A 53,148-nucleotide genomic window follows, 5' to 3' on the forward strand; every position below is an offset into this window, starting at 1 on the left:
TATGCCGAGGCGCTGGAGACGCATCGCGTGGCGCTGGCCATCTCCCGGTCGATGCAGACGGGCGAGTTGGAACGGCTGACCCCCACCTTGCCGCAACCCCTGCCCCCGGTCGGCCGCCTGCGCCGCCCTCCCGCGCTTCCCGATCAGCACCGCGAGGTGTGCTCGCTGGGGGTCGAGGCGCCGTTCCGGCCGGGCGTCTTCTGCTATGACGAAGGCCCTGCTGGTCCGGGGCAGGTGCGGCTCGACCTGTGCTTCACCGGGCTTTCGGCGGGCACCGAGCTGACGTTCCTGAAGGGTACCAACCCCTGTCTTGCCGCGTCATGGGACGCCGACGCCTGCCTGTTCCGCACCGATGCGCCTGCTGCGGAGTTTCCGCTGCGCTTCATGGGCTACATGGAGGTGGCACGGGTGATCGACAGCAAGGCCGAAGGGTTCGCCCCGGGCGACATCGTGGCTACGGCCTTCGGCCACAAGACCGGCCACACCGCAACGCCCGGGCGGGACCTGCTGGTGCCGATGCCGCCGCAGATCGACCCGATCCTCGGCATCTTCGTCGCGCAGATGGGGCCGATTGCCGCCAACGGCATCCTTCATGCCGACGCGCTGGCGCATCCGGCGGGGAACGCGGCCTTTGGCGCCGGGGTGCGCGGGCGGCGGGTGGCGGTCTGGGGCGGCGGCACGGTGGGGATGCTCACCGCGCTGTTTGCCCGGGCCGCAGGGGCGGCCGATGTGATCCTGGCCGAACCTTCGGCCTTCCGCCGGGGCCTGGCCGGGCGCCTGGGCCTGCAGGCGCTGGACGAGGATGCGGCACTGGCGCACGCCAAGAGCTGGGGGCAGGCCGGGAACCGCGGCGCCGATCTGGTGTTCCAGACCCGCGCGCGGTCCGACAGCCTGCACAGCGCGCTGCGCGCCCTGCGCCCGCAGGGCAGCGTCATCGACCTTGCCTTCTACCAGGGCGGGCTGGACGGCGCCCGGCTGGGGGAAGAGTTCCACCACAACGGCCTGCGCCTGATCTGCGCCCAGATCGGGCGGGTGCCGCCCGGCTTTGCGGCGGGCTGGGACCGCCCGCGCCTGTGTCAGGAAACGCTGGCGCTGCTGGCCGCGCAGGGCCCCGCCATCCGTGACGCCCTGATCACCCATGTCGTGCCCTTCGACGATGCGCCGGGGTTCCTTGCGCACCTTGTGGCCGACCGCCCCGAGTTCCTTCAGATCGCCTTCGTGCTGGACACATGACCCATCCCCTGCCCCACCCTGCCGACCGGCCGGTGCGCCTTCTGTTCGTCTTCGCCTGGCTGGCGGTCGGCGGCGAGGAAACCATGGTGCGCCTGCTGGCCCGATCGCTGGACCCCGCGCGCTACCGCATCGACGTGCTGCCCTGCCTGCGGCTGAACGGGGTGTCCGACCTCGCGCACCGTCGGCTGGAGGCGGCCGGGGTGCGGGTGGACCGCACCGCCTATGATCTGAGCTTCGAGGACACGGTGCGCTATCTGGAACGCAAGCTCGCGGGCTGCGACATCGTCGTGTCCTGCCAGAACGTGCCCGACATCTATCCCGCGCTGGACCGGCTCAGCCTCCGCCCGCCGCTGATCGAGCACGGTCGGCTGGTGTCCGACGCGCTGGCAGGGCCGAAGCATTTCACCACGCGCCATGTCGGGGCGTGCGGGACGATCCGCGACGCCGCCGCGTCGCGCATGGCCGACCGGCCGCAGCACGCCCATGCCATCCCGGCGATGGTCGACATGGCGGCCTTCGACCCGGCGCGGCGGGGGGCGGTGCGCGCAAGCCTCGGGCTTCCGCCGGATGCCCTGCTGATCGGCTGGGTCGGGCGGCTGGACCGCAGGAGGCGGGTCGAGGATTTCCTGCGCGCCGCCGCCCTGACGCGGGCGCGCCACCCTCGGGCGTGTTTTGTCGTGGTCGGGGGGCCGGACGCCGAAATGCCCGACCATGCGACGGAACTGCGGTTGCTGGCAGAGCGTCTGGGCCTGTCGCAGGCGGTCCTGTTCACCGGCGACCGGGCGGATGTGCCCGACCTGCTGGGCGCGATGGACATCTTCGTGCGGCTGTCGCGCAGCGAAGGAATGCCGCATGTCGTCGCCGAGGCGGGCGCGGCCCGGCTGCCGGTGATCGCGACCGCCGGCCATGGCGCCCCGGGCCCGATCCGCGATGGCGAGAACGGGCTTCTTGTGCCGCACGACGACATCGGCGCCATCGCCGCCGCGATGGGTCGGCTGGCCTGCGACCCCGCGCTGCGGCGGCGGCTGGGCAACGCGCTGCATCGCGATGTCGCTGCGACCCATGCCGCCACGGCCGTCGTGCGCCGGTGGGAAGCCCTGTTCGACGAGGTGCTGGCCACGACGCCCGCACCGCCGCCCCTGCTGTTTCGCAGCTTCGTTCAGGGGGGCTTTGAATCCTCGGCGCACCGGCTGCACACCGGGCGGCGGCTGGACGTGATCGCGGCCACCGGCCATGACACCCATGCCGAGGGCGACTATCGCCAGCTGGCGGGCATGGGCCTGCGCACCGTGCGCGACGCGGCGCGCTGGCACCTGATCGAGCGTCAGGCGGGCCGCCACGACTTCTCCAGCTTTCTGCCCATGGTGCGGGCGGCGCGGCAGACCGGCACGCAGGTGATCTGGGATCTGCTGCACTACGGCTGGCCCGACGATCTCGACATCTGGACGCCGGCCTTTGTCGACCGGTTCGCGGCGTTTGCCCGGGCCACCGCGCGCGCCTTGCGCGACACCACCGACGAGGTGCCGTTCTGGTGCCCGGTGAACGAGATCTCGTTCTTCTCCTGGGCCGGGGGCGACGCGCGCTATCTGAATCCCTTTGCGGCCGGGCGGGGGTATGAGCTGAAGGTGCAGCTTGCCCGCGCCAGCATCGCCGCGATGCACGCGCTGCGCGATGTCGATCCCCGGGCGCGGTTCGTGCATTGCGAACCGCTGATCGCCATCCACCACGACCCCGCCCTCGCCCCGCCGCGGTGGGAGGCCGAAGGCTGGCATCAGGCGCAGTTCCAGGCGTTCGAGCTGCTGATGGGGCGGCTGTGGCCGCAGATCGGCGGTGACCCGTCGCTGCTCGACATCGTGGGGGTCAACTACTATTCCAACAACCAGTGGATACACGGCGGCCCGCCGATCGACGTGGACCACCCCCTCTACCGGCCGCTGTCGGACCTGCTGTTCGAAACCCATGCCCGCTATGGCCGCCCGATCTTCCTGTCGGAGACCGGGGTCGAGGGCGACCGCCGCGCGCCCTGGCTGCGCCATGTGGCGGCCGAGGTAACGCGCGCGCGCCGTCGCGGCGTGCCGGTCGAGGGCATCTGCCTTTACCCGGTGATGAACCATCCCGGCTGGGATGACGACCGCGCCTGCCAGAACGGCCTGCTCACGCAGCAGATGGAAGGTCGCCAGCGCGGCGTCGATGCCGCTCTGGCCGCCGCAGTGGCCGACGTGGTGGCCGACGCGGCGGCCCGCCGCGCCGACGCGCGCCCCCAGCGCGCCGCTGCCGCCGCGCAATGAGTCTCGACGGCGCACCGGGTCTTTGCGCTTGACGGAACAAATCGCGCCGCCCCGTGTTGTCTGGACACCTTCGGGTTTTCTGGAAACAACAGGTGGGTTGGCTATGAACAGTATCATATATTTGGTGGGTCTTGTGGTTGTCGTTCTGGCAGTCCTTTCCTTGATCGGTCTGCGGTGAGGTGGCGACATGGAAAATCGTGATCGAATGAGCGGCGCCGCAATGCGGTCCGACGTGACAGAGACGACCCAGGGCTCGTATGTCGACTGGGCCGCAATCCTTGGCGGGGCCGTCGTGGCCGTGGCGCTTGGCGCGCTGTTCACCGGCTTCGGCGCCGCGCTGGGGCTGACGGCGATTTCGGCGGAAGAGGGCGAAGGCTCGGGGCTGCTGGCGGTGATCATCTCGGCGGTCTGGGTCGTGTTGAGCATGATCGCGGCCTATGCGACCGGCGGATATGTCGCCGGCCGGATGCGTCGCCGCGTCGAAAGCGCGACGCCCGAGGAAGTGACGGTGCGCGACGGCATGAACGGCGTCATCGTCTGGGCCGTCGGCATCGTGCTCAGCGTGATCCTGCTGGGCTCGGCCGTCACGGGTCTGGTTTCCACGGCCGGCAAGGTCGCTGCAACCGGCGCGGAAGTTGCGGGCTCCATTGCGGGCGGTGCGGCGGGCGGCGCCATGACGGCAGCCTCGAACCTGATGCCCGACGATCCGATGGATTTCGTCACCGGCACCCTGCTGCGCCCCACGACGGTGCAGCCCGACGCGACGCAGAACGAAGCCACCTCCGCTGATGCGGCGTCGATCCTTGCCAATGTCATGACCACCGGCGAGATCTCGGACAGTGACCGCGCCTATCTGGTGCAACTGACCGCGGCGCGGGCCGGCGTCACGCCGCCCGAAGTCGAAGCCCGGGTCGATCAGGCCGTGGCTTCCGCACAGGCGGCGCGGGACGAGGCCGCCCGCATGGCAGCCGAAGCCGAGGAGACGGCACGCAATGCTGCGGAAATGGCCCGCATCTCGGGTATCCTGACCGCGTTCCTGCTGACCGCAACGGCGCTGGTCGCCGCCGCCGCCGCCTATGTCTCGGCAGTCAAGGGCGGTCGGCACCGCGACGACGGGCGCATCTTCGGCGGGTTCGCCTACCGGGGCTGACCGTCCCGCGCCTGCACGCACAACAGCGGCGCCCCCGACCGGGGCGCCGTTTCCCTTTGCAGCCTGCCGTGACCGCCAGAGCCAACCGGCCGGACCGCCCAGCGTCCGGCCACAGGCGGCATGGTCGGCCGATGGCGGCTGCAATCCGCAGGTTGCGGCGCAGGATCTGCGGGGGCGCACGCCGGCGCAGCCTCGCAGAGGCGATCCGCGCCGGGCCTGCCCTACCCGCAGTCGCCCGCCCCTGACGGCGCATCATTCGCCCATGTCTCCAGCCCGGCCAGAAATGCGGTCGACGACCGGGTGATGTCGGCCCGCTGCTCTGGCGGCATCCGGGCCAGCGTTCGGTAGGGCAAGGCCATGCGCGGGTTCGGGGCCAGGACGGCCTCGTTCCCGATCAGGAAATGCCAGTAGAGATAATTGAACGGACAAGCCTTCGGGCCCAGCTTGACCTTGGGATCAAAAGCGCAGCCCTTGCAGTAATCCGACATCCTGTCGATATAGGCGCCCGAAGCGGCATAGGGCTTCGACCCCAGCCGCCCGCCATCGGCATGAAGCACCATGCCATGCACGTTTGGCAGTTCGACCCATTCGAAGGCATCGGCATAAACCGCCAGATACCATTCTTCGATCTGCGCCGGGGCGACTCCGGCCAGAAGCGCGAAATTGCCGGTCACCATCAGGCGCTGGATGTGGTGGGCATAGGCATGGCGGCGCGTGGTGCCGATGCATTCGGCCATGCAGCGCATCGGCGTGTCGCCGGTCCAGTACAGTGCCGGAAGGTCGCGCGTCGCGTTCAGGTGGTTGGTCTGCGCATAGCCGGGCATCTCCGTCCAGTAGATGCCGCGCACGAACTCGCGCCAGCCGAGGATCTGGCGGACAAAGCCTTCCACCGCGTTGATCGGCGCGTCGCCTTCCAGCCAGGCGGCCTCGGCGCGGGCGCAGACCTCGCGTGCGGTCAGAAGGCCGCAGTTCAGATAGGGCGAGATCAGGCTGTGAAACAGGAAATCCTCGCCCGCCTTCATCGCGTCCTGATAGTCGCCGAAGGTCGGCAGGCAATCCTTGATGAAATGATCCAGCGCCTGCAGGGCATCCGCCCGGGTAACCGCCCAGCCAAACGGTTCCAGGTCACCGAAATGGTCGCCAAAGCGTGCAGCCACCAGATCCAGCACGGCGCGGGTGATGGCATCGGGGGCAAAGCGGCGACGGGGCGGCGGGCGCAGGCCGCGCGGCAGAGCCTTGCGGTTCTCGGGGTCGAAATTCCATTGGCCGCCCTCGGGCTGGGTTCCGGCCATCAGGATGCCGGTGCGGCGGCGCATCTCGCGATAGAAGAATTCCATCCGGCCTGTCTTGCGGGCTGCGGTCAGGGCGGCAAACCCGGCGACCGTGCAAAAGAACCGATCATCCTCGCGGATCTCGACCGGGCAATCCAGCGTCGCGCGCCAGTCCTGCATCATCTGCCAGACCCGCCATTCGCCCGGCCCGGTGACGACGACCGAAGCCGGGGCATGGCGCGCGATGGCACGCGCAAGTTCGCCGCCCAGGCTGTGGCTGTTGGCCGGATCGTCCAGCCGGATGTAGTCGACGCGGATACCTTCGGCCCGAAGGCTGTCGGCAAAGTGGCGCATCGCGGAAAGCACGAAGGCGATCTTCTGTTTGTGATGGCGCACATGCTGCGCCTCGGCTGCGACCTCGACCATCAGCACTACATCCCGCGCGGGGTCGATGTCGGACAGCGCGGAAAGCTCGCGCGTCAACTGGTCGCCCAGCACGAACCGCAACCGGCCGGTCATCTTGGCCCCGCAGGCAGGCGGCCGGGCTTGGCCGCCCTTCGGCAGCGGTCCGAACAGTGGGTCACACGGTCCCAGTCGCGCGCCCATTTCTTGCGCCAGGCAAAGGGCAGACCGCAGACCACGCATGTCCTGGTCGGAAGTTCGGATTTCTTGCGCATCCCGGGCATGGCCTCTCCTGCGGTTGGAACGTCTTGGGGTCACGACGGCCCGCTTTCGGCGCCGATCCGCGGGGAAACTCGTTCCCGGGCGGCATGGCCACCAACGTTCGGACTTGCGCTGAAGGCAAGCCCCCGCCAGCGTGATGTGGTGCGATTTCCCCCGGCGGCAATCGCCTCGGCGCCCGTCCCCAGCCGCACCTTGCCGCATCCGGAGAATGCGAGCCTCGGTCACGAGCGTTCGTCCGGGGAGGGGGCAGGAGTTTCCGCATAAGCTCGTTAATGCGCGGCGGGGCGGCGGCCCGCCCGCTGCGGTCTCTGTGGGCCAAAGGCGGCCACGGGGCACAGCCGTCGCCCCTCGGCCAGCCGCAATCGGTCCAGGGCGCAACCTGCGCTCCTCCCGATTGCCGCAGATCGTCGGCCGGCCTCAGCTGACCTTGCGAAGGTCCGCGACACGCACCAGCCCGTTCTGGCTGACAAAGGTCAGGGATTGATCGCTGCCCTGCTGCTGTGACACGCCCGAGATGCGATGCTCGCCCGTGTCATAGACATCAAGCCGACCCGCCTTTTCCACCGCCAGGCGCCGACTGTCCGGAAACACGGCATAGCGCATGTCGTTCTGGCTGCCCGTCGAGGACGGCGACCCGAGATCGGTCGGCCAGGCGAGCCTGTCCGCATCGGCTTTGCCGGAAGGTTCGCCCCCCGCCCGGCCGGACTCATCCTCCGGTCTGCCCGCTGCGGCCGCGAACAGGTCCGCGTCGGCCATTGCGCTTGCCAGCTCCGTGCAGATCGCATCGACCCTGGCCTTCAGTTGGTTATTGAACATGTCACCGATCATGACCATGCCCCCGGAGGACCATTGCCCCATGCCGCCGAGTTCGGGGTGGCTGAACTGGGCCTGCCGCCCCTGCCCGCCGGAAAGGGCAACCAGAACCGTTCGGACGGCCTCGTCCGAAACGCCGTTGCGCCGTGCAATGTCGGATACGATCCTTGTGCCCTCGGGCGTCAGGCGGTTCATCGGCTCGCTCCTTGTTCCTGAATGCTGGCTGTACCGACAACGATCAGGGGTCGCGGTCGGTTCCGCCGTCCTTTCCGCGCCTGCCGCGGCCCGGGCCAGTTGCCGCGTCGGTGGCCGCGTCGGTGGTCGGCCCGGGGCTGTGGCCGACAAGAAACTTAGCCAACCGACAAACTTTTTCTTGCGCCGGGGCGAAACGGGTTATAGTTAGAGACATGGCTAAGCATGACCCTGATCTCTCGGCGCTCTTTCACGCGTTGGCAGACCCGACACGGCGGGCGATCCTCGCGCGGCTGGCAGCAGGGGCGGCGCCCGTGACAGCACTTGCCAATCCCACCGGGCTGCGGCTGCCGACGGTGATGCGGCACCTGTCGGTGCTGGAGGACGCCGGATTGATTGCCACGTCGAAGGACGGGCGGGTCCGCACCTGCGCCATCGTGCCCGAGGCGCTGGTGCCGATGCGGACCTGGCTCGACGACCAGCGGGCTGTCTGGGAAGCCCGGCTCGACCGGCTGGACGACTATGTGATGAAGCTGATGGAGGAGCGCGAGACATGACACCGGACCTCGATTCGAATACCGACCTGAGCTTTACCCGCACGCTGGCCGTGCCCCGGCACCTGATCTGGGAATGCTGGACAGAGCCGAGGCATATCCCGCATTTCTTCATCCCCGCGCCGCACAAGGTGACGGCGGTCGAAATCGACCTGAGGGTCGGCGGGCGGTTCAACACGACCTTCGATGTGGACGGCACCGTGATGGAGAACAAGGGCGTCTATCTGGAGGTTGTGCCGGACGAGAGGCTGGTCTTCACCGACACCTATACCGAAGGCTGGAAACCCGCGCCCGAGCCGTTCATGACCGCGATCCTGCTGCTGTCGGATGCGCCCGGCGGCGGCACGACCTACACGGCGATTGCCCGCCACCGCAACCCCGAAACCTGCAAGACGCATGAGGAAATGGGCTTCTTCGACGGATGGGGCACGGCCACGACGCAGCTTGAAACCTATGCCAGGAGCCTGATGCCATGAGCGGCCGGTTTGCGACGCTGACCTTCGAGCGGCAGGTGGCAGCCCCCGCCGCAACGCTGTGGCAGGCCTGGACGGCGCCCGCCGCCCGGGCGGTCTGGGCCGCGCCCGCCCCTTCGGTCACGGTGGCATTTCTGGAGGCGGATACCAGGGTCGGCGGGCGCGAGGTCTCGCTTTGCAGGGTGGAAGGGCAGCCCGACATCCGCTGCGAGGTCGGCTGGCTGGATCTTCAGCCCGGGCGGCGCAGCGTGAACCACGAGGTCATCTCGTGCCAGGACGTGCCGCTTTCGGCGGCGCTGGTGACGGCGGATGTCTCTGCCGCGGGCGAGGGCAGCCGGATCGTCGTGACGGTGCAGCTTTCCGCGCTGGCCGAGGACATGGAACAGGGTTACCGGCAGGGCTTTGGCGCGGGGCTGGACAATCTGGCGGGCGTGGCCGGGCGGACGATGGTGCTGCGGCGCGTGATCAGGGCGCCGCGTCCGGTGGTCTGGGGCGCCTGGGTGAACGCGGAAACCCTGCCGCAATGGTGGGGGCCTGACGGATATTCCTGCCGCACCAGGCGGATCGACCTGCGGACGGGCGGCGAATGGGTGTTCGACATGATCGCGCCGGACGGCACGGTCTTTCCGAACCACCACCTTTACGGCGAGGTCCGGAACATGGACCGGATCGGCTATACGCTGCTCTGGGGCGAGAACGGGCCGAAACACGCCGACGCCTGGGCCACGTTCGAGGATGCGGACGGAGCGACGAAGGTGACGCTGGGCATGGTCTTGAGCACCGAGGCCGCGTTTCAGGAGGCCATGGGCTTCGGCGCGGTGGAACTGGGGCAGCAGACTCTGGGCAAGCTGGCGCGTTTCGTCGGGGCAGACTGAGGAAGCACCGCCGCCGGAACCCACCGCCCTGTCCCCGCGCCGCATCGCAAGCCCGGCACGGGGCGGCACGGCAGGCGCATGACCGACATGCCGAACGGTCAGTGGCCCGGCTTGCGCAGACGGCCGCGGAACAGCCCGCGCTTGCCGATCGTTTCGAACACCTCTTCCGGTCCGTCGGGATCGAGGATTTCATTGTCCGCCAGCCAGGCCTGCAAGGCCGACAGATCCGGAATCTCGTAGGGCACCAGCGACCTGCCCGAACCGCGCAACGCCTCGATGCCGCGCACCAGGCTGCCTTCGCGGGCAACCGAGGCTGCGACCGCCTCGGGCGTCCGGCCCAGATGCTCGGCCAGGAGGTCGTGCAGCAGATCCCGCAGTTTCCCCGCGATGGCGCCGCTGCCATCCTGCGTCGCGTCGAGCACGACATCACATTCGGAATCCAGCCGCATCGAGCGGTTGTTGAAGTTGGACGAGCCGATCCGCAGCAGCCGGTCGTCCACGATCAACAGCTTGGCGTGGACGTAGATCGGGTTTTCGCCCGCGGTCACCGGGTGATAGATCGCCAGCCGGCCATGCGGGTCGTGCCGCATAAGCGACGCCACCAGCCGCGCGCGGGCGGTATCCATCGCCAGCGGCTCGAGCCAGCCTTCGGCTTCGGCGGGGTTGACGATCACCACCTCGGGGCCGTCCGGTTCTTCCAGCCGCCGCGCCAGCGCCGCTGCGATCCGGCGCGAGGCGAAATACTGGCTTTCGGCATAGATCAGCGTTTTCGCGGCGGCGATCATGTCGATATGCAGCGCCTCGATCTCGCGCACCGGGTCCTGATCCTCCATTTCCGGCTGGCTTCGGGCGATACCGATCCGGGCAGGCCCGACCAGCGGGAGAATGTTTTCGGGCCAGTTGACCTTCCCGTCGGCAACAGGTTCCAGCACCTCGCCACACGCGCGCTTCCAGCGCAGGCGGCACAGATCCCCCATGGCCTTCGCGGCGTCGGCGTCGAAGATGCTGGTCAGATCATGCCAGGGTTGCAGTTGCTTGCCGGAAGGCGATGTGCGCCCCGGCTCTGCATCCGCATGGGCGCGCGTGTCCCAGCGCTTCATCGTCATGTCGATGCCGCCACAGAAGGCAAGGCTGTCGTCGACCACCAGCAGCTTCTGATGATGCGAGGCCAGCGGCGGGTGTATCCCGTCCAGCCGCGCGGTGATCCGGTCGTGCATCTTCCAGCGCATCAGATACCAGGCGTTCGTGCCGCGCACCAGATTGCGGAACCTGCCCGAGTTCCATTGCAGCAGCCGGATTTCCAGCCGCGGCTCGCGCTCGACCAGCCAGAGCACCAGGTCGCCAAGCGTATCCGGCGCGTTCCGGTCGCTTTCGCTGCGGCCCAGATGGATCCGGGCATCGAAATCCCAACCCACGAGGATGATGCTCTTCTTCGCCTGCAACATCGCGTCGCGGGCCGCCAGAAAATACTGTTCCGCATCGATGATGACCGAGAAGCGATCGGCGTTTTCAAGCCGCCAGCAGTTGCGGCCGGGTTCCAGCAGGTCTGACATCGTCTTCATTCACTTCGTTTCCCGGAGGTGCGCAAACGGCTCCGAACAGGTGGCGATCACGAGGGTTATCCCATTCCCGCGCACTGTTGCACAAATCATCGGGCCTGCGAAGGAACGCGCACATCCGGGTGACCGATGTGCAGGGCCCTTTTGCGGGAACGGCCGCCGGACGGCCCGCGGCATTCCGCCTGGAAATGCATGTGACGCCGATTTCGGGCCGACTGCCACGGCGATGATCCTGCGATCCCTGACGTTCGTGGCGGCCTGAAACTGCACGAAATCGACGGAAGGCACCACAAGCGGGCGGGCATGGCCGCGCCATTGCTCCGGCGCCGTCGCAGAACGGCGGGCCGTTGTCCAGCCCACAGAAGCGCATGGCGCTGCACAGGCGATCACGGTTGTTCAGCGATGGGCAGTCCATTACCTGTGGCTGCAACATTCCGGTTGTCGCAGATGATTCTGAGGTGCTTTCGTGACAGAACAACGGGCCCCCGCGCCCAGGGCGTTGCTGCCATTCCTGCTGCTTGCTGCATTGGCCGCGCTGGTCGCATTGTCCGTCTGGTGGGTCACCCGTCCCGGCCCGTTGCTGGTGCAGGGCGAAGTGGCGGCCCCCCGCGTCGATGTTTCGGCGCGCGCGTCCGGCCGCGTGGCCGAGGTCTTGGCAGATCTGGGCGACCGGGCCGAGGCAGGGATGCTGCTTGTCAGACTGTCCAATCCGCAACTGGTGACGGCCCATGCCGCCGCAGCCTCGGGGCTGGAGGTGGCGCGTGCGTCCGAGGCCGCGGCCGGGGCAACCCGCCCCGAAGTGATCCGTGCGCGTGAGGCAGAGCTTGCCTCGGCCGCGGCCGACCTCCGTCTGGCCGAGGAGCAGAGCGCCCGCGACACCGAATTGTCGCGCCAGGGATTGCGCCCGCAGGCGCTGATCGACCAGTCGATCCGCAACGTCGAAACCGCCGCCCGCCGCGTCGAGGCGGCGCAGGCACAGCTTGATCTGACGCGCGCCGGCGCCTCGCCCGAAGAACGGGCCGTCGCCGCGGCGCAGGTCGCCCAGGCCGAAGCCACACTTGCGCAGAGGCAGGCCGATCTGGACGAGCTGACCATCCACGCGCCGATGAGCGGCGAGATTTCCGCCCGCCTGATCGAACCGGGCAAGAACATCGGCCCGGGCACACCGCTTTTCACGATTGTCGATCTCGACAGCGCCTGGTTCACCTTCAACCTGCGCGAAGATCAGCTGGCGGGGTTGCAGGTGGGCGACAGTCTGCAAGTGCGGGTGCCCGCGCTGGAGGTCGAGGTCGGGGCGCGGATCATCCTGATCAACGTGCAGGGCCAGTTCGCAAGCTGGCGCGCCACGCGGGCCACCGGCGATTTCGACCTGCGCAGCTTTGAATTGCGCGCCCGCGCCACTCAGCCGCTGCCGGGCCTGCGCCCCGGCATGTCGGCACTGATCTCGCTGGAGAACTGAACCGCGATGTGGCGGCTCATGCTGCGTGAATTCCGCCTGCTGCTGCGCCGCCCCGTGCTTGCGGGTCTGGTGGTGCTGCTGCCGGTGCTGATGATCGCAGTCCTGATCGGCATCTTTCGCGCCGGGATCCCCGTCGGCATGGCGGTGGCGGTGGTCGATCTGGACCATTCCGATCTGTCGCGCAGCGTGTCCCGGATGCTTGATGCGGCACCCGAACTGCAGGTGACGCATCAGGCGCGCAGCTTGTCCGAGGCCCGCGCGCTGATCGTCTCGGGTGCGGTGCGCGGGGCGATCTGGCTGCCCCCGGACTTCGAGCGCGACATCGCCCGCGGCGACCGCCCCGAGATCGTGACCTTCTACGACAACCAGCACATGAGCGCGGGCTCGATGGTCGCGCGGGGCGCACGCAATGCGATCGACACGGCCCTTGCGGGCCTGCGCGTGTCGATCCGCCAGGGACAGGGCGAGGCACCGGTGCAGGCGCAGGTCGCGCTCCAGCCCATCCCGTTGCAGGCTCATGCGCTGTTCAACCCGGCCTTCGACTATGTGCATTTCCTGCTTGCGGCCCTTGTGCCCACGGTGTCGCAGATCATCGCCGCCGCAGGAACGGCCTATGCCATTTCGCTGGACTTCGCCCCGGGCAGACACCCGCAGGTGCTGGTCCGCATGGCAGGCGGATTGCTGCCTGCGCTGCTGGGCAAGATCCTGCCATACACGCTGATGTTCCTGCTGATCCTCGGCCTGTCCGATGTGGCGCTTTACGGCTGGCTCGGCGTGCCCCTGCGCGGCTCGCTGCTGCTGATGGCCGCGGGGGCGTTGCTGTTCGTGCTGGCGGCGCAATTGATCGGTGCCGTGGCCTTCGTGCTGACGCGCGACATGGGGACAGCCGCAAGCATCATTGCCGTCATCACCGCGCCAGCGTTCGGCTTCATGGGCCTTGGCTTCCCCCGAGAGGCCATGTCGCCCCTGGCGCAACTCTGGGGCGCGATGATCCCGGGCACCTGGTATGTGGAATTGCGCATCGACCAATCCCTACGCGCCACGCCCGTCGAGATTTCTATATGGCCTGTGCTGTGGCTGGCGCTCATCACCGTCGGGCTTGCTGCGCTGGCCCTCGCCCAACTGGCCCGGATGCGCCGGACCCTCGAGGTCGGCGCATGAGGTCGGTCTGGCGGTCCATCGAGGCGGAACTGCGGGCGATCTTCGCGGACCCCCAGGTGCGGTCGATCATCCTGGCGTCACTGGTGATCTATGCGCTGATCTACCCCCTGCCCTACCGGGCTGAGCTGTTGCGCGATGTGCCGGTGGTGCTGGTCGACCTGGACCGCACCACCACCTCGGCCGAACTTGCCCGCCGTGTCGATGCGTCCGAGCCTGTCACGGTCAGCGCCGATGCGCGCGACATGGCGCAGGCCGTCCGCATGGTGCAGGAACGCCTCGCCTACGGCGTGCTGCTGATCCCCGAAGGGTTCGAGCGCGAGTTGCTGCGCGGTCGCCAGAGCCCTGTCGCGCTTTATGCCGATGCCAGTTATTTCCTGATGTATCAGCGCGTGATGCAGGGCGCTGCCGTGCCGTTGCGCCAGATGGGGGCCGAGGTCGAGCTGGGCAGGCTGATTGCGTCCGGCTCGTCCTATGTGGTGGCGCAAGCGCAGGTGAGCCCGGCCATTCAGGTCGAGGTGCCCCTGTTCAACCCTGTCGCAGGATATGCCACCTATGTTCTGCCCGCCGCCTTCGTGCTGATCCTGCAGCAGACCATGCTCATGGGGCTGGCACTGGTCGCAACGCGGCGGAGCGCGGGCGGGGGCCATCCGGTGTGGCTGGTTCTGGGGCGGATGGGGGCATGGGTCGCGCTCTACGCGCTGCTGCTGCCGCTGTATCTGATCGTCCTGCCATTCCTCTACGGCCTGCCCAATCTGGGCCGCGTCGATGCCGTCCTTGCCATCGGGCTGCCCTTCATCCTGGCAACCGGGTTGCTGGCACAATGCGTGGCAGCCCTGTTCCGGACGGCCGACGTTGTGCAGGTGGTGCTGCTGGCGCTGGGACTGCCGTTCTTCTTCCTGTCGGGGTTTGCCTGGCCGGTCGAAGCAATTCCGCCCGCGCTCAACGTGCTGGCGCAGTTCGTGCCCTCGACGCCCGCGATAGACGGGTTCGTCCGGGTAAGCCAGATGGGCGCGCAACTGCCGGATGTCGCACCGACGCTGTGGCACCTGTGGGCACTCGTCGCGGCATTCGGCGTTGCCTGCGTGGTCATCGAAACCAGACGGCTGAACCGGGCGGCATCGCTGAACCCGACACCAGACATCAGCGAGCCCGCGCCGGAGCAACGCTGACGTTCCGTCCGGAGACATCGGTTCTTCCGCTGCAGCCTCATGACCACCGGGGTCGGACCGGCAATCGGTAATGGTTGCCCCCGGTCTGTTGCACCCGGTCAGCGCCCGGATGAACCCGGTCCGGCCCCGCCCCGCTCCGGCACGGGCGCACCGGCGGTGGCCCCGGGATTTCGCGGCAGCCCCGGCTCCCACGGAAGGCAATGCAATCCATGCCGGACGGCTTCAGGTTTTCCCGCATCTTCGCACGGATCGGCACAAGGCCCGGTGCGCGGCTGTCCCTGCCCGCGAACCGCCCAAGTCCTGACGGGCGGACCCCGGTCACGGACTGAAACTCCGCAATGTCGGAGACTCGGATGGCCACGACCGCCTTGCCTGCCGGTCACAGGCGCGCGAAACGGAAAAGAGGCCGACCCCGAGGATCCGGACCCACTCTCAAGGGTTTTCTGGATGATGCAATCCATGCCCGAAGCACCGCGATGCTCCGCCGAACGCTGACAACCCGCTGATTTTTTGGTGCACCCGGAGCGATTCGAACGCCCGGCCCTCAGATTCGTAGTCTGATGCTCTATCCAGCTGAGCTACGGGTGCAGTAGGGGCGATTTAGCGGCCTGCGTCGGCCTTTGCAAGGGTGAAAAGCACGAAACGGCGTTCAGCGCCGCTCATTCCTCACCGACCGGCCCAACCTCCTTGGGCAGGCGGATCAGGAACTCGGTGCCCTCGGCATCGCTGCGCAGGAGCTCGAGCCTGCCGCCATGGCCGCGCACCAGTTCGGCCGCGATGGCAAGGCCCAGGCCCGACCCGCCCTTGCGGGCACCGCCCTGGAATGCGGTGAACAGGTGCTCGCGCGCCCGGGCCGGAAGGCCGGGTCCGGTGTCGCCGACGCGGATCCACCACTCGGCATCGTCCTCGCCGCCCGATATCTCGATGGTGCCGGAACCGCCGCTCGACTCGATTGCCTGACGGGCGTTGCGCATCAGATTGTCCAGCACCCGGCGCAACTGCTCGGCATCGGCGCGGATCACCAGTCCCGGCGGCACGTCGATCAGCCGGGTGATCGCGCCGGTTTCCGCCAGCCCCTCGCCTTCGGCGATCTCCTCGGCCAGCGGCCGCAGGGCAAAGCGCGTCAACGTCGGGGCCGGCTCCTCCGCCCGCCCGAAGGTCAGCGTCGATTCGCACAGGCTCACCGCCCGGCTGATGGACGCCACCAGCTTGGGCAGGGCCCGCGCCACCACCGGGTCGGCGCTGTCCTCGATCCGGTCGGCGAACAGCTGGGCCGTGGTCAGGATGTTGCGCAGATCGTGGCTGATCCGCGCCACCGCCCCGCCCAGCTGCGCCAGCCGCTCCTTCTGCTTCAGCGCGCCGGTCAACTGCCGCTGCATCGATTCCAGCGCCTCTTCCGCCACCCGCAGTTCCGTCACCCGCGCCGAAGGGGTGATGACCCGCCGCCCGTCCTCGGGCGCCTCGGCATAGGCCTGCATGTGCCGCACCACCCGGCGGATCGGCAGCACCATCAGGCGGCGCACCGCCAGAAACAGCATTCCCGCCGTCACCACCGAAATCAGCGCCGACAGCACCAGGATGCGCAGCCCGTAGTCCAGCATGGCCCGGCGCAGCGGCGCGCTTTCCATCGTGACCTCGATCAGCAGCCCCGCCCGCTGCACCGGATTGCCGATCACCCGGATCACGTGCGGCACCGGATCCACCAGCGCCACGACCGCATCGCGGATCAACTCCCACGGCCCCAGCAGGCGCAAGTCATAGGTCGCACTGATCGGCGCAGGGATCGGCGACGACAGAACCAGTTGCCGCACCTCGTCGCGCCGCAGCACGACGTTGAACACCCCGGCGTTCGACAGAAGTTCAGCTTCAAGCTCGGGGCTGATCATCTGGTCGGTCGCCAGCAGCGCCAGCGAGGCGATCTGCGCCTTCTCCAGCCGCAAGAGCAGATAATCCTCGCGGAACCGCGCAATCGACGGCACGAAAATCAGCACTTCGGCCAGCATGACAAAGGCCACCGTCAGCAGCAGGAACCGCCCCGACAGGCTGTTCAACCCCATGCCGCGCCTGAAAGCCAAACCGCTGCCCCTTCTCATTGGCCAAAATACCCTCGGGGGGTCCGGGGGCAGACAGCCCCCCGGCCTTTCCGCGGATACCGCGCTCAGGGCAGGTGGCGCTGCACCAGCCCCACCACCCGCTTAACCAGAGGGTTATCAAAGAGACGCGGGGAAAAATAGGCTCCTGCGGCACGTTTCGACACTTCGCCCAGTGTAGGGTAAGGCAAGACCATCCCGGCCAGCGCGCCAAGCTTCAGCCGGGCCGCAATCGCCAGCGCCCAGAGCCCGATCAGCTCGCCCGCCTGCGCGCCCGCGATCGAGACGCCGACCGGCCTGCCGCGCACCACCATGACCTTGATCAGCCCCTGCGTCGCCCCCGCCGCCACCGCGCGGTCGTTGTGGGCAAACTCCTGCCGCAGCACGGTCAGCGCCGCGCCATGCGCCTTGCGCGCCTCGGCCTCGGTCAGCCCTAACTGCGCCAGTTCCGGGTCGGTGTAGGTCACCCAGGGGATATGCGCGGTTGCGGCCCTGGCGGGCAGGCCGAACAGCATCTGCCGGATCACCACCCCCGCGTGGTAGCCCGCGACATGGGTGAACTGCAGCCCCCCTGCCGCGTCGCCGACGGCGTAAACCCGCTTGTTGGTCGAGCGCAGGTCCGCCCCCACCGTCACGCCGCGCCGGGTGAAGGCCACGCCTGCGGCCTCCAGGTTCAGCCCGTCCAGCGCCACCTGACGCCCCACGGCCAGCAGCAGGTGCGAGCCTGAAACCGTGGACCCGTCGCCCAGCGCCACCTCGATAGCCCCCGCGACCCCCGACAGCCGGACCACCGGCACGCCCTCCAGAATCGTCACCCCTTCCGCCCGCAACGCGTCCAGCACTACGGCCGCCGTCTCGGGGTCATCGCGGCCCAGAGCTTTCGCCGCCTCGATCACCGTCACCCGGCAGCCCAGCCGCCGGTGCGCCTGCGCCATTTCAATGCCGATCGGCCCGCCGCCGATGATGACCAGATGTTCTGGCCGCTCGCGCAGCGCGAAGATGGTCTCATTGGTCAGATACGGCACCCCCTCCACCCCCGGAATCGGCGGGATCAGCGGGCGCGAGCCGGTGGCGATGACGAAGCGCCGCGCCTCGATCACCTGCCCGTCGGCCTCCAGCGTGGTGGGCGAGGTGAAGCGGGCAAAGGCGCGAATCACGGTAACGCCCAGCCCCTCGAACCGTTCCTGGCTATCCACCGGCGCGATGGTCGCAATCACCCGCGCGACGTGGTCCTTCACGGCGGCAAAGTCGATCTCGGGCACCACCGGCGTGATGCCGAACGGCGCGCCGGTGGTCATGGCATGGGCCTGTTTCGCCGCCGCCAGCAGCGCCTTCGATGGCACGCAGCCTGCGTTCAGGCAGTCGCCGCCCATCTCGCCCGCCTCGACCAGGACGACGCGCGCCCCCATTTGCACCGCCCCCGCCGCCACCGACAGCCCGCCCGAGCCTGCGCCGATCACGCAGATATCCGTCTTTATCGTGGTCATCTCAGGCCCCCTTGCGCCGCTTCAGCAGGATCGGCAGCGCCGACAGCGCGGCGAGGCCCAGAATCGGCAGCAGCACATGCGGCGCGAAGATGATGCCCAGATCGGGCGCCGCGCCGCGCGCGAACACCTCGCCCAGCCCCGACCCGACCGAGGTGAACACCAGCGCACCCGGAATGATGCCAAGCCCCGTGGTGATGGCAAAGCGCGACAGGCGCACCCCCAGAAACGCCGGAATCAGGTTGGCCAGAAAGAACGGCACCACCGGCACCAGCCGCATCATCAGCAGCACCGACCATTCGTTTTCGCGCAGCCCCGCCTGCAGCTTCGCCACCATGCCGCCGCGCGCCTCCAGCCGTGCGGCGAAACGGTCGCCGAACCCGCTGCGGGCGGCCAGAAAGATCGCCACCGCGCCGATGGTGGCCGCCACCACGTTGAAGACCACGCCGGGAAACAGCCCGAACAGAAAGCCGCCCGTCAGCGTCGCCACCGTCGCCCCTGGCAGGCTGAAAGCCACGATGGCGACGTAAGCCGCCATGAAGCCCAGCACAGCCAGCCCATAATTCGCATCGCGGAACGCCAGCAGGTCGGCACGGTTTTCCGCCAGAACGGCAAAGCTGATATGGTCGCGCAGCGCAAACGCGCCGATGGCGGCAACCACGAGGATAAGCAGGAAAGGCAGTTTCCGGCCGATGCCCGTGGGTTGCGCGTTGGTCATCTCGGGCATCGCTTTCTCCTGCTGCTGCCCGGCCAAGATGGGCGACAAGCCGGGGGCAGCGATAGGCCCTATCACGCGGCCTTGATCCCGGCGAAGGATTTGCGACGGGATTGGCGCCCCAGTGAAACAATTGCCCCGGCCCGCCGACGATCGGTCAGCCCAGAGCGGTGAATTGTTGCAGGAAATCGGTCCGCTGCGAATTGACTTGGGGCGCATCCGACCGTAAAGGACGGGCTTCGAACACATGCGGCCCCCGTTGTCCGGCGAATCCTGACGACTCTGGCTGCTTTACGTCTGATGGAGACCGCGATGAAGCGCACTTTTCAACCGTCGAACCTGGTCCGCGCACGGCGCCACGGCTTCCGCGCCCGCATGGCCACCAAAGGCGGCCGTCTGGTGCTGGCGGCCCGCCGCGCCAAGGGCCGCAAGAAGCTGTCGGCCTGATCCATCCGGCCCTGCAAGGGGACTGATGACATGACACCGCCGGAGGCGACAGGCACCCGCAGCAATGCCGGGGCCGAACCGCCCCCGGCGGTTTCCGTTCGCCCGCGGCCTGCAATGCAGGTGATGGCGAAACGCGCCGATTTCCTGCGCGCGGCACAGGCGCGGCGGCAGGGCACCGCAGGGTTCCTGTTGCAGGCCCGGCGGCGCGGCGACGACAGCGTGCTGGTGCGCATCGGTTTCACCTGCTCCAAGAAGATCGGCAACGCCGTCGCCCGCAACCGCGCGAAGCGCCGCCTGCGCGAGATTGCGCGGGCGGTACTGCCCGGGCTTGCGCGGCCCGGCTGGGATTATGTGCTGGTCGGCCGGCCCGGCGCCACCATCGACCGCCCCTTCGCCGCGCTGCTGACCGATCTGGAAACCGCGCTGCGACAGGTCCACCGCGAGAGCGCGAAATGACCCCGCTGGCGCATCTGGTGGCCCTGCCGGTGCGCGCCTACCGGCTGCTGCTCAGCCCCTGGGTCGGGCACGGCTGCCGCTTTCAGCCGACGTGCAGCGCCTATGCGATGGAGGCGCTTGACCGGCACGGCGCGCTGAAGGGCAGCTATCTGACCGTTCACCGCCTCTGCCGCTGCCACCCCTGGGGCGGGCAGGGCTACGACCCGGTGCCGGGAGCCGACCCCGACCACGACGCAGGTCGCCCGCACGACCCTTCGCCGCATGGCTGACGCCCGTTGCACTGCTTGACCCGCGCTTGACGCGGCCAATCACCGTTCAATATGGCAAGGCCAGACCACCCGCGAAAGGTGCCCGCCATGCGTGACGACCCCGACGAGATCCATCCGCTGTTCGCGGGCGCCCCGGCGACCGACGATTTTCGCAAGCTCAGGCAGCGGATTGTGCGCGAGGTGCGCGCTGCGGTCGAGACGTATGGCATGGTGACGCGCGGCGCGCGCTGGCTGGTGTGCCTGTCGGGTGGCAAGGACAGCTACGCCCTGCTGGCCGTGCTGCATGAACTCCAGTGGCGCGGGTTGCTGCCGGTCGATCTCCTGGCCTGCAACCTCGACCAGGGCCAGCCGGGCTTTCCCGCAACCGTGCTGCCCGAGTTTCTGGCCAAGATGGGCGTGCCGCACCGGATCGAGTATCAGGACACCTATTCGGTGGTGATGGAAAAGGTGCCCGCCGGGCGGACCTATTGCAGCCTGTGTTCGCGGCTGCGGCGCGGCAATCTTTACCGCATCGCGCGCGAGGAAGGATGCTCGGCGGTGGTGCTGGGGCATCACCGCGACGACATTCTTGAGACTTTCTTCATGAACCTGTTCCACGGTGGCAGGCTGGCCACCATGCCCGCGAAACTGGTCAACGAGGAGGGCGACCTGTTCCTCTATCGCCCGCTTGCCTTCGTGGCCGAGGCCGACTGTGCGGCCTTTGCCCGGGCGATGGCCTACCCCATCATCCCGTGCGATCTGTGCGGCTCGCAGGACGGACTGCAACGCCAGCAGGTCAAGGCGATTCTCGACGGATGGGAGGCCCGCAGCCCCGGGCGCAGGCAGGTGATGTTCCGCGCGCTGATGAACGCGCGGCCGTCGCATCTGATGGACCCGGCGATCTTCGATTTTGCCGGGCTGACGCTGAAGCCCGGCGGGACAGAGACGGGCCTGCCCGGAATTAACGAAAATCTTGCGCAACTTGGCGGCGAAAATTAACGAAGCCATCAGCCTGATTCTCTAGTCTGCCCCGGACAGGGGTGGTCTTGCCCCATGGCGAAGCGGGGTCGGGCCATGCAGAACCGGATTGCGGCAGAAGTTTCAGGGCAGCTGGTCAGGCTGGGCGCGCAGCTGCGCAGACCGGAGCTGATGGTTTTCCTGCCGGCTGTCACATTGGCCGCCTTCTGGCTCGGCGGGGAAAAGGCGCTGATTCTGGCCGCGCTGGGGATGCCGCTGCTCTTCGCGATCGCCGGGGCCTTCCGCTTTCACGACCCCGCCCCGCCGCCGCTGCCCGACGGGCTGAGCGGGCTGGCCCTGCGTCCGCAGATCATCTCGGCGCTGGATTCGGTGCTGCGCGACACCGCGATCACCGGCAAGACCACGGCCTGCCTCGTGGTGCAGTTCGACGATGCCGCCATCCTGCTGGATCGTCACGGCCGCGCGGCACAGACCGAGGTGCTGGGTCGCAGCGCCGAGCGGATATGTTCGGCGCTGCGCGAAGGCGATACGGTGGCGCGGCTGGAAGGCGGCGGCTTCGCCATCGCGCTTGGCGCCCAGCGGCGGATCGACCTCGAGGTGATGGTGCAGCTTGCCGCACGCCTGCAGGCGGCGCTTTCGCCGCCGATCAGCATCGACGCGGCACGGCTTTATGTCACCACTTCCATCGGCTTCTGCCTCGGCGTGCGCGCGCCGGAACCGACGGGTCGGGCGCTGCTCGATGCCGCGCAGGTCGCCGCGGACGAGGCGGTTCGCAACGGCCCCGGGGCCATTCGCGCCTTTGCCCCCGACATGGCGCGCAACCGCGCCGACCGCGACGCGTTTCGTGCCGTGCTGGAAACCGCGCTGGATGAAGGCCAGATCCGGCCGCATTTCCAGCCGCAGGTTTCCACCGATACCGGCTGCATTTCGGGGTTCGAGGCGCTGGCGCGCTGGCACCACCCCGAACGCGGTCTGGTCTCGCCCGCCGAATTCCTGCCCGCGATCGAGGAGGCGGGCCTGTCGGAACGGCTGGGCGAGGTGATCCTGTATCACGCGCTGGCGGCCCTTGTGCGCTGGGACAAGGCGGGGCTCAGGGTTCCGACCGTGGGCGTGAACTTTTCCGCCGCCGAACTGCGCAACCCGCGCCTGACCGAAAAGCTGAAATGGGAACTCGACCGGTTCGACCTGACGCCCGAGCGGCTTTCGGTGGAAATACTGGAAACCGTGGTGGCCGAAACCGACAATGACGTGATCGTGCACAACATCGCGGCTCTGGCCAGGCTGGGCTGCGGCATCGACCTTGACGACTTCGGCACCGGCCATGCGTCGATCACCAACATCCGCCGTTTTGCCGTGCGCCGCATCAAGATCGACCGCAGTTTCGTGACCAAGGTCGACGAAGACCGCGAACAGCAGAAAATAGTGTCGGCCGTGCTCTCGCTTGCCGAACGGCTCGGGCTGGAAACGCTGGCCGAAGGCGTGGAAACGCCCGGAGAACACGCCATGCTGGCGCAACTGGGCTGCGGCCATGTTCAGGGATTCGGCATCGCCCGGCCGATGGCGTTCGAGGATACCGCCGAGTGGATCGCGCGGCATCGCGCCCGCCAGACCGCCGCGCCGAAGATCGGCCACCGGGCCGGATGACCGGAGGCCGGGCCCGCGCCGGACAGGAACGCGCGGCCTTACGCCGCAAAGCCTCGGGCGGCGGGGTCCAAAGCGACCGGCAGGCCCTCGCCCGGGGGAAAACCGCTTGACCTTTCGCCCCCCCTTCTGTTGAACCACCGCAGACCCTGAACAGGAACGGTGGCTGTCCGATGGACGATCAGAACAAGAATCTCATCCTGGCAACGGCGCTCAGCTTCTTCGTGATTCTGGTGTGGTTCGTGCTTTTCCCGCCGACCGAACCGGTTGTCGACCCCAATGCCCCGGCGGCCATCACCGCGACCCAGACAACCACGCCGGAAGCAGGCGCAGCCGCCCCGACCGAGGCCGCCCTCGCCCAGCCCGAGGCGCCACGTCTGACGATCGACACGCCGCGCCTGTCGGGCTCGATCTCGATGCTGGGCGGGCGGATCGACGACCTGCTGCTGAAAGGCTATCGCGAAACGCTGGACGACACGTCCCCGCTCGTGCGGCTGTTGTCGCCGGTCGGGCAGCCCAACGCCTATTACGCGCTTTACGGCTGGGCACCCGGCGGGCCCCTTGGGTTCGAGGATGTTCCGGGCGCAAATACCGAATGGACCCTGGCGGCCGGGGCAACCTTGGCCCCCGGCCAGCCGGTGACCCTGCGCTGGGAAAACGGCAAGGGGCTGGTCTTCACCCGCCAGATCGCCGTCGATGACCGCTACATGTTCACCGTGACCGACGGGGTCGAGAACACCACCGGCGCCGAGGTCAAGCTTGCCCCCTACGGTATTGTGGCCCGCCATGGAAAGCCGGTGGGGTTACAGAACTTCTTCGTTCTGCACGAAGGTGTTGTGGGTCGCGCCGATGGCGAACTGACGGAGATGAAATACAAGGACCTGTTGGATCTGCCGCTGGTGCAACGAGAGGCGGCGCAGGCCGAATTGGTCGAGGCGGCGACCGATGGCTGGATAGGATTCACCGACAAGTACTGGATGACGACGCTGATCCCGCAGGCCGGGGCACCCTTCACCAGCGTGATGAAATACGTGCCCGGCGCCGACATCTATCAGGTCGAGACCCGCCAGCCGGTGGTGACGGTCGCTGCCGGGGCCAGGGCCGAAACCAGTTCGCGTCTGTTCGCCGGTGCCAAGGAATGGGAGACGATCCGCGGCTATCAGGACGCGACAGGGCCCGCCGCCAACAGCGAACCCGTCGCCGGTTTCATCGATTCGATCGACTGGGGCTGGTTCTACTTCCTGACGAAGCCGATCTTCGCGGTGCTGCACTGGCTGCACGGCCTGATCGGCAACATGGGTCTGGCGATCATCGGTCTGACTGTTGTGCTGAAGGCGCTTGTGCTGCCGCTGGCCTACAAATCCTATGTTTCGATGGCGCGCATGAAGGAACTGCAGCCCGAGATGGAGGCGCTGAAGGAACGCGCGGGCGACGACAAGCAGATGATGCAGCGCGAGATGATGCGGCTCTACAAGGAAAAGAAGGTCAACCCGGCCGCGGGCTGTCTGCCGATCCTGATCCAGATCCCGATCTTCTTCTCGCTCTACAAGGTGATCTTCGTAACCATCGAGTTGCGGCACGCGCCGTTCTTCGGCTGGCTGAACGACCTGTCCGCGCCCGACTCGTCGTCGATCTACAACTTCTTCGGCCTCGCTCCCTGGGGCGTTCCCGAAGCGGGGTCGATCATGGCGCTGATCTTCATCGGGGTGCTGCCGATCCTGCTCGGCATCTCGATGTGGCTGCAGCAGAAACTGAACCCGGCCCCCACCGACCCGACGCAGCAGATGATCTTCGCCTGGATGCCCTGGGTGTTCATGTTCATGCTGGGCGGCTTTGCCAGCGGGCTGGTGGTGTACTGGATCACCAACAACGTGATCACCTTCATCCAGCAGTATGTCATCATGCTCAGCCACGGCCACAAGCCGGACCTTTTCGGCAACATCAAGTCCGGCTTCAAGAAAAAGCCGCCGGTGGTGAAGGCCGCGAATGACACGGGCCCCCCGACGAAGAAGAGCACGGGCAAGAAATGACCCTGCGGCTGGCGCATATCTGCCGCCACCCCATCAAGGCCCACGGACGCGAAGACCTCGCGTCCGTTCGGCTTTCGGCGGAGGCGTGCCTGCCGTGGGACCGGCATTGGGCCGTGGCCCATGCGGCGTCGACTTTCGATCGCGCGGCTCCGGAATGGACACCGTGCAGCCAGTTCCAGCGCGCCGCCCGCACCCCCACCCTGATGGCAATCTCGGCGTCCTATGACGAAGCCACAGGCCGGATGCATCTGCGCCACCCGGACCTGCCCGACCTCGATTTCCTGCCCGAGACCGAAGGCGCGCGGCTGATCAACTGGCTGGCCCCGATCAGCCCGCAGGATGCTTTCCGCCCCGTGGCGCTGGTGAAGGCGCCGGGGCGGGGCATGACCGACAGCGATTTTCCTTCGGTGTCGATCAAGAATCTCGCGTCGAATGCGGCGCTTTCGGCGCATCTGGGCGTCGCACTGTCACGCCACCGCTGGCGCGGCAACCTGTGGCTCGACGGTCTGGCTTCCTGGGCCGAGTTCGACCTGATCGGCCGCAGCCTGCGGATCGGTGATGCGGTGCTGGAGGTGCGCGAGGCCATCGGGCGCTGCAAGGCAACAACCGCAGACCCCGAAACCGGGATTGTGGACGCCGATACCCTGGCCGGATTGCGCGCACTGATCGGCGCGCAGCACTTCGGCGTCTATGCCGTCGTCACCAATGGCGGCAGCATCGCCGTGAACGCCCCCGTGGAGGTCCTGTGACCCAGTTGTCCTTACCCCTTGCCCCGGACCCCGAATTCGCCGCGCGCGAAGCGGGGCGGTTGCTGTTCGCCGGGCCGGTCGATTTCGTCAAGGGCGTGGTGGCAATGCCCGGCCTGCCCCCGGCCGACCGCCTGGAAGTGTGCTTTGCAGGGCGGTCGAACGTCGGGAAATCCAGCCTGATCAACGCGCTGACCGGGCGCAAGTCGCTGGCCCGCGCCTCCAATACGCCGGGCCGCACGCAGGAGATCAACTTCTTCGCTCTGGGGACCGAGCGCTACCTCGTCGACCTGCCGGGCTATGGCTACGCCGAGGCCCCGGTGGCGATCGTGGCGAAGTGGCAGCGCCTGCTGAAGGACTATCTGCAGGGCCGCCAGACCCTGCGCCGCGCCTTCGTGCTGATCGACACGCGGCATGGCGCGAAGGCGGTGGATGAAGAGATCATGACCCTGCTCGACCGTTCTGCCGTGACCTTCCAGGCGGTGATGACCAAGGCCGACAAGGTCAGCACCGCCGAACGCGACGCCAACATCGACCAGGTGCGCGGCGTGCTGGCGCGGCATCCGGCGGCCTACCCCGAGCTGGTGGTGACCAGTTCGGAAAAAGGTGACGGGATCGAGACGTTGCGCGCCATCATCGCCACGCTGGAATGACGGTGGGGCGGACCAAAAATCTTCCAAGATTTTTGCAAGATTTTTCCTGAAAAATCTTGGTCCCGGCCCGGCCGCCACGCGCAACGTCAGACGTGCTGCGCGCCGTTGACCTCGATTTCCGCGCCGGAAATATAGCTCGACTGGTCCGAACACAGGAACCAGATGACATCCGCCACCTCTTTTGGTTGCCCCAGCCGCTGCATCGGCAGCTTCTCCACGATCTTGTCGGTGCCTGGCGACAGGATCGAGGTCTGCACCTCGCCGGGGGCGATGGCATTGACCCGCACGCCCAGCGGGCCGAAATCATGCGCCATCTCGCGCGTCAGCGCCGCCAGCGCCGCCTTAGAGGTTGCGTAGGCCGCCCCCGCGAAGGGATGCACCCGCGATCCGGCAATCGAGGTCACATTCACCACCGAGCCCTTGGTAGCCGCCAGTTCATCCTGCAACCCGCGCGCCATGATCACCGAGGAGAAGAAATTGACATGGAACACATGCCCCCAGGTCCTGAGGTCGGTTTCCAGCGTGTTCAACCGCTTGCCGGTCGGCCCCTTGGGCGAGATGCCCGCGTTGTTGACCAGTGCATGAAGCCTTCCGCCGATCTTGCCCTTGATGACCTCGATCGCCTCGATCGTTTTCTTGGGGTCGGCAAGGTCGATCTGGATATGGTTTTCCTCGCCGCCCGGCCACGGGCAGCGCACATCGAACGGCTGGCGCGAGCAGGTCAGCACCCGCCACCCTTCCGAGGAAAACCGCTTGACCGTGGCATGGCCGATACCCCGGCTTGCGCCGGTCAGCACGATGGTCTTCTGTTCGGTCATTCGGTCACTCCTTCGGACAGGAGGAAAGACTTACTCTTGCGGTCGGGAAAGGCAAGCGCGTCCGCGCAGACTTGGCAGCAGCGCACAAAGCGGTTACCAAAGCCGCAGTTCCACCGGGGGCCCGCCCATTGAAAAAGCAGCTTGCCATGATGCGTGATTCCATCGCCACCGCCCGGACGTTGTCCGAGGCGCTTCCCTACATGCAGCGGTACGCCGGGGCCGTGGTCGTCGTGAAATTCGGCGGCAACGCCATGGGCGACGAGGCGGCGATGGCCGAATTTGCCCGCGACATCGTGCTGATGCGGCAAGTGGGCGTGAATCCGGTCGTGGTGCATGGCGGCGGGCCGATGATCAACGACCTGCTGGCGCGACTGGGCATCGAATCGCGCTTCGTGCGTGGCAAGCGCGTGACCGACAAGGCCACCGTCGAGGTGGTCGAGATGGTGCTGACCGGGCTGGTCAACAAGCGCATCGTGCAGGCCATCATGGATGAGGGCGGCCGCGCGGTCGGCCTTTCGGGCAAGGATGACGACATGATGGTCTGCGTTGCCGACGACCCCGAACTGGGCTTCGTCGGTCGCCCGGTCGAGATGAACGTGCAGGTGCTGCGCGATCTGTTCTCGGCGGGCATCATCCCGGTCGTGGCCCCGGTCGCCACCGGGATGGAACCGAACGAGACCTACAACGTCAATGGCGACACTGCCGCCGGCGCGATTGCCGGGGCGCTGAAGGCCGACCGCTTGCTGCTGCTGACTGATGTTTCGGGCGTGAAGAACGCGGCGGGCGAGGTGATCACGCAATTGTCGCCCGAAGAAGTGCGCGCGCTGACCGACAGCGGCGTGATCGCGGGCGGCATGATTCCCAAGACCGAAACCGCGCTGCTGGCGCTGGAGCAGGGCGTGCGGGCCGTGGTCATCCTCGATGGCCGCATTGCCAATGCCTGCCTGCTGGAACTGTTCACCGACCATGGTGCAGGGTCGCTGATCCGTTCTACCGCGCCACGGGTCAAGCCGCGCAACGAAGGGTGACGCTGGAAGGCATCTCTGCCCTCGCGGCGGCTCATGCGCTGGAAATCTTTGGCGGTTTTCACGCGCAACCGGAGGACACCCTGCCGAAAGGCACCGCCACGCTGCTGCTGCTCGGACCGCGCGAGCCCGGCTTCTGGCCGCATCTGACCACACAGCCGGAATGGCTGGATGGCGCGCCCGACCCGGTGGACCGCTGGTCGCGCCGGGTGATCGGGCGACTTGCCTGTGCACTCGGCGCCAAGGCGCTGTTTCCATTCGGCGGCCCGCCGTGGCAGCCGTTCCAGACCTGGGCGCTGCGCTCCGGGCGGGCGTGGGAAAGCCCGGTGCGGCTGCTGGTGCATGACCGGGCCGGGCTGTTCGTGTCCTTTCGCGGCGCGCTGGCGCTTACGGAACATCTGGCCCTGCCCGCGCCGCCGCCCTGCCCCTGCCTTCGCTGCGAGGGGCAACCCTGCCGCACCGCCTGCCCGCCCCGCGCCCTGACCGATGCGGGCTATGACCTTGCCGCCTGCCACGATTTCCTCGATACAGCACCTGGTGAGGCGTGCATGACAACCGGCTGCGGCGTGCGCCGCGCTTGCCCCGTCTCCCTCGCCTATGCAAGAATGGCAGACCAATCGAAATACCATATGAGGCAGTTCCACCGATGACCAAGCGCCTGATCCTGATTCGCCACGCGAAATCGGCCTGGGACGACCCGCTGATTGCCGATCATGACCGCCCGCTGGCCCCCCGGGGAATCGCGGCGGCGCATGATCTGGGCCAGTGGCTTGCCTCGCGCGGCTATGTGCCGGGCGAGATCAAGTGTTCCGATGCGCTGCGCACCCGCGACACCTGGGCGGGCATTGCCCCGTCGCTGCCGGGCACGCCGGAACCGGTGCTGAAATCGGCGCTTTATCAGGCCGGCCCCGACGTGATGCTGGCCGTGCTGCGCCACGCCACGGCCGATACCGTCGCCATGCTGGGCCACAACCCGGGCATTGCCGAGTTTGCCCACCGTCTGGTCGCCCATGCGCCGCTGAACCCGGAATTCCAGCGTTACCCGACCGGGGCGACGCTGGTGGTGGAATTCCCGATCGACAGCTGGCAGGATGCCAACTTCGGCGAGGCGATGACGCTGGATTTCGTGGTGCCGCGCGAACTGGTGGCCTGAAACCCGCCATGCCTGCATGAGAAAAGGCCGGGGGGTGCACCCCGGCCTTTCGGTTTTTCGCGACAGACCGATCAGGCGCCGCCCGGTTCGCCGGTGAAGGTGATCGTCACATCCTCGTCCCGCGCGATGAACTGGCAGGCCAGCCGGTAACGCGGCGGCAGGTCGCGCACCTCGGCATCCTCGATTTCCTGCGCCGTCAGCTTGCCCAGTTCGCGCAGTTTCAGCTTTTCCTTCTCGGTCAGCGCGATGCCCATCCGCATCGACGGCTGGGCATAGGTGACCTCGATCAGGCACGAGGCGCAGTTGCCGTCGCGGCATTCGAAAGGAATCGGGATGTGGTTTTCCTCGGCCAGCGCCAGAACCGTCTTGGTATCGCCGGCGACGGCGTAGAGCGTCTTGCTGCCGTGCAGCAGCGGAGAGGAGAAGGTGATGTTTGCCATGTCTTGCGTCCTTGAGTGGCCACCCACCACGGTTTCCGCGGTCAGGCAGCAGTTGCCGGTCAAGCCGGGTTCGCGTCGTCACTGTTGGGGAAGCATGTGGCGTGCCAAGATCGGGCGGCAGATTTGCAGACAAAACCTGCGGCATTGTCGGAAAGCCGACATGACAATGCATGAAGGGGGGCAGATTGCCCCCCTTCATGCCATCCTGCCGGGTTTCAGTGACCGAGGATCTGGCTGAGGAACAGCTTGGTACGCTCGGATTTGGGATTGTTGAAGAACTCTTTCGGCTCGTTCTGCTCGACGATCTGGCCCTGATCCATGAAGATCACGCGGTTGGCCACGGCTTGCGCAAAGCCCATTTCGTGCGTCACGCAGATCATGGTCATGCCCTCCTGCGCCAGTTCGATCATGGTATCGAGCACTTCCTTGATCATCTCGGGGTCAAGGGCCGAGGTCGGCTCGTCGAACAGCATGATGCGCGGCTTCATGCACAGCGACCGGGCAATGGCGACGCGCTGCTGCTGGCCGCCCGAAAGCTGGCCGGGATATTTCAGCGCCTGCTCGGGGATCTTGACCTTGCGCAGGTAGTGCATCGCCACCTCTTCGGCTTCTTTCTTCGGGGTCTTGCGGACCCAGATCGGCGCCAGCGTCAGATTTTCCAGAATCGTCAGATGCGGGAACAGGTTGAAGTGCTGGAACACCATGCCGACCTCCGACCGCACCTTGTCGATGTTCTTCAGGTCGCTGGTCAGTTCGGTGCCATCCACCACGATCTGCCCGGACTGATGTTCCTCCAGCCGGTTGATGCAGCGGATCAGGGTCGATTTGCCCGAACCCGAAGGGCCGCAGATCACGATCCGCTCGCCACGCTGCACGGTCATGTTGATGTCGCGCAGCACATGGAAGGTGCCGAACCACTTGTTCATCTGGCTGATCTGGATGGCGATCTCGTCGGTCACCTGCATGTGGCTGCGGTCGATGGCAAGGTCTGTCATGTCGGGCTCCTCAGCGGTGGTCGGTTTTCAGCTTGCGTTCCAGATACATGGAATAGCGCGACATGCTGAAGTTGAAGATGAAGAAGATCGAGGCGACGAATATGTAGGGCTCCCAGTAGATGCCCTTCCAGTCGATGTCGGCTCGGACGGCGTCGGTGATGCCCTTCAGCGGGTCCAGCAGGCCGACGAACACCACCAGCGTGGTATCCTTGAACATGCCGATGAAGGTGGACACGATGCCGGGGATCGAGATCTTCAGCGCCTGCGGCAGGATGATCAGGCGCTGTGCGTTCCAGTAGTTCAGGCCCAGCGAATCCGCCGCCTCGTACTGCCCGCGCGGCAGGGCGGCAAGCCCGCCCCGGACCACCTCGGCGATGTAGGCCGCAGCGAACAGCGTCACCATGATGATCACGCGCAGGATGATGTCGAAGTTGGTGCCGGGCGGCAGGAAGTAGTTCAACAGCAGCGAGGCCACGAACAACAGGGTGATCAGCGGCACGCCGCGGATGAACTCGATGAACCCGACCGACATTGCCTTGATCAGGAACATGTCGGACTGCCGACCCAGCGCCAGAAGGATTCCCAGCGGCAGCGACAGCACGATGCCCGACACGCCGATGGTCAGCGCCAGCACGAAGCCGCCGAACTTGTCGGACCGCACGGCCTCCAGCGACAGCGGCAGCACGGTGTCCAGCACGGCCTGAAGATGCGGGATCAGCGGGAAGGCATCGCGGACCTGCCAGCCGAACAGGCGGAAATCCAGCAGCACCGGGTCGGCGCTGAACAGGCCCAGCACGCCGCCGATCAGGTTTTTCAGGCCCGACAGCGGGTCCAGATACAGCAAGACCACCAGCAGGGCCGCCCCCCCAGCCGCCAGCAGCGGGCCGTGGTTGCGGGCCAGGATGCGGAAGGTCTGGATCGCCGCAAGAATGGTCAGCGTGATCAGCGCCGGCCCCCAGAACGACCCGCCCCACATCAGCCAGACGGCCAGTGCCGGGTAGATCACCGTCAGCCACAGCAGTTGCCGCGGCACCGCCGAGAACAGGATGGGCGCCAGCGAGACGAACAGAAGCAGCAGCGCCACCGTCGGCCGCCAGTACAGGTGCGACGGGTAGAAGCCGAAAACGAACTGCGTCCAGCGTTCGCGGATCATCGCCCAGCAGGCGCCGGTTGCGCCTTCGCCCCAGGTGGCGATGGTTATGGCGCGGCATTCCTGAAGCGAGTCGGCAACCCAGACCGACTGGCGCAGCCACGGATAGGCGGCCTGCACCAGCCACACCACGATCGCCAGCCCGAGCAGCGTCAGCATCGTGTTCACCGGCCCGGAAAACAGGTTCTCGCGCAGCCAGCGCACCGCGCCGGATTCGCGGATCGGCGGCGCCTGCTCTGGCAGCATCTCGGGGCGGACGTAGGAGGAGAAGGTCATCTCAGCGCTCCTTCAGTTTGACGGAGGCGTTGTAGACGTTCATCACCGCCGAAATCGACAGGCTCAGCGCCAGGTAGATCAGCATCATCAGCAGCACCGCCTCAAGCTCGCGCCCGGTCTGGTTCAGGGTGATGCCGCCCAGCGTGCCGCGCAGGTCAAGGTAGCCCACGGCGATGGCCAGCGACGAGTTCTTGGTGAGGTTCAGGTATTGCGAGATCAGCGGCGGGATGATCACCCGCAAGGCTTGCGGCAGGATCACCAGGTTCATCGTGCGCCCCGGCCGCAGCCCCAGCGCATAGGCAGCCTCGGATTGCCCGTGCGAGATGGCAAGAATGCCCGCCCGCACGATCTCGGCAATGAAGGCCCCGGTGTACAGCGACAGTGCCAGCCACAGCGCCATGAACGAGTTGGGCACATTGGTGCCGCCAACGAAGTTGAAGCCGCGCAGTTCGGGGTATCCGAAGTGGAACCCCAGCGCCACCAGCATCAGGATCACCGGCACCACCAGGATCAGCACCGATTTCCACCAGGTCACCGGACGGTCGCCGGTTGCTTCCTGCACCGCCGTGGCACGGCGCAGCAGGGCGCGGCGGGCCATCAGGCTGACGACCACAGTGGCGACAAGCGCCAGAAGATCGACGCTGATCTTGAAGATGACGATGTCGATATTGCCCAGGCTGCGCGAAAACAGCGGGTCCGGCACTGCGGTGTAGCGGTTGGTGATGGCGACAGTGTCGAAGAACTGCATCGACATGGCCGCCACACCATCGGCATCGGGCCGGTAGGCATTGGGGGCGGGCATACTTTCGGTGAAAACCGCGTAGATCAGCAGGATCCACAAGAGCAGCGGCACGTTGCGGAAAATCTCGACATAGACCGTCATCAACCGCCCGACGAGCCAGTTCTTCGACAGGCGCAGCACGCCGACGATCACCCCGATCACCGTCGCCGCAATGCAGCCCAGGGCCGCCACCAGCAACGTGTTCAAGAGGCCGATCAGCATCGCCCGGGCGTGGGTGCTGTCATTGGTGTATTCGACCAGCCGCATGCTGATGTCATACCCGGCGCGCTGACCGAGGAAGCCGAAGTTGAAATCCTTGCCCAGGGCTTCAAGATTGCGGATCGTGTTGTCCACCAGCCAGGCCGCGCCGGCCATCACCAGCAGAAAGACCACGACCTGAATTGTCAGCGACCGATACCGGGTATCGTATATCAGCATGCTCAGCCGAAAGTCGGCTTTCGGCACGTCGGGGACGTTGACCATCGGTTTCCCCTGTGTAGGCCCGCGTGTCCGGCTTTGGCCGGCGATATGGCGTCGTTGCGCCCGTCGCGATCCTGGATGTCTTGTTGTAGCTCGGAAAAGCGGAGGGGCGCGCCGGTGTGGCGCGCCCCAGTCAGTTCAGATCAACGGAAGGGCGGCGAATACTGCAGCCCGCCCTGGGTCCATTGTGCGTTCAGACCGCGGGCCAGACCGATCGGAGTGGCCTCGCCAATGGTCGCGGCAAAGATCTCGCCGTAGTTGCCACCGGCGGCGATGGCGCGCTTCGCCCATTCCGCATCAAGGCCCAGCATGGCGCCCAGATCGCCTTCGGCGCCCAGCAGGCGCTTGACTTCCGGGTTGCTGGTGGTGGACGCGAGATCGGCGATGTTGGCCGAGGTCACGCCGTATTCCTCGGCGGCGACCAGCGCGTTGAACGTCCACATCACGATGTCGCCCCACTGGTTGTCACCATGGCGCACCGACGGCCCCAGAGGCTCTTTCGAGATGATCTCGGGCAGGATGATGTGGTTTTCCGGGTCCGCGAAGGCGGCACGGGTGGCGGCAAGGCCGGACGCGTCGGTGGTGTAGGCGTCGCAGGCGCCGGCCAGATACTGCTGTTCGCCTTCCGCGTTGGTCTCGATCGCGATGGGCGTGTAGGTCATGTTGTTGGCCTTGAAGTAGTCGGCCAGGTTCAGCTCGGTCGTGGTGCCGGTCTGGATGCAGATGGTGGCGCCTTCAAGCTCTTTCGCCGAGGAAACGCCCAGATCCTTGCGGACCATGAAACCCTGACCGTCGTAGTAGTTGACGCCCACGAAATCCATCTTGAGGTCGGTATCGCGCGAGAAGGTCCAGGTGGTGTTGCGCACCAGGAAATCGACCTCGCCCGAGGCCAGCGCGGTGAAGCGGGTCTGGCTGGTGGTCGGCACATACTTGACCTTGGACGCATCGCCAAGAACGGCGGCCGCCACGGCCTTGCACATCGCCACATCGAAGCCCGACCAGTTGCCGCTGGCATCAGGGGCAGCGAAACCGACCAGGCCGGTGTTCACGCCGCAGATCAGTTCTCCGCGCGCCTTCACATCGTCCAGCGTACCGGCAGCCGCCATGCCTGCCGCGAGGCCGGTCACGGTCAGCGCGCCAAGGATTACGGATTTTTTCATGCGTACCTCTTCCTGTGTTCCCACCCGTTTACAGGCGGTTTTCTGGTGCCCCGTCAACAGGACAAGGGCGACAACTGACGGAGGTTGCCCTCTCAGTATCAGCCAGTTTCGGCCGAAGCGCTTTGAAAGGTCAAGCGAAAGGACGCAGGAGCGGAAATTTGTCGCAAATGCTTGGGTTTAGCCCATGTGCCGCGCAACAGGGCACTGAAGTGCCACAAGTTTCGGCAGGATTGTCATCCACACAATCCGTAGAATCGGCCCGCATGCAGCAGGCCGGCATGGCGGAACGCCTCGGATTCGCCTGCCTCGTCGTCATGTCCCCACAGCTCGGCCTGCCAGGTTTCATCGACGCGCGAGATGTCCCAGACCTCGGCGGCACTCGCCCGGCGCTCGGTCACCGCCAGCGCCAGCACCAGCGATCCGGTGATCGCCACCAGGTCGTGCAGCGCGGCCAGCTGGAACGGCGAGCAGGCGTGAACCCGCGCCGTCAGGCGGGCTATCGCCTCGGGCGGCTGGGCGACATGCACGACGCCCGCCGTCACCACCAGCCGCGCCCCGAGCGTGGTTTCGGCCCAGTCCAGCAGCGGATCCCAGGCCGCCGCCTGCCGCGCCACCAGCCCGGCAGGCGACACCGCCCGGTAGCAAAGCAGGTCGGACGCGCCATAGGCGGCCAGCAGCCCCGCCACTTCGTCGAATTGCGGGGCAACCTTGTCGAGCGCGGAATTGGCCGACCGGGTGCAGGGCATGGTTTCAGGCTTCACCACGCCCTGCTGCGCCTGCCATTCGTCGGCAATCGCCTGCGCCATCGCCTGCGTCGGCACGATCAGCGGCGTCCTGTTCGGCGTTTTCACCGGGCGCTGGTCAAGGCGCACGGCAAAGCCGCCCTCGACCGGGTCGGCCACAGCCTCGGACCAGAAGCGCTTTGCCACCCAGCCTGTCATGGCTGCGGCCCGAACGGGTCGGCGGGCACATCGTTCTCGTGCCAGTCGAAGGTCTTCCAGGTGCGCGCCATATGTTCGGGCAAGGGCGCGGTAAAGGTGACCAGCGCCTTGGTGATGGGATGCTCGATGGTCAGGCTGCGGGCGTGCAGATGCAGCTTGCGGCTGAGCTCGCCGCCCAGCCCCGCCCCCCAGCCGTCACCGAGGTTTTCCTGACCCGAGCCGCCATACTTGCCGTCGCCCAGGATCGGATGCCCGTGTTCCGAGATATGCGCCCGCAACTGGTGCGTCCGCCCGGTGATCGGCGACATGGCCAGCCACGACAGCCGCGTGCCCAGCGAGGACAGCACGGCATAGTCGGTGTGCGCCCGCTTGGCGTCCGGGTAGTCGGCCATCTTGGCGGGGTGGATGCACAGCATCTTTTCGCCCTCGCCGCCGCGCCCGTGGCCGGGGGCCTTCATCAGGCCGTACTTGATCGAGCCCATCCGGGGATGCGGCACGCCCGCCACCACCGCCCAATAGATCTTGCGGGTGTTGCGGTGCCGGAACGACTCGGACAGGGCGCGGGCCACACGATCGGTCCGGGCGAGGATCAGCACGCCAGACGTGTCCTTGTCGAGCCGGTGCACCAGCTTCGGGCGTTCCTTGAAGCCGAACTTCAGCACCTCGGTCAGCCCATCGACATGCCGGTCACCCTGCCCCGAGCCACCCTGGCTCGGCAACCCCGGCGGCTTGTTCAGCACGATCAGGTGTTCGTCGCGAAACAGCACCGCATCCTGGATCATCCGTTCGTCAGCAGCACTGACCCGCCCGGCCATCGGGCGCGAGGGCGCCTCGGTGTCGGGCAGCGGCGGCACGCGGATTTCCATCCCCGGTGCAACGCGGTCCGACGCCTTGGCGCGGGCGCCGTCCACACGCACCTGCCCGGTGCGGCAGAGCTTTTCCACCGCCCCCTGCGTCAGCTGCGGAAAGCGCCGCTTGAACCAGCGGTCCAGCCGCTGTTCGCCGTCATCCGCCGAAACGGTCATCAGTTTCACCGCACTCATGCGAATATCCCCCGCGTCGTCAGAACCCCGGCCACAATGGCCGCCAGCGACAGCACCACAGACCCCACGACATACCCCGCCGCCAGCCCCGGCTGGCCGCGTTCCCACAGCGTCAGCGCATCGAGCGAAAACGCCGAGAACGTGGTGAAGCCGCCAAGAATGCCGGTGATCAGGAACGGGGCGAAGCGCATCCCGCCCTTGTGCGCCAGCGCCACGACCAGCACCCCCATCAGGAACGAGCCCGCCACGTTGACCAGCACCGTCGCCAGCGGAAAGCCCGGCCCGAAAGACCGCATCACCGCGACATTGGCCAGATAGCGCAGCGAGGCGCCGATGGCACCGCCAAGCGCAACATGGGTAAGGGTCCAGATCATCGCGCCTTGTGTGCCCGGCGGGGCGTTTTGTCAACCTTTGCAGGGATCACGATTCTTCTACGAAGAATCCGGCCGGCTCAGCCGCCCTGTCGTTTGGCGCGCAGCCTGGCGAAAAACTCGATGCGCTTTTTCAGCTCGCGCTCGAAGCCGCGTTCCTGCGGGGCGTACCAGACCGGGCGCTTCATGGTTTCGGGGAAATAGTCCTGCCCGGAGAAACCGTCCTCGGCGTCATGGTCGTAGGCATAGCCCGCGCCATAGCCGATGTCCTTCATCAGCCGGGTGGGGGCGTTGAGGATGTGCTTGGGCGGCGGTTCCGACCCGGTGGCCTTCGCCGCCGCGCGTGCCGCCTTGTAGGCGGTATAGACCGCGTTCGATTTGGGGGCGAGGGCGAGGTAGACCACCGCCTGCGCCAGTGCCAGCTCCCCCTCGGGGCTGCCCAGACGCTCATAGGTCTGCCATGCCTGCAGGCACACTTCCTGCGCCTGGGGGTCGGCCAGCCCGATATCCTCGACCGCCATGCGGGTGATGCGGCGGGCAAGGAAGCGCGGGTCTTCGCCGCCCTCCAGCATCCGGGCAAACCAGTAGAGCGCCGCGTCGGGGTCGGACCCGCGCACCGACTTGTGCAGGGCCGAGATCAGGTTGTAGTGCTCCTCGCCCGACTTGTCGTATTTCGCGGCCCGCCGCATCAGCCGGGTCGCAAGCTGGTCGCGGTCCAGCGGCTTGTCGGTCTTCCAGGCCATGATCTGCTCGATCAGGTTCAGGGCCGCGCGCCCGTCGCCATCGGCCATTTCCAGCAGCGCCTCGCGCGCCGGGCCGGTCAGCGGCAAGGCGCGGCCGAGATCCTGCTCGGCCCGCTGCGCCAGAAGTTCAAGGTCGGTCAGCGTCAGCCGTTCCAGCACGATCACCTGCGACCGGCTGAGCAGCGCCGCGTTCAGTTCGAACGACGGGTTTTCGGTGGTCGCCCCGACCAGCAGGATCGTGCCATCCTCCATGTAGGGCAGAAAACCGTCCTGCTGCGCCTTGTTGAAGCGGTGGATCTCGTCGACGAACAGGAGGGTGCCCTGCCCGTTGCTGCGCCGGATCTTCGCCGCCTCGAACACCTTGCGCAGGTCGGGCACGCCGGTGAAAATGGCCGAGATCTGCACGAAGGCCAGGTCGGTTTCGGCGGCCAGCAGGCGCGCGATGGTGGTCTTGCCCACCCCCGGCGGCCCCCAGAGGATCAGCGACGACAGGCTGCGCGCCATCAGCATCGCGCCCAGCGGCCCTTCGGCCGACAGCACCTTCCCCTGCCCGATCACCTCGGCCAGCGTGCGCGGCCGCAGCCGGTCGGCCAAGGGGCGCGGCACGTCGGGCTCGGGGCGGTGCGGGGTGTCGAACAGGTCGGTCATCGGGGCAGACTACGCCTGTGCCCTGCCGGGGGAAAGGTGGCGCGCGGGCTTTCATCTTTGTGCAAATATCCCCGCCGAAGGCTCTGGCGGAAAGGCCTGGAGCCTCCGGCGGGGATATTTGAAAACAGAAGAAAGCGAACGGGTCAGAAGCGGAAGCGCAGGCGCAGCCGGGCGCCGCTGCGCAGCACGTCGATCGTCCAGCCGCGCTGGCGCGAGGCGGCGGCGGCGGCCACATTGGCGGTGGTGGCCACCGGCGCGCCATCCAGGGCGAGCAGGATGTCGCCGGGCAAAAGGCCGGTGCGGGCGGCCATCTCGGCGACGGCGGTGACCACGACGCCTTCGGCCGTCATCGGCAGGTTCAGCTCGGCCGCGACGGCGGGGTTGATGCGGGCGACCGACAGGCCACGCAGCACGACATCGCCAGTAATGGTCAGCGCGTCGCGCGCGGGGATTTCGGGCGCGGAGATCAGGGCGACCTCGGCGGTCGCGTCGCGGATGCCGCGCCGGTAGGTCAGCTGCGCGGTCTTGCCGACCCCGATGGTTGACATGCGGAACAGCATTTCCTGCGGCGTGTCGGTGCGGCCCTGATCGAGCGACAGCACCACGTCACCGGGTTGCAGCCCGGCCTTGCGGAACGGGCTTTCCGGATGCAGTTCGGTCAGCACCACGCCTTCGGGGCGATCAAGCCCCATTGCCTCGGCCAGAGCCGCATCGACCGGCTGGCCGGAGGCTCCGGCCCAGGGGCGCTGGAAGCGGGTCTGGCCGACTGCCGCCTGTTCCAGGAAGGTCCGCACCAGATTGGCGGGAATGGCGAAGCCGATGCCGAGCGAGCCGCCGGATTTGGAAAGGATGGCGGTGTTGATCCCCACCAGCCGCCCCGCCACATCGACCAGTGCGCCGCCTGAATTGCCGGGGTTGATGGCGGCGTCGGTCTGGATGAAGTAGCCGCGCCCGCCGCCGATCGGCAGGGCCGAGCGCGCCAGGCCCGACACGATGCCCGACGACACCGTCTGCCCGATGCCGAACGGGTTGCCGATCGCCAGCACCAGCTCGCCCACTTCGAGCCCGTCGCTGTCGCGCAGCGCCAGGGCGGGCAGGCCGGCGGCGCCGTCGAGTTGCAGCACCGCGAGGTCGCTTTCCTCGTCGGCCAGCAGCACCTGTGCGGTGAATTCGCGGCGGTCGTTCAGCACCACACGGATATCGGTCGCCTCGCCCACCACATGGTAGTTCGACACCACGACGCCATCGGCCGACACGATCACGCCCGACCCCAGCGAGTTCTGGACGCGGGGGGTGGTCTGGCCGAAGTCGCCAAAGAACTGGTCGAAGAACGGGTCGGCGGCAAACCGGCTGCGGCGTTCCTGCACCACCCGGCTGGCATAGATGTTCACCACCGCCGGGGCGGCGGCCCGCACCACCGGCGCGAAGCCGAATGCGATTTCGGCCTGCGATCCGGGCACGCGCGCTTCGGCGCGAACCGCCCCGGCCAGAGGTTGCGCCAGACAGAGGGCGGCAAGGAACAGGGTCGCGATGGCGCGGGTCATCACCGTTTTCCATGGCTGGATCCGCCCCCGATATGCCGTATCGGGGGCGGGACTGCAACCGGTAGCCTAGTGCAGCTTGCCGACCAGGTTGATCGAGACGCACTGGTTGTCGATGCCGTCGAAGTCCATCACGCGGCCTGCCGCCTCGACCTCCAGACCGCAGCGCGGGGCCCAGCGCGGCCAGTTGGCCGGAATGAGCCCGAGCACCTTGGACGCGCCCAGTTCGCGGGCCGACTTGGTCATTTCGGTGATCAGATGGGCGTGCACGCGGCGGCGGATGTTCATCGGCGTGGTGTGCGACACGAACACCCGGCTCGATTCCCATATGTTCTGGTCGACAGGTGCATCAAGATACAGCAGGTCGGACGGAATGGTGTCGAGCAGGCCGCGCTGCGCGTCACGGATCATGTAGGAATAGATGCCGCAGCGCGCGGTGGTCGGCGTCAGGCGGATGCCCGCAAGAATCTCGCCGAACTGGTGCACCGCGATCCAGCGGCTGGCGGGGGTGTCGTACTGGTCGTATTCCATGCCCAGGGCTTCCGGCAGATCCCATTGGTTCTGGATGATGAACGATTGTTTGCGCGCCCGGAACAGGTTCGCAAGCAGTTCGCCGTGGTTGTGCATGTTCGCAAAGGAAAGGGTCGTGGTCTGCATGTTCGTAGTCTCCGCTTGGTTGGTAAACCCCAAGCCCGGGCTACGGAGGAGACAGGACTACATCAGCCGGTAATCCTTGGCGCGCTGGATCGCCTCGGCGGTTGTCCTTGCCAGCAGCCTTTGCCGCGCCGAGTTCAGGCGCGCTTTCAGCGCGCTTTCGGAAATGCCTAACTTGGCAGCGGCGGCCGCATGACGGTCTCCTGCCGCGATCAGCCGCAGGGCTTCAATCTGCGCGTCGGTCAGACTTTCCGGCGGCTCGGTTATGTCGTGCAACCGGGTGACGATTCCTTCGATCTTCTTCAGCTCCTGGTCGCTGAATTCGCGGTCCGAGCGCGCCGTTCCAGATATGGTGCGCGACGATACCGGGCCGCAGGCAACGGCAACGCCATAGACAAGACCATAGCTTGCAGCCTGCTTCAGGATCCCGAACGTGTCGGGAAAGGCGATTTCGCTCCAGCGGGTGACGCCGACCGTCGAAAAGCCCCAGGCGATCAAAGGGTCGCGCATGGCATAACCCTGTTCGGTATAATGATCCGTCCAGTCCTGTATATAGGTCTGGAACGTCATCAAGGGAGAGGTGAAGCGAATATGCAGACCAAGAAAATATCCCGCCGGTGCCAGCAGGGACAACTGATGCAGTTCCAGATCGATGCCGTACTTAATAGACATGTCTTTTTCGACAGGCTCCTGATTCTCCGTCAACCTTAAATTGCATGTTACCGACAAGCTATAGCTGAGTGGTAAACGCGGGATCTCAAATGGAATCAAGGCGGTGCCGGGCAAACCGGCAGGAGGGCACCTATCCGGGCCGCATTGCAGGCTTTCTTGCCGGGCCGCCCGATTTGGCGGCCAAAAAGGCCAAGCGAAAGACCGCCGACTTGACGCTAGGTCATGCGCGTCGCGCCGGTGGAGGGCATCAACGCGACCGATCGGCGGCAAAGCGCCGCCACCCGGAAAAATATCAGGGCCGACGGCAAACCGTCGGCCCTGAATTTGCAGCGCCCCCCCGCATGTCGCGGCAGGAAAGACGGGCCAATGCCCGGCAGGATTATGCCTCGATCATGTCCTCGGCCATGGTGCGGGCCTTGTCGGCGGCGCCCTTGGCTTTCGGATCGCGGTCGACAAACTCGATGATCGCCATCGGTGCCATGTCGCCATAGCGGAAACCGGCCTTCAGAACCCGGACGTAGCCGCCCTGGCGGGTCTGGTAGCGCGGGCCGAGAATGGCGAACAGCCGTTCGACATACTGATCCTGCTTGAGCTGCGCCGCTGCCTGGCGGCGGGCGTGCAGATCGCCGCGCTTGGCCAGCGTGATCAGCTTTTCGATGATCGGACGCAGTTCCTTGGCTTTCGGCAGGGTGGTCTTGATCTGCTCGTGTTCGATGAGCGAGCCTGCCATGTTGGCGAACATCGCCTTGCGGTGTTCGTGGGTGCGGTTCAGACGGCGATAGCCGCGAGCGTGACGCATGATGGTCTCCTGACGTCTTGTTTTGCTTTGTCCGGCACGCCCTCGAATGGGCGGCTCACCTTGGGGCGTTGTGCCCGTGTTTTCCCCGGCCTTCCGGGCATTTCGGACAAGGTGCGCGGGTCACGCGCACCCTGCAGGATCAGAACTGGTCTTCGAAGCGCTTGGCCAGATCTTCGATGTTTTCCGGCGGCCAGTCTTCCACGTCCATCCCGAGGTGCAGGCCCATGCCCGACAGCACTTCCTTGATCTCGTTCAGGGACTTGCGGCCGAAGTTCGGGGTGCGCAGCATCTCGGCTTCGGTTTTCTGGATCAGGTCGCCGATGTAGACGATATTGTCGTTCTTCAGGCAGTTGGCCGAGCGGACCGAAAGTTCCAGTTCGTCGACCTTCTTGAGCAGCAGCGGGTTGAACTCCAGCCCGTCTTCCACATCCGACCGCAGCGCCGATTCCGGCTCGTCGAAGTTCACGAAGACCGAAAGCTGGTCCTGCAGGATGCGCGCGGCATAGGCCACCGCGTCATCCGGCGTCAGGCTGCCGTCGGTTTCGATCTTCATCGTCAGCTTGTCGTAGTCGAGCACCTGGCCTTCGCGGGTCGGCTGCACTTCGTAGCTGACCTTCTTCACCGGCGAATAGATCGCGTCGATCGGAATCAGGCCGATCGGCGCATCCTCGGGGCGGTTCTTGTCGGCGGCGACGTAGCCCTTGCCCTGGCTCACGGTCAGTTCCATGAACACGTCGGCCCCGTCGTCAAGGTGGCAGATGACATGATCGCGGTTCAGAACCTCGATCCCGTTCGATTCGGAAATGTCGCCGGCCGTCACGACGCCCGGACCCTTGGCAGAAATCGTCAGGCGCTTCGGCCCTTCGACTTCCATCTTCAGCGAGACGCCCTTGAGGTTCAGCACGATGTCGGTGACATCCTCGCGCACCCCGGCGACCGACGAGAATTCATGCAGCACGTTGTCGATCTGCACCGACGTGATGGCGGCGCCCTGCAGCGAAGACATCAGCACCCGGCGCAGGGCGTTGCCCAGCGTCAGGCCGAAGCCCCGCTCCAGCGGTTCGGCGATCACGGTTGCCACGCGCGCGGCATCGGCACCCGGCTTGACCACCAGTTGCGTCGGCTTGATCAGTTCTTGCCAGTTCTTGTGGATCATGCGTGTAACCTCCATACCTGTCTCCTGCCCATGTCCTAAAGCAGCAGACGCCCGAGGATCAGAAATACCGAAAACCGGGCCGCGCTTGTGGCGCGGCCCGGCACTATGTGCTGTTCGTCAGACGCGGCGGCGCTTCGGCGGACGGCAGCCGTTGTGCGCGATCGGGGTCACATCACGGATCGAGGTGATGTTGAAGCCCACCGCAGCCAGCGCGCGCAGCGCCGATTCCCGGCCCGAACCGGGGCCCTGCACTTCGACTTCCAGCGTTTTCACGCCGTGTTCCTGTGCCTTGCGGCCGGCGTCTTCGGCGGCCATCTGCGCGGCATAGGGGGTCGACTTGCGCGAGCCCTTGAAGCCCATGGTGCCCGAGGACGACCACGAAATGGCATTGCCCTGCACGTCGGAAATCAGGATCTTGGTGTTGTTGAACGACGAGTTCACATGAGCAACGCCAGCGGCGATGTTCTTGCGTTCCTTGCGCTTCATACGGGTCTTGTCACGTGCCATATTTCAGCGCCCCTTATTTCTTCTTGCCGGCGATAGCCTTCGCCGGGCCTTTGCGCGTGCGCGCGTTGGTATGGGTGCGCTGGCCACGGACCGGCAAACCACGGCGATGACGCAGGCCGCGGTAGCAGCCAAGGTCCATCAGGCGCTTGATGTTCATCGAGACTTCACGGCGCAGGTCGCCCTCGACGGTGAAGTTCGCGTCGATGAACTCGCGGATCGCCAGAACTTCGGCATCCGAAAGCTGATTGACGCGGCGCGACCGGTCGATGCCGATGGATTCGCAGATCTGTTCTGCAAACATCGGTCCGATGCCGTGGATATAGGTGAGCGCGATCGGAACCCGTTTCGCGGTAGGGATGTTGACGCCAGCAATACGTGCCAAACGTGTCTTCCTTCATGTTGCGGTTCCGTAGTTCCGGAACCTTTTTTCACAACAGCGGTCCAGGCAAGGGCCGGGACCGCCTCGATTTGTCTGTTTGGCGGGGAAATCCGCTGTCAAGACGATTCCCGTGCGGGACACCGCGACTTATGGGGTTTTCCCGCCCCCGTCAAGGGCGGCAACGCTTCAGGCGCGGCTGTCAAGCACTTTGGCGATGGCGGCGGAAACCGCATCCATCTCGGCCAGACCGTCGACCGAAACCAGCTGCCCCTTGGCATAGTAATAGCCGATCAGCGGCGAGGTCTTCTTGTAGTATTCCATCAGCCGCAACTGCAGCGCCACTTCCGTGTCGTCGGCGCGGCGCCGCAGGTCGGTCGAGCCGCAGGCGTCGCAGACGCGGGCGACTTTCGGCGGCCTGGTCTGGTCGTGGTAGACGGCACCGCAGCCGCCGCAGGTGCTGCGCCCGGTGATGCGCGCCACCAGCGCCGCATCATCGACCTGCATTTCGATCACCGCATCCAGCCCCTGCCCCAGCGACGCCAGCAGCGCCCCCAGCGCGTCGGCCTGAGGAAGGGTGCGCGGGAAACCGTCGAAGATGAACCCGGACCCCGAGGTGCCCTGCAGCCTTTCCCCGATCAGGCCGATCACGATGTCGTCGGTCACCAACTCGCCGCGATCCATGACCTCTGCGACCCGACGCCCCATCGCGGTGCCGCTGCTGCGCGCCTCGCGCAGCATGTCGCCGGTGGAAAGCTGGACCATGCCGCGCTCGTCGACCAGACGCTTGGCCTGCGTGCCCTTGCCAGCTCCCGGCGGCCCAAGAAGAATGATGTTGACCATGATCCCTCCGTCAGCGCCGGGTCGGGGCTTTGGCCCCCCCCGGACGTTTCTTGCCGCGCAACTGCGACTTCTCGATCAGGCCCTCGTACTGGTGCGCCAGCAGATGCGACTGCACCTGGCTGATCGTGTCCATCGTCACCGACACCACGATCAGCACCGAGGTGCCGCCGAAGTAGAACGGGATCGCGAACTGGTTGCGCAGGATCTCGGGCAGCAGGCAGACCGCCACCAGATAGGCCGAGCCGAGCACCAGGATGCGGTTGACCACATACTCCAGATATTCCTCGGTCTTCTTGCCGGGCCGGATGCCGGGAATGAACCCGTTCTGGTTCTTGAGGTTCTCGGCAACGTCTTCCGTCTTGAAGGCGACGTTCGCGGTGTAGAAATACGCGAAGAACACGATCATCGCGCTGAAGAACAGCAGATAAAGCGGCTGCCCAGGGCCGAAATAGGCCAGAATGGTCGACATCACCGGCCCGGTCTGCGCCCCCGAAAAGGTCGAGACCGTGATCGGAAGCAGCAGCAGGCTCGACGCGAAGATCGCCGGAATCACGCCCGCCGGGTTGACCTTGATCGGCAGATGGCTCGACCCGCCGTCATAGACCTTCATCCCGACCTGACGCCGCGGATACTGGATATGGATCTTGCGCAGGGCGCGTTCCATGAAGACCACGAAGGCGATCACCGCAACCACCATCACCATCACGCCGATGATCACCGGGGTCGAGATCGCCCCCGACCGGCCCTGGCTGAAGAACTGCGCCAGCGCCGCCGGAATTTCCGCCACGATGCCGACGAAGATGATCAACGAAATGCCGTTGCCGATGCCGCGTGCGGTGATCTGCTCGCCCAGCCACATCAGGAACATGGTGCCGCCGACCAGCGTGATCACCACGGCGGCGCGGAAGAACATGCCCGGCTCATGCGCCAGATCGCCCGCCTCCAGGCTCAGCGCGATGCCCCAGGCCTGGAAAGTCGCCAGAAAGACCGTGCCGTAGCGGGTCCACTGGTTCATCTTCTTGCGGCCCTGCTCGCCCTCTTTCTTCATCTGCTCCAGCGCGGGCACCATCGAGGCCAGCAGCTGCACGATGATCGAGGCCGAGATGTAGGGCATGATTCCCAGCGCGAACACGCCCATCCGGCTGATCGCGCCGCCGGTGAACATGTTCAGGATGCCGCCGATCCCGCCGGTGACTTCCGCCATGAACGACCGCAGCGCGGCGCCGTCGATGCCCGGCACCGGAATGTAGGTGCCCAGTCGATAGACGATCAGCAGACCGATGGTGAAGAAAATCCGTTGGCGAAGGTCAGTGGCCTTGCCCAGGGCGCCCCAGCTGAGGTTCGCCGCCATTTGCTCTGCAGCAGATGCCATGTTCATTTCTTTCATGACAGCGCCGCCTGACCGTTTTTCCGGTCGGCGGCGCGGGAAAACTTCAGGTGATGTAAGCCGTCCGGGGGCGGCTCACAACCATTAAACCGCTTTGCGCTGCGACTTGCCGTGCGGCGCCAGCGCCGGGGCCACGGTCAGAGTGCCACCGGCCGCTGCCACCGCTTCCACCGCCGCGGCCGAGGCCCCGGTGACGTTCAGCGTGACGGCAGACGTGATCTCGCCCTTGGCAAGCACGCGGACGCCATCCAGCGCGCGCCGCACCAGACCCGAGGCCAGCAGCACCTCTTCGGTGATCGGCTGGGCGGCGTCGAGCTTGCCCTCGCCGATGAATTTCTGGATCAGCCCGAGGTTGATCACCGCATAGTGCTTGAGGTTCGGCTTGTTGAAGCCGCGCTTCGGCAGGCGGCGATACAGCGGCATCTGACCGCCTTCGTAGCCGCCGATGGCGACGCCCGAACGCGATTTCTGCCCCTTGATGCCGCGCCCTGCGGTCTTGCCCGAGCCCGAACCCGGGCCGCGTGCCACGCGCTTGCGCTTCTTGGTGGCGCCGGCGTTGTCGGAAAGTTCATTCAGTTTCATGTCGCTTCTCCTCTGACCGGAATTGCCCCGGAAAGCGACTTCCGGGGCAAACGCGGTGTGTGTGACGGGCGAACCGGGGTGCGCCCAGCGGCGTCAGCCGCGCTCTTCGATGATCTGCACCAGGTGCGCGATCTTGTTCACCATGCCGCGCACGGAAGGCGTGTCTTCCAGTTCGCGGGTCCGGTTCATCTTGTTCAGGCCAAGACCCTTGAGGGTCGCGGTCTGCACGGCCGGGCGGCGGGCGGCCGAGGCCACCTGCTTGACGACGATGGTCTTCTTGACGGACTCGGTCATGATCAGGCCTCCACCACTTCAGCTTCGGGCTTGCGCAGGATCTCGGCCACCTTCTTGCCACGACGCTGCGCGACCTGACGGGGGCTGGTTTCCTGCTTCAGACCGTCGATGGTCGCGCGGATCATGTTGTAGGGGTTGGACGAGCCGAGCGATTTCGCCACGACATCCTGCAGCCCCAGCATTTCGAAGACGGCCCGCATCGGACCGCCCGCGATGATCCCGGTCCCGGCGACGGCAGTCCGCATCACGACCTTGCCGGCGCCATGACGGCCCTCCATGTCGTGGTGCAGCGTCCGGCCGTCGCGCAGGGCGACGCGGATCATCTGCCGCTTGGCCTGTTCGGTGGCCTTGCGGATCGCCTCGGGCACTTCCTTGGCCTTGCCCTTGCCGTAACCGACACGGCCGCGCTGATCGCCGACAACCACGAGGGCCGCAAAGCCGAAGCGCTTGCCGCCTTTCACGGTTTTCGACACGCGGTTGATCGCCACAAGACGATCGGCGAATTCCGGGTTCTCGTCACGGCTGCCACGGTCGTCGCGGCGGCCTTCCCGGCGGGGTTCACGTTCTGCCATTTTTTGACTCCTCAGAACTTCAGGCCACCTTCACGGGCAGCATCGGCCAAAGCCTTGATCTTCCCGTGAAAGAGGAAACCACCACGATCGAAGTAACATTCCTCGACCCCGGCCTTCTTCGCCCGCTCGGCAATCGTGGCACCCACTTTCGTCGCCGCCTCGATGTTGTTCTTGCCGACAAAGCCCAGATCCTTTTCGAGGGTCGAGGCAGCGGCAAGCGTCACGCCGTTCACGTCGTCGATCAGCTGGACGCTGATGTTCTTGCTGGACCGATGCACGGAAAGGCGCGCACGCCCGTTCGACATCGCCTTGATCTTGTTCCGCACGCGCAGACGGCGCTTGAGGAACAGCTCTCTCTTGTTGTTCGCCATTTCTCTTGCCCCTTACTTCTTCTTGCCTTCCTTGCGGAAGACGAATTCGCCCTTGTAGCGGATGCCCTTGCCCTTGTAGGGCTCCGGCCGCTTCCAGTCGCGAATGTTCGCTGCAACCTGGCCAACAAGCTGCTGGTCGGTGCCTTCCACAACGATTTCAGTCTGTTTCGGGGCGGTCACGGTGACGCCGGCCGGAACTTCGAAGTTCACTTCGTGGCTGTAGCCCAGCGACAGTTTCAAGACGTTCCCGGCCATCGCGGCGCGGTAACCCACGCCCTGGATTTCCAGTTCCTTCTTGAAGCCGCCGGTGACGCCCTGCACGAGGTTCGCCACCATGGAGCGCACCATGCCCCACTGTTGCCGGGCACGCTTGGAGGTGCCGCGCGGCGTGACCGTGACGACGCCGTCGTCGATGGTCAGCGTCACGTCGTCGGAGGCCGCGAAGCTGCGGGTGCCTTTCGGCCCCGTCACTTCGATGGTCTGACCGGACAGCGATGCCGAAACGCCCTTGGGCAGATCGACCGGTTTCTTGCCAATACGAGACATCTTGCCCTCCTCAGAACACGGTGCAGAGCACTTCGCCGCCAACATTGGCGGACCGTGCTGCTGCATCGGACATGACGCCTTTCGGCGTGGAGACGATCGAGACGCCCAGGCCGTTGCGCACGGTCGGGATGTCCTTGACGCTCATGTACACGCGACGGCCCGGCTTGGACACGCGCTTCAATTCGCGGATCACTGGGGTGCCTTCGTAGTAGTTGAGGCTGATGGTGATTTCGCCCTGACCGTTCTCGGTCTCGGACTTCTCATAGCCGCGGATGTAGCCTTCGTCGGCCAGAACATCCAGAACCCAGGCGCGCAGCTTCGAGGCCGGCGTCTTGACAGTGCCCTTGCCACGCATCTGCGCGTTGCGGATCCGGGTGAGCATGTCGCCGAGAGGATCGTTCATCATCATGGTTGAACCTCCTTACCAGCTCGACTTGACCATGCCGGGGATCTGGCCGAACGAGGCCAGTTCCCGCAGCATGATGCGCGAGAGTTTGAGCTTGCGATAATACGCATGCGGACGGCCCGTCAGCTGGCACCGGTTGTGCAGCCGCGTGGCGGACGAGTTGCGGGGCAGTTCCGCCAGCTTGAGCCGCGCCTTGAAGCGTTGCTCGATCGGCAGTTCAAGATTTTTCGCGATGTCCTTCAGCGCGGCACGCTTGGAGGCATAGACCTTCACAAGGTGGGCACGCTTCACTTCGCGTTCGATCATGGATTTCTTCGCCATATCTTCTTTCCTCCCGCGATCAGCTGGTGAAGGGCATGTTGAAATGCTTCAACAGCGCCTTCGCTTCCGCGTCAGTCTTCGCGGTGGTGCAGATGATGATGTCCATGCCGAGCACGTCATCGACCTTGTCGAACTCGATCTCGGGGAACACGATCTGTTCCTTGAGGCCCATCGCGTAGTTGCCGCGACCATCGAACGAACTGCCCTTGACGCCGCGGAAGTCGCGGACGCGCGGCAGAGCGATGGTGATCAGGCGGTCGAGGAATTCGTACATCCGGTCACCGCGCAAGGTCACCTTGCAGCCCAGCGGCATCTCTTCCCGCACCCGGAAACCCGCGATGGATTTCTTGGCATGGGTGATGACGGCCTTCTGCCCGGCGATCAGGGTCAGCTGTTCGGCCGCCGCTTTCACCTTCTTGGTGTCCTTGACGGCTTCGCCGACGCCCATGTTGATCACGATCTTGTCGAGCCGACCGATCTGCATGTCGTTCTTGTAGCCGAATTCTTCCTTCATGGCCGGGCGAATCCGGTCCCTGTAGTCAGCCTTCAGACGCGGGGTATAGGTTTGAGCGTCAAGCATCAGATCGTCTCCCCGGTGGTCTTGGCGAAACGCACCTTCTTGTCGCCATCCATACGGAAGCCGACGCGGGTGGGTTTGCCATTGGCATCGATGATCGCCAGGTTCGACAGGTCAATCGGCATGGCCTTCGCCACGCGGCCGCCCTGTGCGGTCTGGGACTGCTTGGTGTGACGGATCGCCATGTTGACGCCATCGACCACGGCCTTGCCGTCCTTGGGCGCGACAGAGGTGATTTCCCCCTGCTTGCCCTTGTCCTTGCCGGCCAGCACGATGACCTTGTCGCCCTTTTTAAGCTTCGCAGCCATCAGAGCACCTCCGGCGCAAGCGAGATGATTTTCATGAAGTTCTTGGCGCGAAGTTCGCGCACCACCGGCCCGAAGATGCGCGTGCCGACCGGTTCACCCTGGTTGTTCAGGATGACGGCGGCATTGCGGTCAAAACGGATGGAGGTGCCGTCTTCACGGCGGACTTCCTTGGCGGTGCGCACGACGACGGCCTTGCGGACATCACCCTTCTTCACGCGACCGCGCGGAATGGCTTCCTTGACCGACACCACGATGATGTCGCCGACGCTTGCATAGCGGCGGTGGGAACCACCCAGAACCTTGATGCACTGAACCCGGCGAGCGCCCGAGTTGTCAGCTACATCCAGATTGGTCTGCATCTGGATCATTTGGTTTCTCCCGACCTTTGGGGTCTGTCCTGTTTCGCAGGGGCCCCAGGGTTTCGTTCAAACCGGAAGATGGGTCAAGCCGAGGCTTCGATGACCACCGTCCAGCGTTTCGTTTTAGAGATCGGGGCGCATTCTTCAATGCGGACCTGATCGCCGGTCTTGAACTTGTTCTCTGCGTCGTGGGCCCGGTACTTCTTGGACTTGCGGACGGTCTTTTGCAGCAGCGGGTGCTTGAAGCGGCGCTCGACCAGAACCGTGATGGTCTGTTCGTTCTTGTCCGAGGTCACGACACCTTGCAGGATACGTTTGGGCATCTGTGTCTCCTCAGTTCGCCGCCGCTTCGGCGGCTTTCTGGTTCAGGACCGTCTTCAAGCGCGCCACGTCACGACGGACGGCACGCATGCGGGCGGTGTTTTCAAGCTGGCCGGTGGCTTGCTGGAAGCGGAGGTTGAACGCCTCCTTCTTCAGCGCAACCAGGCTTTCGCGCAGCTGTTCAGGCGTCTTGGCCTTGAGTTCCGTGGCGTTCATGCGCCTTGTCCCTTTTCAATCACCGACGTGCCCCTGCCAAGCCTGCAGGGTTACACTGAACCCGGTGGATCAATGATGAACCACGATTCCGAGTCGCCCCGGAACCGTGGATGGCGTCGTGTAGCGGAAGGGGGGCGGCGGGGCAAGGGAAAGATTCCCGGCGTTGGCGGATCATGCGGGGCAAGGACCACCTCTGCCGATCGTGCAACCGCCGGAGGCACTGCACCAGAAACAAAAAGCCCCCGCCGTTTCCGGCAGGGGCCTCGATCTGTCGTCGGGGTTGCCCCCTGCCTTACCAGTCTTCGCGGATCACGACGCGGGTCAGAACCGGAAGCTTCATCGCGCCGAGGCGAAGCGCCTCGCGGGCGATGATTTCAGAGACGCCGTCGATCTCAAACATGATGCGGCCGGGTTTCACCTTGGCCGCCCAGTAGTCGGTGGAGCCTTTGCCCTTGCCCATCCGCACTTCGGTCGGCTTGGACGAGACCGGCACATCCGGGAATATCCGGATCCAGACCCGGCCCTGACGCTTCATGTGGCGGGTGATCGCGCGGCGGGCCGCCTCGATCTGCCGCGCTGTGACGCGCTCGGGTTCGGTGGCTTTCAGGCCGAAGGTGCCGAAGTTCAGCATGAAGCCGCCCTTGGCTTCGCCGTGAATCCGGCCCTTGAACTGTTTGCGGAACTTAGTCCGTTTCGGTTGCAGCATTGTCTTGCTCCCTTACGCGCGTTCGCGGCGCGGCTGGCGCGGTGCGGCGCCTTCCTGGGCCTCGGCGTGACGGCGGTCATGCGCCTGCGGATCATGCTCAAGGATTTCGCCTTTGAAGATCCAGACCTTCACACCGATGATCCCATAGGGGGTCATGGCTTCGGACAGGGCATAGTCGATGTCGGCACGCAGCGTGTGCAGCGGCACACGGCCTTCGCGATACCATTCGGTGCGGGCGATCTCGGCGCCGCCAAGGCGGCCCGCGACGTTCACGCGAATGCCAAGCGCGCCGATCCGCATGGCATTCTGCACGCCGCGCTTCATGGCGCGACGGAAGGACACCCGGCGCTCCATCTGCTGGGCGATGCTTTCGGCCACCAGCTGGGCGTCAAGCTCCGGCTTGCGGACCTCGACGATGTTCAGGTGCAGTTCGGACTTGGTGAACACCGTCAGCTTCTTGCGCAGACCTTCGATGTCTGCGCCCTTCTTGCCGATGATGACGCCGGGGCGGGCAGTGTGGATCGTGACGCGGCACTTCTTGTGCGGACGTTCGATGATCACCTTGCTGACGCCGGCCTGCTTGCATTCTTCGTGGATGAATTCACGCATCCGCAGATCTTCGAGCAGCAGATTGCCGTAGTCTTTCGATTCGGCGAACCAGCGGCTGTCCCAGGTGCGGTTGACCTGAAGGCGCATGCCGATCGGATTGACCTTCTGACCCATTACGCAGTCTCCCCGACTTGGCGGACCTTGATGGTCAGCTCGCTGAACGGTTTCATGATCTTGCCGAAACGACCACGCGCCCGCGGACGGCCGCGCTTCAGCGTCAGGTTCTTGCCGCAATAGGCCTCGGCAACCACCAGTTCATCGACATCGAGACCGTGGTTGTTCTCGGCATTGGCAATCGCCGACTGCAGGCACTTCAGCACGTCCTGGCTGATGCGCTTCTTCGAGAACACCAGTTCGGCGATCGCCTTCTCTACCTTCTTGCCACGGATCAGCGCGGCAACCAGGTTCAGCTTCTGCGGCGAGGTGCGAAGCATCTTGGCTTTCGCCATGGCTTCGTTGTCTTCCACGCGGCGCGGGTTCTTTTCCTTGCCCATGGCTTACTTCCTCTTCGCTTTCTTGTCGGCGGCGTGACCGTAGTAGGTCCGCGTCGGCGAATATTCACCGAACTTCTGGCCGATCATCTCTTCGGTGATCGCAACCGGGATATGCTTCTTGCCGTTGTAGACGGCAAA

Annotated in this window: 62 protein-coding genes and 1 tRNA gene (2 of these 63 running past the window's edge); 20 read left to right on the top strand and 43 right to left on the bottom strand. The window is 66.1% G+C overall.

Features of this window, described 5'->3' with window-relative positions:
* The 3 genes from RNZ50_05050 to RNZ50_05060 form a co-directional block, all read left to right on the top strand.
* Positions 1-1,233, top strand: partial view of a glycosyltransferase gene (locus RNZ50_05050; GenBank protein MDT8854406.1) — the end only. Its footprint begins 2,019 nt before the window's first position; 1,233 of the gene's 3,252 nt are visible here — the last part of the coding sequence; its start codon lies off the left edge, out of view; the stop codon is at positions 1,231-1,233.
* Positions 1,230-3,521, top strand: a complete 2,292-nt coding sequence (locus RNZ50_05055; GenBank protein MDT8854407.1) for a glycosyltransferase family 4 protein — start codon at positions 1,230-1,232, stop codon at positions 3,519-3,521. The genes RNZ50_05050 and RNZ50_05055 overlap by 4 nt, the downstream gene beginning before the upstream one ends.
* A gap of 205 nt (positions 3,522-3,726) precedes the next feature.
* Positions 3,727-4,671 (top strand): hypothetical protein, encoded by a 945-nt coding sequence (locus RNZ50_05060; GenBank protein ID MDT8854408.1) that lies wholly within the window; start codon positions 3,727-3,729, stop codon positions 4,669-4,671.
* 221 nt (positions 4,672-4,892) lie between these two features.
* Here RNZ50_05060 and RNZ50_05065 read toward each other — a convergent pair whose 3' ends face one another.
* The 3 genes from RNZ50_05065 to RNZ50_05075 all read right to left on the bottom strand — a co-directional run bounded on the left by RNZ50_05065 (position 4,893) and on the right by RNZ50_05075 (position 7,634).
* Positions 4,893-6,461, bottom strand: coding sequence for a cryptochrome/photolyase family protein (locus tag RNZ50_05065; GenBank protein MDT8854409.1), 1,569 nt, complete (start codon positions 6,459-6,461; stop codon positions 4,893-4,895).
* A complete protein-coding gene (locus tag RNZ50_05070; protein ID MDT8854410.1) occupies positions 6,458-6,628 on the bottom strand; it encodes a DUF2256 domain-containing protein in 171 nt (56 codons plus the stop codon). The genes RNZ50_05065 and RNZ50_05070 overlap by 4 nt, the downstream gene beginning before the upstream one ends.
* Positions 6,629-7,043: 415 nt before the next feature.
* Entirely contained in the window at positions 7,044-7,634 is a 591-nt protein-coding gene (locus RNZ50_05075) for a hypothetical protein (GenBank protein MDT8854411.1), read from the bottom strand.
* Between the two features lie 212 nt (positions 7,635-7,846).
* Between RNZ50_05075 and RNZ50_05080 the strand changes: the two genes are divergently transcribed.
* From RNZ50_05080 to RNZ50_05090, 3 genes are read left to right on the top strand one after another with little or no spacing between them, the layout of a single operon-like run.
* Positions 7,847-8,188, top strand: a complete 342-nt coding sequence (locus RNZ50_05080) for a metalloregulator ArsR/SmtB family transcription factor (protein ID MDT8854412.1) — start codon at positions 7,847-7,849, stop codon at positions 8,186-8,188.
* The gene (locus tag RNZ50_05085) at positions 8,185-8,661 is read left to right on the top strand and encodes an SRPBCC family protein (GenBank protein MDT8854413.1); all 477 of its coding nucleotides are present in this window, start codon (positions 8,185-8,187) and stop codon (positions 8,659-8,661) included. Before RNZ50_05080 ends, RNZ50_05085 begins: the two co-directional genes overlap by 4 nt.
* Positions 8,658-9,533, top strand: coding sequence for an SRPBCC domain-containing protein (locus RNZ50_05090; GenBank protein MDT8854414.1), 876 nt, complete (start codon positions 8,658-8,660; stop codon positions 9,531-9,533). Before RNZ50_05085 ends, RNZ50_05090 begins: the two co-directional genes overlap by 4 nt.
* A gap of 98 nt (positions 9,534-9,631) precedes the next feature.
* On the opposite strand, the gene RNZ50_05095 is transcribed toward RNZ50_05090, so the two are convergent.
* Positions 9,632-11,095 carry a phospholipase D-like domain-containing protein gene (locus RNZ50_05095; protein ID MDT8854415.1) on the bottom strand — a complete coding sequence of 488 codons (1,464 nt, stop codon included), beginning with the start codon at positions 11,093-11,095 and terminating at the stop codon, positions 9,632-9,634.
* A gap of 463 nt (positions 11,096-11,558) precedes the next feature.
* Between RNZ50_05095 and RNZ50_05100 the strand changes: the two genes are divergently transcribed.
* Genes RNZ50_05100 through RNZ50_05110 form a run of 3 tightly spaced genes read left to right on the top strand, consistent with a single transcriptional unit; the run spans position 11,559 to position 14,881 of the window.
* Positions 11,559-12,551 (top strand): efflux RND transporter periplasmic adaptor subunit, encoded by a 993-nt coding sequence (locus tag RNZ50_05100; protein ID MDT8854416.1) that lies wholly within the window; start codon positions 11,559-11,561, stop codon positions 12,549-12,551.
* 6 nt (positions 12,552-12,557) lie between these two features.
* The gene (locus tag RNZ50_05105; protein MDT8854417.1) at positions 12,558-13,712 is read left to right on the top strand and encodes an ABC transporter permease; all 1,155 of its coding nucleotides are present in this window, start codon (positions 12,558-12,560) and stop codon (positions 13,710-13,712) included.
* Positions 13,709-14,881 carry an ABC transporter permease gene (locus tag RNZ50_05110; GenBank protein MDT8854418.1) on the top strand — a complete coding sequence of 391 codons (1,173 nt, stop codon included), beginning with the start codon at positions 13,709-13,711 and terminating at the stop codon, positions 14,879-14,881. Before RNZ50_05105 ends, RNZ50_05110 begins: the two co-directional genes overlap by 4 nt.
* Before the next feature lie 511 nt (positions 14,882-15,392).
* On the opposite strand, the gene RNZ50_05115 is transcribed toward RNZ50_05110, so the two are convergent.
* The 4 genes from RNZ50_05115 to RNZ50_05130 all read right to left on the bottom strand — a co-directional run bounded on the left by RNZ50_05115 (position 15,393) and on the right by RNZ50_05130 (position 19,182).
* Positions 15,393-15,469: transfer RNA gene (locus tag RNZ50_05115), tRNA-Arg, on the bottom strand.
* A 71-nt stretch (positions 15,470-15,540) separates the two neighbouring features.
* Entirely contained in the window at positions 15,541-16,938 is a 1,398-nt protein-coding gene (locus RNZ50_05120; protein MDT8854419.1) for a HAMP domain-containing sensor histidine kinase, read from the bottom strand.
* 101 nt (positions 16,939-17,039) lie between these two features.
* On the bottom strand, positions 17,040-18,458 hold the full coding sequence (locus RNZ50_05125; protein MDT8854420.1) for an FAD-dependent oxidoreductase: 1,419 nt from the start codon (positions 18,456-18,458) through the stop codon (positions 17,040-17,042).
* 1 nt (position 18,459) lies between these two features.
* Positions 18,460-19,182, bottom strand: coding sequence for a VTT domain-containing protein (locus RNZ50_05130; protein ID MDT8854421.1), 723 nt, complete (start codon positions 19,180-19,182; stop codon positions 18,460-18,462).
* 300 nt (positions 19,183-19,482) lie between these two features.
* Here RNZ50_05130 and rpmH point away from each other — a divergent pair, with 300 nt between their 5' ends.
* The 8 genes from rpmH (at position 19,483) to yihA (ending at position 26,369) form a co-directional block, all read left to right on the top strand.
* Positions 19,483-19,617: a 50S ribosomal protein L34 gene (rpmH, locus tag RNZ50_05135; protein MDT8854422.1), complete on the top strand. Its 135-nt coding sequence runs from the start codon at positions 19,483-19,485 to the stop codon at positions 19,615-19,617.
* A gap of 30 nt (positions 19,618-19,647) precedes the next feature.
* Positions 19,648-20,073 carry a ribonuclease P protein component gene (gene rnpA, locus RNZ50_05140; GenBank protein MDT8854423.1) on the top strand — a complete coding sequence of 142 codons (426 nt, stop codon included), beginning with the start codon at positions 19,648-19,650 and terminating at the stop codon, positions 20,071-20,073.
* The gene (gene yidD / locus RNZ50_05145; GenBank protein ID MDT8854424.1) at positions 20,070-20,342 is read left to right on the top strand and encodes a membrane protein insertion efficiency factor YidD; all 273 of its coding nucleotides are present in this window, start codon (positions 20,070-20,072) and stop codon (positions 20,340-20,342) included. Before rnpA ends, yidD begins: the two co-directional genes overlap by 4 nt.
* 87 nt (positions 20,343-20,429) lie before the next feature.
* Positions 20,430-21,320 carry a tRNA 2-thiocytidine(32) synthetase TtcA gene (gene ttcA, locus RNZ50_05150; protein MDT8854425.1) on the top strand — a complete coding sequence of 297 codons (891 nt, stop codon included), beginning with the start codon at positions 20,430-20,432 and terminating at the stop codon, positions 21,318-21,320.
* A 75-nt stretch (positions 21,321-21,395) separates the two neighbouring features.
* Positions 21,396-22,943, top strand: a complete 1,548-nt coding sequence (locus RNZ50_05155; protein MDT8854426.1) for a bifunctional diguanylate cyclase/phosphodiesterase — start codon at positions 21,396-21,398, stop codon at positions 22,941-22,943.
* A gap of 170 nt (positions 22,944-23,113) precedes the next feature.
* Entirely contained in the window at positions 23,114-24,970 is a 1,857-nt protein-coding gene (yidC, locus tag RNZ50_05160) for a membrane protein insertase YidC (protein MDT8854427.1), read from the top strand.
* Positions 24,967-25,719, top strand: coding sequence for an MOSC N-terminal beta barrel domain-containing protein (locus tag RNZ50_05165; GenBank protein MDT8854428.1), 753 nt, complete (start codon positions 24,967-24,969; stop codon positions 25,717-25,719). The genes yidC and RNZ50_05165 overlap by 4 nt, the downstream gene beginning before the upstream one ends.
* Positions 25,716-26,369 carry a ribosome biogenesis GTP-binding protein YihA/YsxC gene (gene yihA, locus RNZ50_05170; protein ID MDT8854429.1) on the top strand — a complete coding sequence of 218 codons (654 nt, stop codon included), beginning with the start codon at positions 25,716-25,718 and terminating at the stop codon, positions 26,367-26,369. Before RNZ50_05165 ends, yihA begins: the two co-directional genes overlap by 4 nt.
* An 86-nt stretch (positions 26,370-26,455) precedes the next feature.
* On the opposite strand, the gene RNZ50_05175 is transcribed toward yihA, so the two are convergent.
* Entirely contained in the window at positions 26,456-27,187 is a 732-nt protein-coding gene (locus RNZ50_05175) for an SDR family oxidoreductase (GenBank protein MDT8854430.1), read from the bottom strand.
* Positions 27,188-27,333: 146 nt separating this feature from the next.
* On the opposite strand from RNZ50_05175, the gene argB reads away from it, so the two are divergent.
* The 3 genes from argB to RNZ50_05190 are packed head-to-tail and all read left to right on the top strand — an operon-like array spanning position 27,334 to position 29,365.
* Positions 27,334-28,215 (top strand): acetylglutamate kinase, encoded by an 882-nt coding sequence (gene argB, locus RNZ50_05180; GenBank protein MDT8854431.1) that lies wholly within the window; start codon positions 27,334-27,336, stop codon positions 28,213-28,215.
* Positions 28,212-28,862 (top strand): ferredoxin, encoded by a 651-nt coding sequence (locus tag RNZ50_05185; GenBank protein ID MDT8854432.1) that lies wholly within the window; start codon positions 28,212-28,214, stop codon positions 28,860-28,862. The genes argB and RNZ50_05185 overlap by 4 nt, the downstream gene beginning before the upstream one ends.
* Positions 28,859-29,365: a histidine phosphatase family protein gene (locus RNZ50_05190; GenBank protein ID MDT8854433.1), complete on the top strand. Its 507-nt coding sequence runs from the start codon at positions 28,859-28,861 to the stop codon at positions 29,363-29,365. The genes RNZ50_05185 and RNZ50_05190 overlap by 4 nt, the downstream gene beginning before the upstream one ends.
* 71 nt (positions 29,366-29,436) lie before the next feature.
* On the opposite strand, the gene RNZ50_05195 is transcribed toward RNZ50_05190, so the two are convergent.
* The 34 genes from RNZ50_05195 to rpsS form a co-directional block, all read right to left on the bottom strand.
* Positions 29,437-29,805: a 2Fe-2S iron-sulfur cluster-binding protein gene (locus tag RNZ50_05195; GenBank protein ID MDT8854434.1), complete on the bottom strand. Its 369-nt coding sequence runs from the start codon at positions 29,803-29,805 to the stop codon at positions 29,437-29,439.
* A 215-nt stretch (positions 29,806-30,020) separates the two neighbouring features.
* On the bottom strand, positions 30,021-30,800 hold the full coding sequence (locus RNZ50_05200) for an amino acid ABC transporter ATP-binding protein (GenBank protein MDT8854435.1): 780 nt from the start codon (positions 30,798-30,800) through the stop codon (positions 30,021-30,023).
* Between the two features lie 10 nt (positions 30,801-30,810).
* Complete coding sequence (locus RNZ50_05205) at positions 30,811-32,226, bottom strand: amino acid ABC transporter permease (protein MDT8854436.1); 1,416 nt, start codon at positions 32,224-32,226, stop codon at positions 30,811-30,813.
* Position 32,227: 1 nt separating this feature from the next.
* Complete coding sequence (locus RNZ50_05210) at positions 32,228-33,490, bottom strand: ABC transporter permease subunit (protein ID MDT8854437.1); 1,263 nt, start codon at positions 33,488-33,490, stop codon at positions 32,228-32,230.
* A 140-nt stretch (positions 33,491-33,630) separates the two neighbouring features.
* Positions 33,631-34,647: an amino acid ABC transporter substrate-binding protein gene (locus RNZ50_05215; protein ID MDT8854438.1), complete on the bottom strand. Its 1,017-nt coding sequence runs from the start codon at positions 34,645-34,647 to the stop codon at positions 33,631-33,633.
* Between the two features lie 233 nt (positions 34,648-34,880).
* Entirely contained in the window at positions 34,881-35,588 is a 708-nt protein-coding gene (locus RNZ50_05220; GenBank protein MDT8854439.1) for an ATP12 family protein, read from the bottom strand.
* Positions 35,585-36,631 carry an RluA family pseudouridine synthase gene (locus RNZ50_05225; protein MDT8854440.1) on the bottom strand — a complete coding sequence of 349 codons (1,047 nt, stop codon included), beginning with the start codon at positions 36,629-36,631 and terminating at the stop codon, positions 35,585-35,587. The genes RNZ50_05220 and RNZ50_05225 overlap by 4 nt, the downstream gene beginning before the upstream one ends.
* Positions 36,628-37,005 (bottom strand): fluoride efflux transporter CrcB, encoded by a 378-nt coding sequence (gene crcB, locus RNZ50_05230; protein ID MDT8854441.1) that lies wholly within the window; start codon positions 37,003-37,005, stop codon positions 36,628-36,630. Before crcB ends, RNZ50_05225 begins: the two co-directional genes overlap by 4 nt.
* 77 nt (positions 37,006-37,082) lie before the next feature.
* A complete protein-coding gene (locus tag RNZ50_05235) occupies positions 37,083-38,393 on the bottom strand; it encodes a replication-associated recombination protein A (protein MDT8854442.1) in 1,311 nt (436 codons plus the stop codon).
* 143 nt (positions 38,394-38,536) lie between these two features.
* Complete coding sequence (locus tag RNZ50_05240; GenBank protein MDT8854443.1) at positions 38,537-39,937, bottom strand: trypsin-like peptidase domain-containing protein; 1,401 nt, start codon at positions 39,935-39,937, stop codon at positions 38,537-38,539.
* A gap of 66 nt (positions 39,938-40,003) precedes the next feature.
* Complete coding sequence (locus tag RNZ50_05245; protein MDT8854444.1) at positions 40,004-40,591, bottom strand: acyl-homoserine-lactone synthase; 588 nt, start codon at positions 40,589-40,591, stop codon at positions 40,004-40,006.
* Positions 40,592-40,648: 57 nt separating this feature from the next.
* The gene (locus RNZ50_05250; protein MDT8854445.1) at positions 40,649-41,260 is read right to left on the bottom strand and encodes an autoinducer binding domain-containing protein; all 612 of its coding nucleotides are present in this window, start codon (positions 41,258-41,260) and stop codon (positions 40,649-40,651) included.
* A gap of 379 nt (positions 41,261-41,639) precedes the next feature.
* Complete coding sequence (rplQ, locus tag RNZ50_05255; GenBank protein ID MDT8854446.1) at positions 41,640-42,059, bottom strand: 50S ribosomal protein L17; 420 nt, start codon at positions 42,057-42,059, stop codon at positions 41,640-41,642.
* A 139-nt stretch (positions 42,060-42,198) separates the two neighbouring features.
* Positions 42,199-43,215, bottom strand: a complete 1,017-nt coding sequence (locus RNZ50_05260; GenBank protein MDT8854447.1) for a DNA-directed RNA polymerase subunit alpha — start codon at positions 43,213-43,215, stop codon at positions 42,199-42,201.
* Positions 43,216-43,332: 117 nt separating this feature from the next.
* Positions 43,333-43,722, bottom strand: a complete 390-nt coding sequence (gene rpsK / locus RNZ50_05265; GenBank protein ID MDT8854448.1) for a 30S ribosomal protein S11 — start codon at positions 43,720-43,722, stop codon at positions 43,333-43,335.
* A 13-nt stretch (positions 43,723-43,735) separates the two neighbouring features.
* Positions 43,736-44,104, bottom strand: a complete 369-nt coding sequence (gene rpsM / locus RNZ50_05270; GenBank protein MDT8854449.1) for a 30S ribosomal protein S13 — start codon at positions 44,102-44,104, stop codon at positions 43,736-43,738.
* Between the two features lie 183 nt (positions 44,105-44,287).
* Complete coding sequence (locus RNZ50_05275) at positions 44,288-44,941, bottom strand: adenylate kinase (protein ID MDT8854450.1); 654 nt, start codon at positions 44,939-44,941, stop codon at positions 44,288-44,290.
* 10 nt (positions 44,942-44,951) lie between these two features.
* Complete coding sequence (gene secY, locus RNZ50_05280) at positions 44,952-46,313, bottom strand: preprotein translocase subunit SecY (protein MDT8854451.1); 1,362 nt, start codon at positions 46,311-46,313, stop codon at positions 44,952-44,954.
* A 99-nt stretch (positions 46,314-46,412) separates the two neighbouring features.
* Entirely contained in the window at positions 46,413-46,910 is a 498-nt protein-coding gene (rplO, locus tag RNZ50_05285; protein ID MDT8854452.1) for a 50S ribosomal protein L15, read from the bottom strand.
* Between the two features lie 93 nt (positions 46,911-47,003).
* Positions 47,004-47,204 (bottom strand): 50S ribosomal protein L30, encoded by a 201-nt coding sequence (gene rpmD / locus RNZ50_05290; protein MDT8854453.1) that lies wholly within the window; start codon positions 47,202-47,204, stop codon positions 47,004-47,006.
* Between the two features lie 2 nt (positions 47,205-47,206).
* Positions 47,207-47,776 (bottom strand): 30S ribosomal protein S5, encoded by a 570-nt coding sequence (gene rpsE, locus RNZ50_05295; protein MDT8854454.1) that lies wholly within the window; start codon positions 47,774-47,776, stop codon positions 47,207-47,209.
* An 11-nt stretch (positions 47,777-47,787) separates the two neighbouring features.
* Entirely contained in the window at positions 47,788-48,147 is a 360-nt protein-coding gene (rplR, locus tag RNZ50_05300; protein ID MDT8854455.1) for a 50S ribosomal protein L18, read from the bottom strand.
* Positions 48,148-48,159: 12 nt separating this feature from the next.
* A complete protein-coding gene (rplF, locus tag RNZ50_05305) occupies positions 48,160-48,693 on the bottom strand; it encodes a 50S ribosomal protein L6 (GenBank protein ID MDT8854456.1) in 534 nt (177 codons plus the stop codon).
* Between the two features lie 10 nt (positions 48,694-48,703).
* Positions 48,704-49,102, bottom strand: coding sequence for a 30S ribosomal protein S8 (gene rpsH, locus RNZ50_05310; GenBank protein ID MDT8854457.1), 399 nt, complete (start codon positions 49,100-49,102; stop codon positions 48,704-48,706).
* A gap of 12 nt (positions 49,103-49,114) precedes the next feature.
* Positions 49,115-49,420, bottom strand: coding sequence for a 30S ribosomal protein S14 (gene rpsN, locus RNZ50_05315; protein ID MDT8854458.1), 306 nt, complete (start codon positions 49,418-49,420; stop codon positions 49,115-49,117).
* 19 nt (positions 49,421-49,439) lie between these two features.
* Complete coding sequence (gene rplE, locus RNZ50_05320) at positions 49,440-50,000, bottom strand: 50S ribosomal protein L5 (protein ID MDT8854459.1); 561 nt, start codon at positions 49,998-50,000, stop codon at positions 49,440-49,442.
* Positions 50,000-50,305, bottom strand: a complete 306-nt coding sequence (gene rplX, locus RNZ50_05325) for a 50S ribosomal protein L24 (GenBank protein ID MDT8854460.1) — start codon at positions 50,303-50,305, stop codon at positions 50,000-50,002. Before rplX ends, rplE begins: the two co-directional genes overlap by 1 nt.
* The gene (rplN, locus tag RNZ50_05330; GenBank protein MDT8854461.1) at positions 50,305-50,673 is read right to left on the bottom strand and encodes a 50S ribosomal protein L14; all 369 of its coding nucleotides are present in this window, start codon (positions 50,671-50,673) and stop codon (positions 50,305-50,307) included. Before rplN ends, rplX begins: the two co-directional genes overlap by 1 nt.
* Positions 50,674-50,747: 74 nt before the next feature.
* Positions 50,748-50,987, bottom strand: coding sequence for a 30S ribosomal protein S17 (rpsQ, locus tag RNZ50_05335; GenBank protein ID MDT8854462.1), 240 nt, complete (start codon positions 50,985-50,987; stop codon positions 50,748-50,750).
* Between the two features lie 10 nt (positions 50,988-50,997).
* A complete protein-coding gene (gene rpmC / locus RNZ50_05340; protein ID MDT8854463.1) occupies positions 50,998-51,201 on the bottom strand; it encodes a 50S ribosomal protein L29 in 204 nt (67 codons plus the stop codon).
* Between the two features lie 292 nt (positions 51,202-51,493).
* On the bottom strand, positions 51,494-51,907 hold the full coding sequence (gene rplP / locus RNZ50_05345; GenBank protein ID MDT8854464.1) for a 50S ribosomal protein L16: 414 nt from the start codon (positions 51,905-51,907) through the stop codon (positions 51,494-51,496).
* A gap of 12 nt (positions 51,908-51,919) precedes the next feature.
* Positions 51,920-52,630: a 30S ribosomal protein S3 gene (rpsC, locus tag RNZ50_05350; protein MDT8854465.1), complete on the bottom strand. Its 711-nt coding sequence runs from the start codon at positions 52,628-52,630 to the stop codon at positions 51,920-51,922.
* On the bottom strand, positions 52,630-53,010 hold the full coding sequence (gene rplV, locus RNZ50_05355; protein MDT8854466.1) for a 50S ribosomal protein L22: 381 nt from the start codon (positions 53,008-53,010) through the stop codon (positions 52,630-52,632). Before rplV ends, rpsC begins: the two co-directional genes overlap by 1 nt.
* A 3-nt stretch (positions 53,011-53,013) precedes the next feature.
* On the bottom strand, positions 53,014-53,148 hold the 3' portion of the coding sequence (rpsS, locus tag RNZ50_05360) for a 30S ribosomal protein S19 (GenBank protein ID MDT8854467.1). It continues 144 nt past the right edge of the window; the window shows 135 of its 279 coding nt (coding positions 145-279); its start codon lies beyond the right edge, outside the window; its stop codon occupies positions 53,014-53,016.

The sequence above is a fragment of the Paracoccaceae bacterium Fryx2 genome, from assembly GCA_032334235.1.
In the GTDB taxonomy this organism is placed as follows: Bacteria; Pseudomonadota; Alphaproteobacteria; order Rhodobacterales; family Rhodobacteraceae; genus JAVSGI01.

Excerpts from the sequence above, each read along its gene's own strand:
- RNZ50_05165 (MDT8854428.1), top strand. The coding sequence starts at position 24,967 with ATGACCCTGCGGCTGGCGCATATCTGCCGCCACCCCATCAAGGCCCAC.
- rpmD (MDT8854453.1), bottom strand. The coding sequence starts at position 47,204 with ATGACCGAGTCCGTCAAGAAGACCATCGTCGTCAAGCAGGTGGCCTCG.
- argB (MDT8854431.1), top strand. The coding sequence starts at position 27,334 with ATGATGCGTGATTCCATCGCCACCGCCCGGACGTTGTCCGAGGCGCTT.
- RNZ50_05155 (MDT8854426.1), top strand. The coding sequence starts at position 21,396 with ATGCAGAACCGGATTGCGGCAGAAGTTTCAGGGCAGCTGGTCAGGCTG.
- rpsK (MDT8854448.1), bottom strand. The coding sequence starts at position 43,722 with ATGGCACGTGACAAGACCCGTATGAAGCGCAAGGAACGCAAGAACATC.
- RNZ50_05195 (MDT8854434.1), bottom strand. The coding sequence starts at position 29,805 with ATGGCAAACATCACCTTCTCCTCTCCGCTGCTGCACGGCAGCAAGACG.
- crcB (MDT8854441.1), bottom strand. The coding sequence starts at position 37,005 with ATGATCTGGACCCTTACCCATGTTGCGCTTGGCGGTGCCATCGGCGCC.
- rpsC (MDT8854465.1), bottom strand. The coding sequence starts at position 52,630 with ATGGGTCAGAAGGTCAATCCGATCGGCATGCGCCTTCAGGTCAACCGC.
- RNZ50_05275 (MDT8854450.1), bottom strand. The coding sequence starts at position 44,941 with ATGGTCAACATCATTCTTCTTGGGCCGCCGGGAGCTGGCAAGGGCACG.
- rplP (MDT8854464.1), bottom strand. The coding sequence starts at position 51,907 with ATGCTGCAACCGAAACGGACTAAGTTCCGCAAACAGTTCAAGGGCCGG.
- RNZ50_05110 (MDT8854418.1), top strand. The coding sequence starts at position 13,709 with ATGAGGTCGGTCTGGCGGTCCATCGAGGCGGAACTGCGGGCGATCTTC.
- RNZ50_05075 (MDT8854411.1), bottom strand. The coding sequence starts at position 7,634 with ATGAACCGCCTGACGCCCGAGGGCACAAGGATCGTATCCGACATTGCA.
- RNZ50_05200 (MDT8854435.1), bottom strand. The coding sequence starts at position 30,800 with ATGACAGACCTTGCCATCGACCGCAGCCACATGCAGGTGACCGACGAG.
- RNZ50_05085 (MDT8854413.1), top strand. The coding sequence starts at position 8,185 with ATGACACCGGACCTCGATTCGAATACCGACCTGAGCTTTACCCGCACG.
- RNZ50_05055 (MDT8854407.1), top strand. The coding sequence starts at position 1,230 with ATGACCCATCCCCTGCCCCACCCTGCCGACCGGCCGGTGCGCCTTCTG.
- RNZ50_05120 (MDT8854419.1), bottom strand. The coding sequence starts at position 16,938 with ATGGGGTTGAACAGCCTGTCGGGGCGGTTCCTGCTGCTGACGGTGGCC.
- rplQ (MDT8854446.1), bottom strand. The coding sequence starts at position 42,059 with ATGCGTCACGCTCGCGGCTATCGCCGTCTGAACCGCACCCACGAACAC.
- rplO (MDT8854452.1), bottom strand. The coding sequence starts at position 46,910 with ATGAAACTGAATGAACTTTCCGACAACGCCGGCGCCACCAAGAAGCGC.
- rpsN (MDT8854458.1), bottom strand. The coding sequence starts at position 49,420 with ATGGCGAAGAAATCCATGATCGAACGCGAAGTGAAGCGTGCCCACCTT.
- ttcA (MDT8854425.1), top strand. The coding sequence starts at position 20,430 with ATGCGTGACGACCCCGACGAGATCCATCCGCTGTTCGCGGGCGCCCCG.
- RNZ50_05245 (MDT8854444.1), bottom strand. The coding sequence starts at position 40,591 with ATGCAGACCACGACCCTTTCCTTTGCGAACATGCACAACCACGGCGAA.
- rplV (MDT8854466.1), bottom strand. The coding sequence starts at position 53,010 with ATGGGCAAGGAAAAGAACCCGCGCCGCGTGGAAGACAACGAAGCCATG.
- RNZ50_05080 (MDT8854412.1), top strand. The coding sequence starts at position 7,847 with ATGGCTAAGCATGACCCTGATCTCTCGGCGCTCTTTCACGCGTTGGCA.
- RNZ50_05065 (MDT8854409.1), bottom strand. The coding sequence starts at position 6,461 with ATGACCGGCCGGTTGCGGTTCGTGCTGGGCGACCAGTTGACGCGCGAG.
- rplE (MDT8854459.1), bottom strand. The coding sequence starts at position 50,000 with ATGCTTGACGCTCAAACCTATACCCCGCGTCTGAAGGCTGACTACAGG.
- RNZ50_05105 (MDT8854417.1), top strand. The coding sequence starts at position 12,558 with ATGTGGCGGCTCATGCTGCGTGAATTCCGCCTGCTGCTGCGCCGCCCC.
- RNZ50_05125 (MDT8854420.1), bottom strand. The coding sequence starts at position 18,458 with ATGACCACGATAAAGACGGATATCTGCGTGATCGGCGCAGGCTCGGGC.
- rpmH (MDT8854422.1), top strand. The coding sequence starts at position 19,483 with ATGAAGCGCACTTTTCAACCGTCGAACCTGGTCCGCGCACGGCGCCAC.
- RNZ50_05060 (MDT8854408.1), top strand. The coding sequence starts at position 3,727 with ATGAGCGGCGCCGCAATGCGGTCCGACGTGACAGAGACGACCCAGGGC.
- RNZ50_05210 (MDT8854437.1), bottom strand. The coding sequence starts at position 33,490 with ATGGTCAACGTCCCCGACGTGCCGAAAGCCGACTTTCGGCTGAGCATG.
- RNZ50_05070 (MDT8854410.1), bottom strand. The coding sequence starts at position 6,628 with ATGCCCGGGATGCGCAAGAAATCCGAACTTCCGACCAGGACATGCGTG.
- rnpA (MDT8854423.1), top strand. The coding sequence starts at position 19,648 with ATGACACCGCCGGAGGCGACAGGCACCCGCAGCAATGCCGGGGCCGAA.
- rpsH (MDT8854457.1), bottom strand. The coding sequence starts at position 49,102 with ATGATGATGAACGATCCTCTCGGCGACATGCTCACCCGGATCCGCAAC.
- rplX (MDT8854460.1), bottom strand. The coding sequence starts at position 50,305 with ATGGCTGCGAAGCTTAAAAAGGGCGACAAGGTCATCGTGCTGGCCGGC.
- secY (MDT8854451.1), bottom strand. The coding sequence starts at position 46,313 with ATGGCATCTGCTGCAGAGCAAATGGCGGCGAACCTCAGCTGGGGCGCC.
- rplN (MDT8854461.1), bottom strand. The coding sequence starts at position 50,673 with ATGATCCAGATGCAGACCAATCTGGATGTAGCTGACAACTCGGGCGCT.
- RNZ50_05235 (MDT8854442.1), bottom strand. The coding sequence starts at position 38,393 with ATGACCGACCTGTTCGACACCCCGCACCGCCCCGAGCCCGACGTGCCG.
- rpsE (MDT8854454.1), bottom strand. The coding sequence starts at position 47,776 with ATGGCAGAACGTGAACCCCGCCGGGAAGGCCGCCGCGACGACCGTGGC.
- RNZ50_05205 (MDT8854436.1), bottom strand. The coding sequence starts at position 32,226 with ATGACCTTCTCCTCCTACGTCCGCCCCGAGATGCTGCCAGAGCAGGCG.
- rpmC (MDT8854463.1), bottom strand. The coding sequence starts at position 51,201 with ATGAACGCCACGGAACTCAAGGCCAAGACGCCTGAACAGCTGCGCGAA.
- RNZ50_05175 (MDT8854430.1), bottom strand. The coding sequence starts at position 27,187 with ATGACCGAACAGAAGACCATCGTGCTGACCGGCGCAAGCCGGGGTATC.
- RNZ50_05225 (MDT8854440.1), bottom strand. The coding sequence starts at position 36,631 with ATGAGTGCGGTGAAACTGATGACCGTTTCGGCGGATGACGGCGAACAG.
- RNZ50_05215 (MDT8854438.1), bottom strand. The coding sequence starts at position 34,647 with ATGAAAAAATCCGTAATCCTTGGCGCGCTGACCGTGACCGGCCTCGCG.
- RNZ50_05250 (MDT8854445.1), bottom strand. The coding sequence starts at position 41,260 with ATGTCTATTAAGTACGGCATCGATCTGGAACTGCATCAGTTGTCCCTG.
- RNZ50_05260 (MDT8854447.1), bottom strand. The coding sequence starts at position 43,215 with ATGATCCACAAGAACTGGCAAGAACTGATCAAGCCGACGCAACTGGTG.
- rplR (MDT8854455.1), bottom strand. The coding sequence starts at position 48,147 with ATGGCGAACAACAAGAGAGAGCTGTTCCTCAAGCGCCGTCTGCGCGTG.
- RNZ50_05220 (MDT8854439.1), bottom strand. The coding sequence starts at position 35,588 with ATGACAGGCTGGGTGGCAAAGCGCTTCTGGTCCGAGGCTGTGGCCGAC.
- RNZ50_05095 (MDT8854415.1), bottom strand. The coding sequence starts at position 11,095 with ATGAAGACGATGTCAGACCTGCTGGAACCCGGCCGCAACTGCTGGCGG.
- yidD (MDT8854424.1), top strand. The coding sequence starts at position 20,070 with ATGACCCCGCTGGCGCATCTGGTGGCCCTGCCGGTGCGCGCCTACCGG.
- RNZ50_05130 (MDT8854421.1), bottom strand. The coding sequence starts at position 19,182 with ATGCCCGAGATGACCAACGCGCAACCCACGGGCATCGGCCGGAAACTG.
- RNZ50_05190 (MDT8854433.1), top strand. The coding sequence starts at position 28,859 with ATGACCAAGCGCCTGATCCTGATTCGCCACGCGAAATCGGCCTGGGAC.
- yidC (MDT8854427.1), top strand. The coding sequence starts at position 23,114 with ATGGACGATCAGAACAAGAATCTCATCCTGGCAACGGCGCTCAGCTTC.
- rplF (MDT8854456.1), bottom strand. The coding sequence starts at position 48,693 with ATGTCTCGTATTGGCAAGAAACCGGTCGATCTGCCCAAGGGCGTTTCG.
- rpsQ (MDT8854462.1), bottom strand. The coding sequence starts at position 50,987 with ATGCCCAAACGTATCCTGCAAGGTGTCGTGACCTCGGACAAGAACGAA.
- RNZ50_05090 (MDT8854414.1), top strand. The coding sequence starts at position 8,658 with ATGAGCGGCCGGTTTGCGACGCTGACCTTCGAGCGGCAGGTGGCAGCC.
- RNZ50_05240 (MDT8854443.1), bottom strand. The coding sequence starts at position 39,937 with ATGACCCGCGCCATCGCGACCCTGTTCCTTGCCGCCCTCTGTCTGGCG.